The organism is Streptomyces sp. NPDC054794, assembly GCF_053611585.1.
The window spans coordinates 1-56,114 of sequence record NZ_JBSHAQ010000024.1 but is presented as its reverse complement, the minus strand read 5'-3'; the positions used below and the strand labels follow the sequence as shown (position 1 = coordinate 56,114).

At 72.7% G+C, this 56,114-nt stretch carries 51 protein-coding genes and 3 pseudogenes (1 of these 54 running past the window's edge); 27 read left to right on the top strand and 27 right to left on the bottom strand.

All coding sequences use genetic code 11. The annotated features are described in order from the left end of the window. From ACWGKT_RS24890 to ACWGKT_RS24865, 6 genes are all read left to right on the top strand, one after another. On the top strand, positions 1-166 hold the 3' portion of the coding sequence (locus ACWGKT_RS24890; protein ID WP_453275433.1) for a glycosyltransferase. It extends 1,073 nt beyond the left edge of the window; only the last 166 of its 1,239 coding nucleotides appear in the window; its start codon lies off the left edge, out of view; its stop codon occupies positions 164-166. After that, positions 163-1,413, top strand: coding sequence for a hypothetical protein (locus ACWGKT_RS24885; protein ID WP_453275432.1), 1,251 nt, complete (start codon positions 163-165; stop codon positions 1,411-1,413). Before ACWGKT_RS24890 ends, ACWGKT_RS24885 begins: the two co-directional genes overlap by 4 nt. 58 nt (positions 1,414-1,471) lie before the next feature. Further along, the gene (locus tag ACWGKT_RS24880) at positions 1,472-2,791 is read left to right on the top strand and encodes a mannosyltransferase family protein (RefSeq protein WP_453275431.1); all 1,320 of its coding nucleotides are present in this window, start codon (positions 1,472-1,474) and stop codon (positions 2,789-2,791) included. A gap of 172 nt (positions 2,792-2,963) precedes the next feature. Next, entirely contained in the window at positions 2,964-3,371 is a 408-nt protein-coding gene (locus tag ACWGKT_RS24875; RefSeq protein WP_453275430.1) for a (R)-mandelonitrile lyase, read from the top strand. Between the two features lie 115 nt (positions 3,372-3,486). Continuing rightward, positions 3,487-4,176: a metal-dependent hydrolase gene (locus ACWGKT_RS24870; protein ID WP_453275429.1), complete on the top strand. Its 690-nt coding sequence runs from the start codon at positions 3,487-3,489 to the stop codon at positions 4,174-4,176. Continuing rightward, entirely contained in the window at positions 4,176-4,751 is a 576-nt protein-coding gene (locus ACWGKT_RS24865) for a helix-turn-helix domain-containing protein (protein WP_453275428.1), read from the top strand. The genes ACWGKT_RS24870 and ACWGKT_RS24865 overlap by 1 nt, the downstream gene beginning before the upstream one ends. 23 nt (positions 4,752-4,774) lie before the next feature. Here the strand turns inward: ACWGKT_RS24865 and ACWGKT_RS24860 are convergent, their stop codons facing one another. Both ACWGKT_RS24860 and ACWGKT_RS24855 read right to left on the bottom strand, forming a co-directional pair. After that, a complete protein-coding gene (locus ACWGKT_RS24860; RefSeq protein ID WP_453275427.1) occupies positions 4,775-5,509 on the bottom strand; it encodes an LmeA family phospholipid-binding protein in 735 nt (244 codons plus the stop codon). A 50-nt stretch (positions 5,510-5,559) separates the two neighbouring features. Next, the gene (locus ACWGKT_RS24855; RefSeq protein ID WP_453275426.1) at positions 5,560-7,767 is read right to left on the bottom strand and encodes an MMPL family transporter; all 2,208 of its coding nucleotides are present in this window, start codon (positions 7,765-7,767) and stop codon (positions 5,560-5,562) included. A gap of 189 nt (positions 7,768-7,956) precedes the next feature. On the opposite strand from ACWGKT_RS24855, the gene ACWGKT_RS24850 reads away from it, so the two are divergent. Then, entirely contained in the window at positions 7,957-8,580 is a 624-nt protein-coding gene (locus ACWGKT_RS24850; RefSeq protein ID WP_453275425.1) for a TetR/AcrR family transcriptional regulator, read from the top strand. Between the two features lie 150 nt (positions 8,581-8,730). Here ACWGKT_RS24850 and ACWGKT_RS24845 read toward each other — a convergent pair whose 3' ends face one another. After that, positions 8,731-9,939, bottom strand: coding sequence for an MFS transporter (locus ACWGKT_RS24845; protein WP_453275424.1), 1,209 nt, complete (start codon positions 9,937-9,939; stop codon positions 8,731-8,733). A gap of 225 nt (positions 9,940-10,164) precedes the next feature. On the opposite strand from ACWGKT_RS24845, the gene ACWGKT_RS24840 reads away from it, so the two are divergent. After that, entirely contained in the window at positions 10,165-10,320 is a 156-nt protein-coding gene (locus tag ACWGKT_RS24840) for a DUF6131 family protein (protein WP_235459721.1), read from the top strand. A 438-nt stretch (positions 10,321-10,758) separates the two neighbouring features. On the opposite strand, the gene ACWGKT_RS24835 is transcribed toward ACWGKT_RS24840, so the two are convergent. From ACWGKT_RS24835 to ACWGKT_RS24820, 4 genes and pseudogenes are all read right to left on the bottom strand, one after another. After that, the gene (locus ACWGKT_RS24835) at positions 10,759-11,415 is read right to left on the bottom strand and encodes a tetratricopeptide repeat protein (RefSeq protein WP_453275508.1); all 657 of its coding nucleotides are present in this window, start codon (positions 11,413-11,415) and stop codon (positions 10,759-10,761) included. 755 nt (positions 11,416-12,170) lie between these two features. Next, positions 12,171-13,508, bottom strand: a pseudogene (locus ACWGKT_RS24830) (BTAD domain-containing putative transcriptional regulator); the annotation flags it as partial. Positions 13,509-13,759: 251 nt separating this feature from the next. Then, entirely contained in the window at positions 13,760-14,311 is a 552-nt protein-coding gene (locus ACWGKT_RS24825) for an HD domain-containing protein (protein WP_453275507.1), read from the bottom strand. A gap of 139 nt (positions 14,312-14,450) precedes the next feature. Then, positions 14,451-14,930 (bottom strand): annotated as a pseudogene (locus tag ACWGKT_RS24820) (LysR substrate-binding domain-containing protein); the annotation flags it as partial. A 74-nt stretch (positions 14,931-15,004) separates the two neighbouring features. Between ACWGKT_RS24820 and ACWGKT_RS24815 the strand changes: the two are divergent. From ACWGKT_RS24815 to ACWGKT_RS24805, 3 genes are all read left to right on the top strand, one after another. Then, the gene (locus tag ACWGKT_RS24815) at positions 15,005-15,685 is read left to right on the top strand and encodes an ArsR/SmtB family transcription factor (protein ID WP_453275423.1); all 681 of its coding nucleotides are present in this window, start codon (positions 15,005-15,007) and stop codon (positions 15,683-15,685) included. After that, the gene (locus ACWGKT_RS24810) at positions 15,682-18,210 is read left to right on the top strand and encodes an ABC transporter permease (protein ID WP_453275422.1); all 2,529 of its coding nucleotides are present in this window, start codon (positions 15,682-15,684) and stop codon (positions 18,208-18,210) included. Before ACWGKT_RS24815 ends, ACWGKT_RS24810 begins: the two co-directional genes overlap by 4 nt. A 195-nt stretch (positions 18,211-18,405) precedes the next feature. After that, entirely contained in the window at positions 18,406-20,316 is a 1,911-nt protein-coding gene (locus tag ACWGKT_RS24805) for an FUSC family protein (protein WP_453275421.1), read from the top strand. On the opposite strand, the pseudogene ACWGKT_RS24800 reads toward ACWGKT_RS24805, so the two are convergent. Beyond that, positions 20,297-20,955, bottom strand: a pseudogene (locus ACWGKT_RS24800) (DUF6629 family protein). The gene ACWGKT_RS24805 and the pseudogene ACWGKT_RS24800 sit on opposite strands and share 20 nt — an antisense overlap. Positions 20,956-21,126: 171 nt before the next feature. Here ACWGKT_RS24800 and ACWGKT_RS24795 point away from each other — a divergent pair. Then, positions 21,127-21,420: a DUF4177 domain-containing protein gene (locus ACWGKT_RS24795; protein ID WP_453275420.1), complete on the top strand. Its 294-nt coding sequence runs from the start codon at positions 21,127-21,129 to the stop codon at positions 21,418-21,420. A gap of 77 nt (positions 21,421-21,497) precedes the next feature. Here the strand turns inward: ACWGKT_RS24795 and ACWGKT_RS24790 are convergent, their stop codons facing one another. The 3 genes from ACWGKT_RS24790 to ACWGKT_RS24780 form a co-directional block, all read right to left on the bottom strand. Continuing rightward, positions 21,498-21,875: a YybH family protein gene (locus ACWGKT_RS24790; protein ID WP_356142521.1), complete on the bottom strand. Its 378-nt coding sequence runs from the start codon at positions 21,873-21,875 to the stop codon at positions 21,498-21,500. Between the two features lie 44 nt (positions 21,876-21,919). Then, positions 21,920-22,633 carry an SDR family NAD(P)-dependent oxidoreductase gene (locus ACWGKT_RS24785; protein WP_453275419.1) on the bottom strand — a complete coding sequence of 238 codons (714 nt, stop codon included), beginning with the start codon at positions 22,631-22,633 and terminating at the stop codon, positions 21,920-21,922. A gap of 242 nt (positions 22,634-22,875) precedes the next feature. After that, positions 22,876-23,799, bottom strand: coding sequence for a LysR family transcriptional regulator (locus ACWGKT_RS24780; RefSeq protein ID WP_453275418.1), 924 nt, complete (start codon positions 23,797-23,799; stop codon positions 22,876-22,878). Positions 23,800-23,939: 140 nt separating this feature from the next. Here ACWGKT_RS24780 and ACWGKT_RS24775 point away from each other — a divergent pair, with 140 nt between their 5' ends. From ACWGKT_RS24775 to ACWGKT_RS24765, 3 genes are all read left to right on the top strand, one after another. After that, a complete protein-coding gene (locus tag ACWGKT_RS24775) occupies positions 23,940-24,242 on the top strand; it encodes a muconolactone Delta-isomerase family protein (protein WP_356142527.1) in 303 nt (100 codons plus the stop codon). Between the two features lie 242 nt (positions 24,243-24,484). Next, positions 24,485-24,676, top strand: a complete 192-nt coding sequence (locus tag ACWGKT_RS24770) for a hypothetical protein (protein WP_453275506.1) — start codon at positions 24,485-24,487, stop codon at positions 24,674-24,676. A gap of 17 nt (positions 24,677-24,693) precedes the next feature. Further along, positions 24,694-24,996, top strand: coding sequence for a hypothetical protein (locus tag ACWGKT_RS24765; protein ID WP_453275417.1), 303 nt, complete (start codon positions 24,694-24,696; stop codon positions 24,994-24,996). Here the strand turns inward: ACWGKT_RS24765 and ACWGKT_RS24760 are convergent. Further along, on the bottom strand, positions 24,983-25,612 hold the full coding sequence (locus ACWGKT_RS24760) for a TetR/AcrR family transcriptional regulator (protein ID WP_356142528.1): 630 nt from the start codon (positions 25,610-25,612) through the stop codon (positions 24,983-24,985). The genes ACWGKT_RS24765 and ACWGKT_RS24760 overlap by 14 nt on opposite strands. Positions 25,613-25,864: 252 nt before the next feature. Here ACWGKT_RS24760 and ACWGKT_RS24755 point away from each other — a divergent pair, with 252 nt between their 5' ends. After that, on the top strand, positions 25,865-27,220 hold the full coding sequence (locus ACWGKT_RS24755; RefSeq protein WP_453275416.1) for a lectin: 1,356 nt from the start codon (positions 25,865-25,867) through the stop codon (positions 27,218-27,220). A 60-nt stretch (positions 27,221-27,280) separates the two neighbouring features. Beyond that, complete coding sequence (locus ACWGKT_RS24750; protein ID WP_453275415.1) at positions 27,281-29,476, top strand: RICIN domain-containing protein; 2,196 nt, start codon at positions 27,281-27,283, stop codon at positions 29,474-29,476. A gap of 263 nt (positions 29,477-29,739) precedes the next feature. Here the strand turns inward: ACWGKT_RS24750 and ACWGKT_RS24745 are convergent, their stop codons facing one another. Further along, positions 29,740-30,876: an abortive phage infection protein gene (locus ACWGKT_RS24745; RefSeq protein WP_453275414.1), complete on the bottom strand. Its 1,137-nt coding sequence runs from the start codon at positions 30,874-30,876 to the stop codon at positions 29,740-29,742. A gap of 218 nt (positions 30,877-31,094) precedes the next feature. Between ACWGKT_RS24745 and ACWGKT_RS24740 the strand changes: the two genes are divergently transcribed. The 5 genes from ACWGKT_RS24740 to ACWGKT_RS24720 all read left to right on the top strand — a co-directional run bounded on the left by ACWGKT_RS24740 (position 31,095) and on the right by ACWGKT_RS24720 (position 35,737). After that, entirely contained in the window at positions 31,095-31,760 is a 666-nt protein-coding gene (locus ACWGKT_RS24740) for a CBS domain-containing protein (RefSeq protein WP_453275413.1), read from the top strand. Between the two features lie 133 nt (positions 31,761-31,893). Then, positions 31,894-33,057 (top strand): site-2 protease family protein, encoded by a 1,164-nt coding sequence (locus ACWGKT_RS24735; protein ID WP_453275412.1) that lies wholly within the window; start codon positions 31,894-31,896, stop codon positions 33,055-33,057. Positions 33,058-33,262: 205 nt separating this feature from the next. Continuing rightward, positions 33,263-34,117, top strand: coding sequence for an NmrA/HSCARG family protein (locus tag ACWGKT_RS24730; RefSeq protein WP_453275411.1), 855 nt, complete (start codon positions 33,263-33,265; stop codon positions 34,115-34,117). Positions 34,118-34,296: 179 nt separating this feature from the next. Next, entirely contained in the window at positions 34,297-35,160 is an 864-nt protein-coding gene (locus ACWGKT_RS24725; protein WP_453275410.1) for an alpha/beta fold hydrolase, read from the top strand. Positions 35,161-35,299: 139 nt separating this feature from the next. Further along, on the top strand, positions 35,300-35,737 hold the full coding sequence (locus ACWGKT_RS24720) for a universal stress protein (protein WP_453275409.1): 438 nt from the start codon (positions 35,300-35,302) through the stop codon (positions 35,735-35,737). A gap of 115 nt (positions 35,738-35,852) precedes the next feature. Here the strand turns inward: ACWGKT_RS24720 and ACWGKT_RS24715 are convergent, their stop codons facing one another. The 12 genes from ACWGKT_RS24715 to ACWGKT_RS24660 form a co-directional block, all read right to left on the bottom strand. Further along, positions 35,853-36,785, bottom strand: coding sequence for an L-tyrosine/L-tryptophan isonitrile synthase family protein (locus ACWGKT_RS24715; RefSeq protein ID WP_453275408.1), 933 nt, complete (start codon positions 36,783-36,785; stop codon positions 35,853-35,855). A gap of 308 nt (positions 36,786-37,093) precedes the next feature. Then, complete coding sequence (locus tag ACWGKT_RS24710; protein WP_453275407.1) at positions 37,094-38,356, bottom strand: cytochrome P450 family protein; 1,263 nt, start codon at positions 38,354-38,356, stop codon at positions 37,094-37,096. An 11-nt stretch (positions 38,357-38,367) separates the two neighbouring features. Further along, a complete protein-coding gene (gene asnB / locus ACWGKT_RS24705; protein WP_453275406.1) occupies positions 38,368-40,194 on the bottom strand; it encodes an asparagine synthase (glutamine-hydrolyzing) in 1,827 nt (608 codons plus the stop codon). A 16-nt stretch (positions 40,195-40,210) separates the two neighbouring features. Beyond that, the gene (locus tag ACWGKT_RS24700) at positions 40,211-41,791 is read right to left on the bottom strand and encodes an MFS transporter (protein WP_453275405.1); all 1,581 of its coding nucleotides are present in this window, start codon (positions 41,789-41,791) and stop codon (positions 40,211-40,213) included. Then, the gene (locus tag ACWGKT_RS24695) at positions 41,788-42,600 is read right to left on the bottom strand and encodes an ABC transporter ATP-binding protein (RefSeq protein ID WP_453275404.1); all 813 of its coding nucleotides are present in this window, start codon (positions 42,598-42,600) and stop codon (positions 41,788-41,790) included. The genes ACWGKT_RS24700 and ACWGKT_RS24695 overlap by 4 nt, the downstream gene beginning before the upstream one ends. Continuing rightward, positions 42,597-43,673: a FecCD family ABC transporter permease gene (locus ACWGKT_RS24690; RefSeq protein WP_453275403.1), complete on the bottom strand. Its 1,077-nt coding sequence runs from the start codon at positions 43,671-43,673 to the stop codon at positions 42,597-42,599. Before ACWGKT_RS24690 ends, ACWGKT_RS24695 begins: the two co-directional genes overlap by 4 nt. A 2-nt stretch (positions 43,674-43,675) precedes the next feature. Further along, complete coding sequence (locus ACWGKT_RS24685) at positions 43,676-44,746, bottom strand: ABC transporter substrate-binding protein (protein ID WP_453275402.1); 1,071 nt, start codon at positions 44,744-44,746, stop codon at positions 43,676-43,678. A 187-nt stretch (positions 44,747-44,933) separates the two neighbouring features. Continuing rightward, positions 44,934-45,554: a sigma-70 family RNA polymerase sigma factor gene (locus tag ACWGKT_RS24680; RefSeq protein ID WP_453275401.1), complete on the bottom strand. Its 621-nt coding sequence runs from the start codon at positions 45,552-45,554 to the stop codon at positions 44,934-44,936. Between the two features lie 185 nt (positions 45,555-45,739). Continuing rightward, positions 45,740-46,432, bottom strand: coding sequence for a hypothetical protein (locus ACWGKT_RS24675; RefSeq protein WP_453275400.1), 693 nt, complete (start codon positions 46,430-46,432; stop codon positions 45,740-45,742). 177 nt (positions 46,433-46,609) lie between these two features. Further along, positions 46,610-47,131: a copper chaperone PCu(A)C gene (locus tag ACWGKT_RS24670; RefSeq protein WP_453275399.1), complete on the bottom strand. Its 522-nt coding sequence runs from the start codon at positions 47,129-47,131 to the stop codon at positions 46,610-46,612. Next, a complete protein-coding gene (locus tag ACWGKT_RS24665) occupies positions 47,128-49,410 on the bottom strand; it encodes a heavy metal translocating P-type ATPase (RefSeq protein WP_453275398.1) in 2,283 nt (760 codons plus the stop codon). Before ACWGKT_RS24665 ends, ACWGKT_RS24670 begins: the two co-directional genes overlap by 4 nt. Next, positions 49,410-49,664 carry a hypothetical protein gene (locus tag ACWGKT_RS24660; protein WP_356142565.1) on the bottom strand — a complete coding sequence of 85 codons (255 nt, stop codon included), beginning with the start codon at positions 49,662-49,664 and terminating at the stop codon, positions 49,410-49,412. Before ACWGKT_RS24660 ends, ACWGKT_RS24665 begins: the two co-directional genes overlap by 1 nt. Positions 49,665-49,847: 183 nt before the next feature. Here ACWGKT_RS24660 and ACWGKT_RS24655 point away from each other — a divergent pair, with 183 nt between their 5' ends. Further along, positions 49,848-50,867: a permease gene (locus ACWGKT_RS24655; RefSeq protein WP_453275505.1), complete on the top strand. Its 1,020-nt coding sequence runs from the start codon at positions 49,848-49,850 to the stop codon at positions 50,865-50,867. Continuing rightward, positions 50,864-51,646, top strand: coding sequence for a TIGR03943 family putative permease subunit (locus ACWGKT_RS24650; protein WP_453275397.1), 783 nt, complete (start codon positions 50,864-50,866; stop codon positions 51,644-51,646). Before ACWGKT_RS24655 ends, ACWGKT_RS24650 begins: the two co-directional genes overlap by 4 nt. A 6-nt stretch (positions 51,647-51,652) precedes the next feature. On the opposite strand, the gene ACWGKT_RS24645 is transcribed toward ACWGKT_RS24650, so the two are convergent. Then, the gene (locus ACWGKT_RS24645; RefSeq protein WP_356142570.1) at positions 51,653-52,396 is read right to left on the bottom strand and encodes a class I SAM-dependent methyltransferase; all 744 of its coding nucleotides are present in this window, start codon (positions 52,394-52,396) and stop codon (positions 51,653-51,655) included. Between the two features lie 145 nt (positions 52,397-52,541). Between ACWGKT_RS24645 and ACWGKT_RS24640 the strand changes: the two genes are divergently transcribed. Together ACWGKT_RS24640 and ACWGKT_RS24635 are read left to right on the top strand one after the other, a co-directional pair. Continuing rightward, the gene (locus tag ACWGKT_RS24640; RefSeq protein WP_453275396.1) at positions 52,542-53,384 is read left to right on the top strand and encodes a maleylpyruvate isomerase family mycothiol-dependent enzyme; all 843 of its coding nucleotides are present in this window, start codon (positions 52,542-52,544) and stop codon (positions 53,382-53,384) included. Positions 53,385-53,531: 147 nt separating this feature from the next. Then, a complete protein-coding gene (locus ACWGKT_RS24635) occupies positions 53,532-54,200 on the top strand; it encodes a hypothetical protein (RefSeq protein ID WP_453275395.1) in 669 nt (222 codons plus the stop codon). A gap of 44 nt (positions 54,201-54,244) precedes the next feature. Here ACWGKT_RS24635 and ACWGKT_RS24630 read toward each other — a convergent pair whose 3' ends face one another. Beyond that, entirely contained in the window at positions 54,245-54,817 is a 573-nt protein-coding gene (locus tag ACWGKT_RS24630) for a TetR/AcrR family transcriptional regulator (protein WP_453275394.1), read from the bottom strand. Positions 54,818-55,064: 247 nt separating this feature from the next. On the opposite strand from ACWGKT_RS24630, the gene ACWGKT_RS24625 reads away from it, so the two are divergent. Beyond that, complete coding sequence (locus ACWGKT_RS24625; RefSeq protein ID WP_453275393.1) at positions 55,065-55,970, top strand: MBL fold metallo-hydrolase; 906 nt, start codon at positions 55,065-55,067, stop codon at positions 55,968-55,970. Positions 55,971-56,114: the final 144 nt, after the last annotated feature.

Here is a 56,114-nt window from a genome sequence, read left to right as displayed (position 1 = left end):
CGGCTCCCTCGCCCTCCTGCACCACGTGGCGCCCGATGCTTCGCACCGCGCCGAACTCGCCGTCCTGATCGCCGCCAACCTGACCGCGACGCTGCTGCGGTTCGTGCTGCTGCGCGCCTGGGTGTTCCGGCCGCGCCGTGACCGTACGGGAGCCGCCGCCTCATGAAGACCCTGACAACCCCCGCCGCCCGTCCGCCCGCCCTCGCGACCGCCCCGGGACCCGCCCGACAGCGGCTGCGGTGCGCGGTGCAGCGGTACGGCCCGGCGGCGGCGATGTACGGCGGCCTCAAGCTCGTCGGCTTCTCCGTCTTCCTCTTCCTGCTGGACTCCGCCGGGGACTACCGGAAGAAACCCCCGCGCTTCGGCGGCGGCGCCCACCCCTGGGAGGTGCTGGCCAGCTGGGACGGCTGGTGGTACCAGCAGATCGCCGCGCACGGGTACCACCCGGCGCTCGTCCAACTGCCGCACGCCGGCGGGCTCTTCACCGTGCAGGAGAACTCCGCGGCGTTCTTCCCGCTCTACCCGGCGCTGATACGGCTGGTCTCCGAGACCACCGGCCTCGGCCTGTACGGGGCCGGACTGCTGGTCTCGGTCGTCTCCTCGTTCGCCGCCGCGCTCGGCATCTACGTCCTCACCTCCCAACTCACCGGCACAGGAGCCGGGTTGGCCGCGGCCGGACTGTGGGCGGTGTGGCCGGGTTCCGGCGTGGAGTGGTCGGTCTACTCCGACTCCCTCTACGTGGCCCTGACCGTCTGGGCCTGCCACGCCCTCCTGAACCACCGCTGGCTCACCGCGGGCCTCCTCACCTGCGCCGCCGGGCTCTGCCGCCCCACCGCCGTCGCGCTGATCGCCGCGCTCTTCGTCGCCGCCCTGTCTGCCCTCCGTCGGCGCCGGATCGGCATCCGGCGCCCCGTGGCCGCGATGGCCCTCGCACCGCTCGGCCTGCTCGGATACCTGGCCTGGGTGGGCCACCGCATGGGCTCCTACGGCGGCTACTTCACGCTCCAGAGCGGCGCCTGGGCCCACGAGTTCGACTACGGGCGGCACACACTCGACGTGCTCACCTCCGCCCCGGTCGGCCACTTCACCTATCTCTTCGCGTTCCCCTTCGCGGACATCGTCGGCATCGGTGCCGTCCTGCTGACCTTCGCGCTGCTCCCGCTGCTGGTCCGACTGCGGCTCCCACCGCCGCTGCTCGTCTACACAGTGCTGACGATCGCTCTCGTCCTGGGCAGCCAGCAGATATTCGGCAACGTCTCCCGCTATCTGCTCCCCGCCTTCCCGCTCTTCATCCCGCTCGCCACCGCGCTCCGCCGCCTCCGCCTGCCCCTGCAGATCAGCCTGCTCGGCCTCGCGGCGCTCGCCTCCGGCTCGTACGCGGGCTACGTGCTCTTCGAACTCGGCGTCCCGTAACCCCCGGTCCCCGCGAAGTGCCCCCACCACCCAGCACACCACGGCAGGAACGAACCCGATGACCACGATCCAGCCCCTCACCGGGCCGCCGCCCACTGCTGCGGCCCACCCCACGCCCCCTCGGAACCGCCCGGATCCGGCGGCCGGTCAGGCCCCCGGCAGCCCCGCACGGCGCCTGCTCGGCCGCCTGACCTCCGCGGACCGCCGGGTCCTGCGGCTGTATCTGCTCACGCGCCTGGGTCTGTGGCTCGTCGCCTACTGCAGCACATGGCTGAACCCCGCCGGAGCCGACGGCAAGTCACCCGCGCCGTGGCTGTCGCGCTGGCAGCAGTGGGACTGGGAGCACTACCGGCACATAGCCGAGTACGGATACGTCGCCCCGTTCCCCGGCATCCACCCCTCCTCCGACAACCGCGTCGCCTTCTTCCCCGGCTTTCCCCTGACCTTGCGCGCCGTGCACGCGGTCATCGCCGACTGGACCGTGGCCGGCCTGCTCATCTCCTTCGTGAGCGGTGCGGTGGCCGTGGTCTCCCTGGCCCGGATCGCCGGACTGGGCCGCGCGGACGGCGACCCGGCGGGCCGACGGGCCGTCGCCTTCCTGCTGCTCTCGCCCGCGGCGGTCTTCCTGGCCGCCGGATACACCGAGTCGCTGTTCCTCGCGTTCGCGCTGCCCGCCTGGCTCTCGGCGAGGAACCGCGACTGGCCGCTCGCCGGCCTCCTCGCCGCCGCGGCCACGAGCGTCCGGGTCACCGGTCTCTTCCTGGCCGCCGCGATCACGGTCGAATTCGTGTCGGCGTATCGGGAGGAGCGGCGACAGGGCTTGGCGGTCGGCCGGTTCGGCGGGGAGGCGAGCCGGCGACTCGGTCGCGAGGTGGTCGCGCCACGTGCCCTGCTCTGGTGCGCCCTGCCCGCGCTGCCCGCCGCCGCGTACACCCTCTACCTGCACGCGGTGACCGGCGACTGGATGGCCTGGAAGCATGCCCAGGAGCGGGGCTGGTACCGGGATTTCCACACACCCGCCGAGGCGTTCCGGCACACCTGGGAGAACGCCTTCGGCCATCGCCAGAGCACCGGGTACGCCGTGGAGTTCCAGTGGGAACTGGCCGCCATGGCGGTCGGTGTCGTACTCCTGGCCGTGCTCCTGCTCCGCCGGCGCTGGGCCGAGGCCGTGTACATCGCGCTCAACCTGTGGGCCCTGGGCACCTCCTACTGGTACCTGTCCATCCCCCGCGCCACCCTCCTGTGGTGGCCGTTGTGGACCGGCTTGGCGCACTGGAGCCTGCGGCGTGGCTGGGTGAAGGAGGCGTACGTCGGGGTGGTGGCTCCGCTGGCGGTCGTCCTCGCCCTGACCTTCACGTCGGGCCGCTGGACCGGCTGAGGCCGCGGCACGCGGAGCCTCGGGCACCGGGCATCGGGCATCGGGCATCGGGCATCGGCGGGAACTGTCCCTGTTGCGGGCGAGCCCGACGGTGGCAGGGTCGATGGTGGCGACCGTACGCATGCCGCTCGGGGCCGTCGCCCAGCGGCCACCGCCAGAGGAGAGAAGCACCATGGAACTCCTGCAGCGGCCCCCGACCGTCAAGCTGCCGCCCGAATGGTGCACCGGCGACGCCTTCGCCGATGTCGTCCACCGGGGCGAGGACCCCTCCCGTCTGCGGGCGAACATGGTTCGATTCGCGCCCGGGGCCCGTACCGCCTGGCACTCCCACGGCCTGGGGCAGACCCTCTGCATCGTCGAGGGCGTCGCCCTGATCCAGTCCCGTGGCGGCGAGATCCTGGAGGCCCACCCGGGCGACGTCGTCCACACCCCGCCGGGCGAAGAGCACTGGCACGGCGCGGCTCCCGACCGGTTCATGGTCCACCTGGGCCTCTGGGAGACCGACGACGTCGAGTGGCTTGAGCACGTCACGGAGGCCGAGTATGCGGGCCCGCGCGTCAGCTCCCGTACCCGGCCCTGAGCCGCCCGAGACGCCTGAGCCGCCGCCGACCGGAAGTCCGTAGACCCGACCCGATCCTCCCGTCGTTCGTTATAGTGAACGTGAGGTTCACTGAATACTTCATGGGAGACACGGCATGCAGGTCAACGCGTACTACGAGGACACCTACGAGGAACAGGCGGTCACCCAGGTGATCGCCGTGGGAGAGCGGGACGGCGCGCCCTGGGTGGCCCTGGAACACTGTCTGTTCCATCCGCAGGGCGGGGGCCAGCCCGCCGACCGGGGCTGGGTGGACGACCACGAGATCGTTCCGGTACGGGATCAGGAGACCGGGCTGATCGTCGCGCGGGCGGCCGGGGACGACCCGCTGCCCGCCTTCGCACAGGGCCAGCAGGTCAAGGCGCGCATCGACCTGACAACGCGCGCGGCGCACGCCGCGCTGCACACGGCCGGGCACCTGGTCGAGGCGGCCGGGCGGGCCCAGGGCTGGGTACTGGCCGCGAACAACCACTTCCCCGGCCAGGCCCGGATCGAGTTCACCGCGCCGACGCCGGATGCCCGGCTGGACACGCCCGAAGGCCGGGAGGCGGCCACCGAGGCGCTCCGCGGGGCGATCGCCGAGGCCATCGAGCGGGACCTGCCGGTGATCGCGGAGTACGACGCCGAAGGCCTCCGCATCATCCGGCTGGGCGACCTGCACGCCGCACCCTGCGGCGGCACCCATGTTCGCGGCCTCGGCGATCTCTCCGAGGTCGTGCTGCCGACGCTGAAGGTCAAGCGGGGCCGGATCCGGGTCTCCTACGGCGCCGCCCACCGGGAGCGGTGATGGCGGGCAGTCCGGGCGAGCGCCGGCCGGCCAGCAGTACCGCGGTCGCGGTCGGGGCGCAGATCCGCCGCCGCCGGGAGCAACGCGGCATGAGCAGCGCCGAACTGGCCCGCCGGGCCGGGCTGAGCAAGGCGACGCTCTCGCACCTGGAGGCCGGCCGGGGCAATCCGACCATCGAGACCCTGGACGCGCTCGCGGTCGCGCTGCGCATCCCGCTGACCGACCTCCTGGCCCGTGACACCGACCCGGGACCGGTGTTCGTGGCCGGCACCGAGTTGCCCGACGGCGAGGTGGGCCGGGAACTGCTGCGCCGGATCAGCAGCGGCAACAGCCTGGAGATCTGGCGCCTGCGCATGCCCCCGCACACCCAGCTGGACGGCGTACCGCACGCGACCGGCACCATCGAGCACCTGCTCGTCGCCTCCGGCCGGCTCACCGCCGGGCCCACCGATGACCCGACGGACCTCAGCGGGGGCGACCTGCTCGCCTTCGCCGGGGACGCCCCGCACCTCTACCGCACCGGCGCCGACCAGGCCGACGTCACCGTGGTCATCGCCTCACCCATCATCAGCTGAGCCGCCCACAGCGCGCCGCTGCCTTACGCGGCGGCGCACCCCTTCCCGTGTCGTTCGCCGGTGGCCAGAGCCGTCCGGCCCGCGATCGAGAAGTTCAGGGCGAGACCGTTGTCCGCGGCGCGTGCCGACGTCAGTGCCACGCCGCGGGGCAGGCCGGAGACGGCGACGGTCCGCGGCTTCAGCTCGTCCTTCAGGCCGGAGGCGGCCGGCAGGGCGGTCAGGTCGTCGACGGCGACGCTGCGGCCGAGGACCGTCACGGTGGTCGGCGTGACGGTGACCCGGTCGGCGTGCGCGGACACCGTGGCACGGACCGTGACCGGCAGGCCCAGTTGCCCGACGGTTCCGCCGAGGACGAGGTCGCCGCCTCGGCCGCTGGGGGTCAGTCCGTCGCCGAGCGTGCCCAACCCGTGGTTGAGCTGGTCGTACCCGATGGTGGCGGTCGCGGTGCCGCCACCGCTGGCACCGTCGGTCGTGACGTCCTTCAGGGACACGTCGATGTCCATCAGGACGTCCTCGTGCCGCACCCGCCGGGCCTTGACCGTGACGTCGCCGACGTCACCGCCGAGGGTGCGCAGTCCGGCGAGCGGGGTGGTGAGGTCGGCCCGCACCGGCCCCTCCGGCTTCAGCCGGCACGACGCCACGTCGGCGACCCGCTGTTCGGCCTGGTGCTCGACCACCAGATCGGTCGCGCAGACGGCGGCGACGGCCAGGGCCGCGGCGCCCGCGACGAGGACGACGATCTTCCTACGACGGTTCAAGGTGACGTACTCCCAATCGATCGGGTCGGCGTGGTGCTCCGGTCGGACGGTCAGGCGTGCAGGCGCGGCAGGACTCGGTCGAGGCGGCGGGGCATCCACCAGTTCGCCCGCCCCATCAGGAACATGGCGGACGGCACCAGGATCAGACGGACCACCGTGGCATCGAGGATCACGCTGATCGCCAGCCCCAGGGCGAGCATCTTCACGACAACGGTGGGCGAGGCGGTGAAGGAAAGGAACACCGCGGTCATGATGAAGGCCGCGCCGGAGATCACGCGGGCCGTGGTCGACAGGCCCTCGCCGACCGCGAGCCGGTTGTCCGCCGTGCGCTGCCACGCCTCGGCGATCCGGGAGAGCAGGAAGATCTCGTAGTCCATGGAGAGCCCGAAGACGATCGCGAACATCATCATCGGGACGTACGACTCGATGGGCACCGGCTCGGACAGGCCCAGTACGGAGTCGCCCCAGCCCCACTGGAAGACCGCGACGAGGACGCCGTAGGACGCGGCGGTCGTGAAGAGGTTGAGGACGACGGCCTTGAGCGGGATCACCACGCTGCGGAAGACGGCCATGAGCAGGAGGAAGGCGAGGACCAGGACGATGCCGATGACGATCGGCAGCCGCTCGCCGAGAGTGCCGCGGAAGTCGGCCTGGCCCGCCACGCTGCCGGTGAGGTAGGCGCGGGCACCGGTGCCGCGGAGGGCGTCCGGCAGTGCCTGTCCGGACAGGGTGTCGAGCAGCGTGCCGGTGGCGGCGTCCTGCGGACCGGTGGTCGGGGTCACGGTGGTGACGAGGATCCTGCCGTCGCCGCTGGGCGCGACGTCGGTGAAGGACGCCACCCCGGGTGTCTTCTTCAGGGCCCGGGTGACGTCGTCGGCGACGCGGTCGGCCGAGGCGTCGGCGTCGCGGACGTCCACGACCGTGACGACCTGGCCGTTCGCGCCCGGTCCGAAGCCGCGGCCGGGCGCGTGCGCGATCCAGTCGTAGCCGGTACGGGTGCTGCTGCCGGGCCGGTCCGCGCCCGCGTCGACGTGTCCGAGCCGCATCGACAGCAGCGGCGCGGCGCACACGGCGAGGACGGCGAGGCCGACGGCCAGGAAGGGCCACGGCCGTCGGGCGACCAGCTCCGCGTACCGGTGCCAGCCGTCGCGCTCGCCCGCGCTCTCGGCGACCGGGCGGCGCAGCCGCAGCCGGTCGATGCGCCGGCCGACCAGGCCCAGGGCCGCCGGCACCAGGGTGAGGGCGGCGGCAGCGGTGACGACCACGGCAAGGGTCGCCGCGAGGCCGAGCTTGCCGATGAAGCTCAGCCCGCAGGCGTAGAGGCTGAGCATCGCGACGGCGACGGTCACAGCGGCGACGAGAACGGCACGTCCGCTGGTGCGCGCGGTGCGGGCGGCGGCCTCGACCGGGTCCCGTCCGTCGATCAGGTCCTGCCGGAAGCGGGTGGTCAGGAACAGGGCGTAGTCGATGCCCACGCCCAGTCCGATCATGGTGGCCAGGGTGGTGGCGGACGTCGCGAAGGAGACGGTCGCGGCGACGATGCCGACGATGCCCAGGCCGACTCCGACGCTGATCAGCGCGGTGACCAGGGGCAGCAGGGCGGCGAGGACGCTGCCGAAGGCGAGCAGCAGGATCACGAGGGCGGTGGCGACGCCGACGAGTTCGCTGAGCTTGTCGTTGGCGGGTGCGCGGACGACCTGTTCGAGGTCACCGCCGTACGCGACACCGATCCCGGCCGCGCGGGCCGGCTCCGTCGCCGTGTCGAGCCGCTCGGTGTAGGCGTGGCCGAGGTCTTTGAGCTGCTGGTCGAAGGCGACGGTGGTGTAGGCCGTGCGCCCGTCACCGCTGGTCACCGGCGCGGAGACCGAGGTGACGTGCGGGAGGTCGCGCAGGTCGGCCAGCGTCCGGTCGACTGCGGAGCGATGGTCGGCCACGGTGCCGGAGCCGGTGTGGAAGACGACCTTGCCGTTCGGCCGGCCGGCGTCGGGCATCGACGTGGCCAGGAGGTCGGCGCCGGTGTGGGAGGCGGTGCCGGGGAGGCTGACCTGGTCGCTGAAGGTGGGCGCGGCTATGTGGCGTCCGGCCAGGGCGGCGGCCAGGACGAGCAGCCACAGGGCGATCACCGTCACCGGACGCCGGGCGCAGAAGCCTCCCAGGCGGCCGAGCCGGGACCGGGCGGCGGGATCCGGGGCGGTCGGCGGGTGCCGGTCGGCGTGCGGTTCGGTCGCTTCGAGCGACTGCTGCTGGGGTCGGGGCACGGCGGTCTCCCAAGGAAAGTGTCACGAGTGACACGAACTCTAGAGACAAAGTGTCATGCATGACAATTGGCACCATGGACACGTTTGCATTGCGGCGGCGAGCTGGGACGACGGCGGAAGGATGCGCCTCCACGGATCTGGCACGGGTGCCGTTTGACAGCCCGGACAGCGTGCCGGAGGCTTCCTGACATGCCGAGTGAGATCGCCCCGGTGGGACTGCGCGAACGCAAGAAGGAGGAGACGCGGCGCCTGCTGCTCGAAGGAGGCGCGCGCCTGTTCAAGGAGCGTGGCTTCGAGGCCACCACCGTCGCGGACATCGCCGCGTACGCGAACGTCTCCGTGCGGACCTTCTTCCGCTACTTCGACAGCAAGGAAGCGCTGTTGCTGCCGGACGGCGTCGAGCTGTTCGCCTACGTCGAGCACGCCCTGGCCGAACGTCCCGCGGACGAGGAACCCCTGGACGCGGTGTGCAACGCCCTGCTGGCGGCGGCCAAGCCGTTCTCCGCGTCCACGCTGACGGCGCTCGGCCATCCGCTGGAGGACATCCAGAACGTGGTCACGGCCCGCCTCGTACAGGCCTTCTCGGACTTCGAGGAGCGGCTGACCACCCTGGTCCAGCGCCGTCTGCCGCCGGACACGCCCGACGCCGACCTCAAGGCGGCCGTGATCGCGTGCGCCGCCCTCTCGGCGGTACGGGCGGTGCTGCGCACCCGGCGGTCCCGCCGCGCGTCGGGCATCGACGACGCGGGCCCGGCGCCCCTGCTGCGCGCCTTCGACATCCTGCGCGAACTGGGCACCACCGAGCGGCCCTGACCCGGTATCAGGTCGCGTGCGTCCAGCAGTACGAGCGTCGGCGGCAGCGCTTCGTGGAGCATCCACACGCCGAGCAGGCCGCCCGCGGACATCGCGCCGACCGTGGTCGGGCTTCGGCTCGACGGTGAACTCCTTCCCGGGCGGGCCCTGTCAGGCTCGCTCCTGGGGCGGATGCAGCCGCACGTGGACGCCCACCGCCGCCACGAGGACGACGGCGCATGCCGTGAACACCAGACCGGCGTCGCGCACCCCTAGCGCCTCCGTCAGGGCGCCCACGCCGACGACCGGCAGCGAGATCCCCACGTACGCGACGACGAAGAACGCCGAGATGGTGGCGCCCCGGTGCTCCTGGGGTGCCGCGGAGCCCACCGCCGCCAGGCTCGCGCGGAACGCCATGCCCTGTCCCACGCCGCCGGTCACCGCGCCCACCAGCAGCACCGGAAAGGACGTCAGGAGCAGCGAGGCCGCGATGAGGAGGAGGCCCACGACGAGCACCAGGCAGCCGAGCGGCAGGGCTCTGCGCGCGCCGACGCGCCCCATGAGCACCTGACCGCAGGTCGAGGCACCGAACACGCAGAAGACGACGGCACCGATCACCGCCAGGTTGCGCTCGCCCAGCGTCTGGGCGAGGAAGGCGGGGGCCACCGCCGTGAACAGGCCGAGCAGGGAGAAGCCCGCGAAGGCGGCGAGGGAACAGGGAGCGAACACGCCGCGCACCTCGGGCGGCACCTTCATGCCCTGCGGCCGCAGCGGAGGCCGGGGACCAAAGTGGTGCACGGTCTCGGTCAGCAGCCAGGTGACGGTCGTGGCGATCGCCAGCAGCGTCAGGTGCACGATGAAGGGGAGCTCGAGCGGCCAGGGCGCGTACTGGGCGAGCAGGCCGGAGACGAGCGGGCCCAGTCCCAGCCCGCCCATGTTGGCCGCGGTCGCCGCCAGTCCGGCGCGCGCCCGCCGTCCGGGCGGTGCCAGGTCGAGGACGGTCGCGGTGCCCGTGCCGCTCAGCAGCCCGGCCGAGAAGCCCGAGAGCACCCGGCCCACGTACAACAGGGGCAGTCCGCCCGCGGTCAGGAAGCACACCGCGCTGAGCGCGGACAGGGCGAGGGCGCCCAGCAGTACCGGACGCCGGCCCAGCACATCGGAGAAGCCCCCGGCGATCAGCAGAGCGGTGATGACCCCCACCGCGTAGACGGCGAACACCACCGTCACGATCAGCTCGGAGAACCCGAACTCCTGCCGGTACAGGCCGTACAGCGGCGTGGGCAGCGTGGTCCCCATCATGCCGACCGCGAAGACCCCGGCCGCGGCCTTGTACCCCGGTCGGGAGCCCTGCCGATGACGCTCGGTTACACCACTGATCACACCCCACCATAGGCATCGGGCCCTCCGGCGCGAGGCGCCACGGCGGGCGGCGGGACGAGCCCACGGCCCCAGAGGCGCTGGCGGCCCGGCTCGGATCTTCTCCTGGGGCCCTGCTCCTTGAGGGTGGTTCCCCGCGCGGGAAGGCGATGGTGAAACGGACTCGACTAAACCGTCAGGCTGGGTACTCGGTGCGGGAAGGACCACCCCGCACACCGGGAGGACGTCATGATCATCCTCGGTATCATCCTGCTCGTCGTCGGCTTCGTCACCGGCCTGTCGATCCTGTGGACCATCGGCCTCATCCTGGCCGTGATCGGTGCCATTTTCTGGATCATGGGATCGATGGGACACGCGGTGGCCGGCCACCGCCGCTACTGGTGAACGTGCGCCGACAGACCGAGCTTCGTGAGCCTGTAGTGCACGCGTGGGAACCGGCGGCTCGTCGCGGCATGCGACCAGGCCGCCGGTACCCGGCAACCCACGCCCTCGGAGCGGACCGGACCGGATCCGCGTGTTCAGCGGCCGGACTGGTTGATGCCGTCGGTGAGCTGGCCCACCGCATGGAGTACCCCCTGCCCGAACGTCGTGGGGGCGACGAGCACGCCGAAGACCATGACGATGGCCACGGTCATCATCTCGTCGTTGCGGCTGCGGGCCTCGGTCCGGCGGCGCAGCCGGTAGACGATGACGACCGCCAGCAGCACCGCTACGTTGATGGTCAGCACGAACAGCGCCTCCTCCTGCGCGAACGGCTTCGTCATACATGTAGCCAGCATCCGATCCAGAACCGGCACAGCCGCGCTTGAGCGGCACCTCGCCTCACTCCGGTACGCGGGATGCGCCGAGTTCCCGGAGCCGCGAGCCGACGTGCTCGGCGTCGGGGTGACCGAGGTCGGTGAGGATGGTGAGCGCGCTCCGCCAGGCGGCCCGGGCGGACTCGTCGTCCCCCGTCGCCCGGTGCACGTCGCCGATCCGGACGAGGGATCCGGCCTCCTCGGCCAGCACGCCCATGTCCTGGTACAGGGCCAGCGCGTTGCGGTAGCCGTCGAGGGCCCGCGGGTGGTCGCCGAGGTGGTGATGGGCGTAGGCGATGCTGTCCCACGTCGCGGCCTGGGCCACCCGGTCGCCGAGATCCTGGAGTACGGCCAGGGCCTCCAGGCAGTGGCTGAGGGCCTGGCGGTAGTCCCCCAGCGTCGCGTAGGACCAGCCGACCGCGTTGAGGGCGGACGCCTGCGCGGCCTGCCCGCCGGCGGCGCGGAGCAGGTCCAGGGCCAACTGGTCGTGCCGGAGCGCACCGTGGAGGTCGCCCCGCTGCTCGGCTTCCCAGCCCAGGCTGCGGTGGACGCTGGCCCGGCCGACGTCGTCCCCCAGTTCGGTGAAGAGCTCCAGGGCGCGGTCGAGATGGGCACCGGAGGCGTCGTGCAGGCCCAGCCGGCCTTCCGCCCGGGCCAGTCCGCGCAGGGCGTGGGCCTCCATGACGGTGTCACGCAGCCGCCGGGCGGCGTCGAGGGCGGTGCGCTGGGCAGCCGCCCAGTCGTACCAGTGCCCCTGCCGGTCGAAGAACCGCTCCAGGGACGATACGAGCAGGCAGGCGAGGCGGTCCGCGCCCGTGCTCGCGGCCGCGTCGACCACGGAGAGCAGCACCGCGTACTGGGCCGTGAGCCAGGTCTGGGCCCGTTCGTCGTCGGCGAGCGGCTCGGGGCGGGTTCCCGCGGGGGCGGCAGCGGTATGCCGTCCGCGTAGGGGGCGATCAGCAGACCGGCGGCGTGTGCCGTGTACAGGTAGTGCTCGAACAGGCGGTGCACGGCGTCCCGGCGTTCGTCCTCGCCGTGCTGGGTGTGCGCGAGTTCGGCGGCGTAGGCGCGGACCAGGTCGTGGAAGGCGTACCGGCCGGGGAGGTGTTCGTTGATGAGGTGGACGCGGGCGAGCTCGGTCAGCAGCAGCTGTGCCTCCCGGACCGTGAGGCCGGCGAGGGCGGCCGCGGCGGGTGCGGTGATGTCCGGGCCGGGATGCAGTCCGAGCAGTCGGAAGAGCCGGGCGGCGGCGGGGGTGAGGGCTCCGGAGGACCAGGAGAAGACCGCGCCGACGTCGACGGGGGTCTCGGCCCGGGTGAAGGCGTCGAGGCTGCCGTGCGCCTCGCGCAGTTCTGCGGCGATGGCCGACAGCGGGAAGTGCGGGTGGGTGGCCGCGCGGGCGGCGACACACGCGAGGGCCAGCGGCAGCCCGGCGCACAGCGCGGTGATCTCCGTCAGCGCCTCCGGCTCGGCGGCGGCTCGCGCGTGTCCGAGACGGCGGATGAGGAGTTCCCGTGCCTCGTCGGTGTCGAGCGGACGCAGGTTGAGGGAGTGGGCTCCGTGGGTCGCCACCAGTCCGGAGAGCTGGTTGCGGCTGGTGACGATGGTGAGGCAACCGGGCGAGCCCGGCAGCAGCGGTCGTACGTGTTCGGTGTCGCGCGCGTTGTCCAGCAGGACGAGTACACGGCGGCCGGCCAGCACGCTGCGGTAGAGCGCGGCCTGGGCGTCCAGGCCGTGCGGGACGCGTTCCGGTGGCACGCCCAGTGTGTCGAGAAAGCCGCGGACCGCCTCGTCGGGGCTCATGACCGCGCCCGACGGGTCGAAGCCGCGCAGGTTCACGTACAGCTGCCCGTCGGGGTACCGGTCCACGACCCGGCGGGCCCAGTGCACGGCGAGCGTGGTCTTGCCGACCCCGGCCATGCCGCCGATGGCGCTGATCACCACGGTTTCGGCGGACCGCGCGTGGCTCGACACCAGCGCGAGCACCTCGTCCAGTTCGGCCCGTCGGCCGCTGAACGTGGCCAGGTCGTGCGGCAGTTGGGCCGGCGCGGGCAGGGGGGTCGCTCCCGGACCGACGTGGCCCGTGGCCGCCGTACCTCCGCCGGAGCGCGCTTCGGCCGCGCCGGGGGCCACCGCCGCGGGTACCGCCGCGTCGCGCAGCACCGCCCCGTGGGCGTCACGCAGCTCCGGTCCCGGGTCGATGCCCAGCTCGTCGGCGAGCCGCCCCGAGACCGCGTGGTACGTGGTGAGGGCCTCGGCCCGCTGACCGGTGGCGGCCAGTGCGAGCATCAGCCGGGCCAGCAGGGGTTCGTCCAACGGGCTGCCGGCCGCGGCCTCCCGGAGCCGGGGCAGGACCGCGTCGGGCAGGCCGGCGCGCAGCGCGGCATCGGCCGTCTCCTTCACGGCCGCGAGGTACTCGTCGTCCAGCGCGCCGAACGCCGCGTGTGCGCGCGCTTGCGCGGGGATCCCGGTGGCGGCCGGCCCCTGCCACAGCGCGAGCGCCTCGGTGTGGAGTTCCACGCACCGTGCGGGCGCCCCGTCCGAGGCGGCCCGGCGGGCGTCGGCCCGCAGCGCGCGGAACCGCAGCAGGTCGAGAGAGTCACTGTCGGTGACTAGCCGATACCCGCCCGCGTCGCGCACCAGCCACTGGCCCGTGGCCCGGTTCGGCAGGCCGGGCTCCAACAGGCGGCGCAGTGACCCGATATGGCGGTGGACCACGTTGACCGCGGTGTCCGGCGGGTCCCAGCCCCACAGCACGTCGACGATCTCGCTCACGGTGACCGGTTGACCTGCCCGAATCAACAGCAGGGCCAGCAGCGCGCGTTCCTGCGGACGTCCGAGGTCCAGTTCCGTCCCCGCCCGCCGGACCCGGACCGGCCCGAGCACCGCGAACCGCAACGGCTCAGGCGCCACCTCGTTCCCCCTCAGTTCTTCCGCCCCCACCCCGAACCCTATGCCATGCCGAAGGTAACTCTGGGTTACTGGCGGTCAGGTGCCCTGGGGAGCGGAAGAGGGGTGGGTTCGGGTCAGGCGGCGGCGCGGGCCACGCGTTCCACGACGGGCCGCCAGTCCTCCATCGTGCCGGTCCGCAGGCCGACCACCTTGCCGGCGTCGTCGGCCTCGCGCAGCGCCACGGCCGCCGAGAACAGGGGGTCGCGGCGGAACTCCTCGACCTCGGCCGGCGTCATGGCGCCGCCCTGGGCTTCCAGGGTGAGCGCGCTCTGCGGAGAGAGCGCGCGGTCGGGGGCCGTGGCGACGAGGTAGCGCTTGGCGGGTACGTGCAGGGCGACCAGACGGGCGACGCGCTCCCCGAGCAGCGGCCGGAGGGCTTGTGCCGCGTGGTCCGCGTGGCCGGCGTCGTCCCCCGGGTACAGCAGGTGGCCGAGGTCGTGCACGAGCCCCGCGACCTGGAGTTCGTGGTCCTCGGGCTGCGCGCGCTCCAGGAGTCGTGCCGTCTGCAGTCCGTGGTCGTGCAGGTCCACCGGGTCGCCCGTGCGGTCGGGGGTGTCCCAGGCGTCACGGCAGGCGTGCAGAGCCGCCATGAGCGCATCGACGTCGTGCAGTTCCACGGGATTCATCACGGGTTGAGCCTTCCACTGGGCGAGCGGCTGAAGCGGAACACGGCCCGGTGAACGCCGCATGACGGGAGACCGACGTCGCCGCGCCCGCCCGGCCGGTCCCGGCCTCACCGCACCGGTCCCGCTCCCGTGCCCGTCGTCACGGGGAAGCCGGAGACGACGGGGACTGAGCGGGTGTGTCGCCGTCGAGGGCCGCGGCGCGGAGAGCGGCCGCCACGCGGGTGACCGGCTCGGTCGGCGGGTGGGGAAGGCGGGCCAGCAGCAGGCGCCGCTGCTCCTGGGGGCCGCCGCGCACCGGCAGGATGCGTACGCCCGTTGGCGCGGCGGGCGCGAGCGAGGCGGGTACGGTGGTCAGCCCGCACCCCGCGGCGACGAGTTGCAGCTTGGCCAGCCAGTCGCGGGCGGTGTGGCCGATCTCGGGCCGCTCGTCCAGGCCGGGCCACACGCCCATCAGGCCGTCCTCGCCTGAGGTGGATCCGGCGATCCAGCGCTGCCCGCGCAGGTCGGCCACGTCGATGAAGTCGCCGCGGGCGAGCGGGTGGTGGGCGGGTACGGCGAGACAGAGGGCGCGTTCGGTGAGCGTCCGAAGGGCCAGCGGGGGCGATTCGGCGTCCGGGGGTGGGGACAACCCCCCTCTGAGAACGCCGGGCTCCCTCAATGCACAGACACCTGTGCACAGACGACTGTGTACGCATGTCAAAGGGACCTCCCGCACACCAACCCGCAGCACGGACAGGGGACTTCCCGGCTCCCGTCGAGCTCGGCGACCTGGCCGCGCTGAAGGCGCTGTCCCACCCGCGTCGGCAGCGCGTGCTCCAGCACCTCGCCCTGCACGGACCGGCCACCTCGGCGACGCTCGCCCGCGCGCTCGGGCTGAACACCGGGGCGACCAGCTACCACCTGCGGGAACTGGCCCGGTACGGCTTCGTCGAGGAGACGGACGGGGTGCCGCCCGGCCGACGGGAGCGCTGGTGGCGGGTGGTGCCGGGCGACCGGCGCTTCCCGCCGCGCAGCCGGCAGAGTCCCGAGATGCGGCACGTCATGGACGAGTTGAACCACCACGCGTACGCCGCCGATCTCGAACTCTTCGAGCGGCTGCAGCGGGCGGCGGTCCACGGCCCGTGGGCGGACGCCTTCCCCTGCTCGCGCGGCAGCATCCGGCTCACCCTCCCCGAACTCCGGGATTTCTTCGAGGAGTTCATCGCTCTGCTCAACCGCTACAAGCGGGCCGAGTCCGAGACCCCGCCGGACGCGCGCACGTTGCTGACCCGGTTCCTCGCCTTCCCCGCCCCGGAGGTCACGACCGTCGGCCACGCGGCGGCCGGGCACGAGAACGACCCCGCCCACAACGGAAATGAGGCCGATCCCTCGTGATGCTGCGCTACGCCCTGAAGACCGTCCGTGCCCGCAAGGCGGGCTTCCTCGGAGCCTTTCTGGCTCTGATGTGCGCGGCCGCCCTGATCACCGCCTGCGGCACGCTCCTGGAGACGGGACTGCGCGGCACCATCCGCACCGAGCGCTATGCCGCGGCTCCGGTCGTGGTCTCCGCCGACCAGAACGTCCACCGGACCACGGTCAAGCACAAGAAGGGCAAGACCAAGATCAAGCACAAGGCCAAACCCATCGCCGAGCGCGCCTGGCTGCCGGCCGGCCTCGGGCGCGCCCTCGCTCGTACGCCCGGCGTCGCGCGGGTCGTCCCCGAACTCACCTTCCTGGCCGAGCCCTTGATTCCCGCGGGCACCGGTGACAGAGCCGCCCACGGGCACTCCTGGGAGTCCGCCGCGCTGACGCCGTACCGGCTCACCGCCGGCACCGCCCCCAAGGCCGCCACCGATGTCGTCATCGACGACTACCTCGCCGAGCGCGCCCACCTGAAACCCGGCGACCGCCTGACCGTCCAGTCGACGCGGTCACCGCGCGGCTACCGCGTCTGCGGTGTCACCGCCCCCGCCACGACGGTTCGCCACCAGACGTCGCTCTTCTTCGCCGCCCCCGAGGCCCGCCGCCTGGCCGCCCACCCCGGGCAGGTCACCGCCTTCGGTGTGATCCCCGACGCGGGCACCGACACCGGCCGACTGAAGCGAGACGTGTCCACGGCGCTGCACGGCACCAAGGCCCAGGTCAGTGCCGGAGACGCGCGCGGGCCGGTGGAGTTCCTGGACGCCGCCACCGCGCGCACCAAGCTGATCAGCATGGGCGGCGCGATGGGCGGCACCTCGCTGCTCGTGGCGGTCCTCGTGGTCGTCGGGACCTTCGCGCTCTCCGTGCAGCAGCGCCACCGCGAACTCGCCCTGCTCCGCGCCGTCGCCGCGACCTCGGGGCAGATACGCAAGCTGCTCGGGCGCGAGGCCCTGATCGTCGGTGCCGCCGCGGGCCTCGCCGGGGCTCCGGTCGGGCTCGCGCTGGGCGGCCGGCTGCACGACAGGTTCGTCGCCCTGGGCGCCGTGCCCGCCACGCTCCAGCAGACGGTGAGTGTCTTTCCGCCGCTCGCCGCCGTCGCCGCGACCCTGGTCGGCGCCTGGGCCGCCGCGCGGGTCGCCTCCCGCAGGGTCGCCCGGATCCGCCCGGCCGAGGCGCTCGCCGAGGCCCGCGCCGAGCGCGCCCGCCCCGCCTGGGGCCGCCTCCTCGCCGGTCTGCTGCTGCTCGCCGGCGGCGCCGCCCTCGTCGCCCTGCTCAGCACCCTGCGCACCGAGCCCGCCTCGACGCCCGTGACGTTCCTCGCCGTCGTCGTCCTGTCCACGTCCGTCGCCCTGCTCGGACCGCTGCTGGTCAAGGCGGCCGCGCTGCTCCTCTCCGGCCCGCTGGGCCTGGCCGGGCACGGCGGCAGGCTCGCCACCGCCAACCTGCGCGGCAACGCGGTCCGTATGGCCTCCGTCGTCACTCCCCTCACCCTGCTCATCGGCATGACCTGTACGGTGCTGTTCGCGCAGCCCACCCTCGAAAACGCGGCCCGCACCCAGGCCCGCGAGGGCGTCCGCGCCGACTGGGTCGTCGCCGCCCGGGGACCGGGCGTCCCGGCCGAGGCGGCACACCGGTTGCGTTCGGGCCATGACGTCGTCACCGAAGTGGTGCGTACGACCGTCCGGGTCGGCCTGGACAAGTACGCGGCCCAGGGCGTCACCCCGGCCGGCCTCGCCCGCACCTGGGACCCGGACGTCACCGCCGGCTCCCTCGGCCGACTGAGCGAGCACACCGTCGCCGTCAGCGAACTGGCCGCCGACCAGCACGACCTGCGCCCCGGAAGCACCCTGAGGCTCACGCTCGGAGACGGCACGCCCGTCACGCTCACGGTCGCCGCCGTCTATGCCAAGGGCCTCGGTTTCGGCGACCTCACCTTCGCGCACGACCTGGTCGCACGCCACGTGGACAACCCGCTCGCCTCGTCCGTCCTGGTCGGCACGGACCGTACGCGGGCAGCTCTCGCGTCCGCGCTGCGCGAGTTCCCGGGGCTCACGGTCCTGTCGCCGGCCGCCGCCGATTCGCTCCAGGCGCAGAGCCGGCAGAACAACGCCGAGGTCAACCTGCTCGCCATGGGGCTCGTGCTGGCCTTCACGGCCATCGCCGTCGTCAACACGCTCGCCATGTCGGTCTCCGAGCGCGTCCGGGAGTTCGCGCTGCTGCGGCTCGCGGGGGCCACCCGCCGCCAGGTGCTGCGGATGCTGCGCATCGAGGCCCTGTCGGTCCTGCTGCTCGCCGCCGCCCTCGGCAGCGGCATCGCCGGGGCCGTGCTGACCACGTTCAGCATCGGCATGACGGGCCGGCCCGCACCGGCGGTCGCACCGCTGGTGTACGCCACGGTGGTCGCCGTCGCCGGGCTCCTCACGCTCGTCGCGACCGCCCTGCCCGGCCGCGTGGCCCTCAGGGTCCGCGCGGTGACCGTGGCGACCGCCAAGGAGTGAGGGACTCCCGCGGCGGGGAGGGCGGCCGCCTCTGACATGCACGCCCTCGGCCACGGTCCGACAATGGCTACAGGCGTGGCGCGAAGACAGCGACGCAAGGCGGCGGGCCGGCCCCGAGGGCGCGGGCTCCGCCGCCCACGCGGCACGCCGGTGTGTCGCGGCCGGAGGGCGTGCATGATCCGCGAAGTGACTCGGATGGCTGTGCTGCGTCGGGCGGTCCAGACCACCGTAGCCGCGAGCACGGGGTTCTACCTGTGTCTCTACGGTCTCGACCAGCCGGTGGCGGCGCTGTACTCGCTGTTCGCCGCGATCGCGCTGGGACCGCTGTCGCCCTTCGCCGGAACCGGCCGGCAGCGGGCGGCGGTGGTGCTCCGCGCGCTGCCCTTCGGTCTGGTGCTGGTCGCCATCGGCACGGCGCTGGCCGCGAGCACCTGGGCGGCCGTCGCCGGCATGCTGGTCCTCGGCTTCCTGCTGGGCTTCGCCCCCGTCGGCGGCCCGCGCAGCGCGGGAGTCGCGCCGGGCCTTCAACTCTTCTACATCCTTGCCTGCTTCCCGCCGTACGCCCCGCAGACACTGCCCGCCCGGCTCGCCGGGGCGGCTCTGGGCGCCCTGTTGCTGGCCGCCGCCGACGCGTTCCTCTTCCCCGAGGCGCCCGCCCCCAGTTATCGCGCGCGGTTGGCGGACGCCCTCGAAACGGCCGCGGAGGCCGTGACCAGCCATGTGCCCAGGGAACGTCTACGCGAACAGGGAGCGCGGCTGCGGCTGTCGAAGGTGCCGCAGAGCGACCGCCCCACGGGCCCGGGACGCGAGGACCGGGCGCTGGGCCAGGCCGGCTCGGCCACCCGCCGCCTCCTGGAGGGACTCACCTACCTGCCCCCGCCGGCGGACCGGGCGGCGCCGGACAGCTCCGCCTGCGCGGCCCTGCTCGCCCGTATCGCCGAGCTGTGCGCGTCCGCCGCCACGGCCCTGCGGTCCGGCGGGAAGGCCCCGTCGGCCGCGCCCCTGGAGGCGGCGGCGGAGCACATCCAGGCGGAGCGCATCCGCCTGACCGCGCCGCCCCGGCGACCGGACATCGCCGTACTGCGACAGCAGTCCGCCGCCCTGGATCTCGCCACCGCGGCCTGGGTCACCGTCATCGCACTCGGCATCGCCGAACGCCGGGCGCCCAGACCGCCGGCCGCGGGGGACGTCTTCTGGTACGCGACCCTCTCCGCGCCCGAGCTGTGGGCGCGCCGCATCGAGGCCAACCTCACCCGGCGGTCCGTGTGGTTCCAGAACGCCGTACGCGTGGCACTCGGTCTGGCGGTGGCCCGCCTCGTGGCCGGCACGCTCGACCTCGCCCACGGGTTCTGGGTCCTGCTGGCCGTGCTGACCCTGGGACGGACCACCGTGGGGGCGACCTGGGGTGCGGTCCGGCAGGCGGTGATCGGGAATCTGGCGGGCGCCGTGGCGGCCGGGGCCCTGCTGCTGACCCTGGGGCAGCGTTCGGAGGTCTACGCGGCGCTGCTCGTCCCGGCCATGCTGCTGGCGTTCCTGCTGGGGCCGCTGCTGGGCATCGCCTACGCGCAGGGCCTGTTCACCTGCCTGGTGGCCCTCGTGTTCGCCCAGGTCTCGCCGGTGAACTGGCAGTTGTCCGCGGTACGTCTCCTCGACGTCGTCACCGGCAGCGTCATCGGTCTGCTGTGCGGGCTGCTGGCCTGGCCGGCCGGCGGCCATCGGGAGATCCGCCGCACGATGGCGGACCTGCTGCGGGAGTGCGGTGCCCTGCTCCCGCCCACCGCCGACCTGCTGACGGACCCCGCCCCGCCGCGCTCGTCCCTGCCGACGCTGCCGTTGCTGCACCGGCTGCGGCTGGCCGAGGCCGCGTACGCGCAGTACCGCAACGAGCCCCGCGCGGACCAGGAACACGCGCCGGCCGACTGGCACGCGGTGCTCATCGTCGCCCACCAGGTGCTCATGGGCACCCATCGGTTGCAGCGCTTCGACCTGCGCATGTGCGAATGCGGGCTCGCGGAGCCCGTCCTGGTCGACCTCGACGACTGGCTGACCGGCATCGACCGGCAGCTCGAACGGATCGCCGCGTCGGTCACGGCGCGTCCCGGCTGACCCCCTGCGGCCGCCGCCGCGGCGCCGGGGCGGCCGGGCGTGCGCGCACCCAGCCGAGGAGGATCACCGAGCACACCGCCGCGAAGGCACACCAGGTCGAGACGAACTCCAGGCGCCACAGGGCCCAGCAGACCAGAGCCCCGACGGCGACCACGATCCCCAGCGCCACCAGCCGTCGGTCACCGGCGAGCAGCAACGAGCCGACCGTGGCCAGCAGATAGCCCGCGACTGGCAGTGCGGGATGGGAGAGGTCGAGCACGTAGCCGACGGTGTGACCGCGGATCTCGGCCGTCACCGGGCCGACGGCCACGGCGTACGCCAGGATCACCGCCGTCACGACTCCGATCGCCAGGGGGACGGTCAGCCGCCGCCGGGCCTCGGGCGGGGCGGCACACAGCACGCCCACCGACACCCACAACGGCAACAGGGGCAGCGCGATGACGGCCCACACGACGGTGGCCGGTCCGCCGCCCCCGTCCGCGTCCCAGACCGCCGACTCGACCAGCTGGTGGGCGCCGAGCAGCAACGGCAGGCGGCGAGCGGGAGATCCCGTGCGCTGCGCACCCGCGCCACACAGGCCACCCCGACGGCCACGACACCGGCACCCGCCACGAGATCGGCTGTCGCACTCCAGCACATCACGCCACCATCGGGTCCGTCGTCGTGTGCATCCGCCCGTGCCGCGGGCCACGGTACGTCCTCGGTCCGCCGACGGACAGAGTGCCACGTCGGCCGCCCCGCCGCGGCACGAAGGGGCGGTGCCGCGTACGGCCCCGCCCCTTCACACAACAGGACCCCCGGCGTTCGGCGGTGGCCGAGGATGATTGGCTGGCCCCGGCCATCACGCCACAGCCCGACGGGGCCGACCCGCAGGAGGAGTCCGCAGCCATGAGCAACCCCTACACGTACGAGTACAAGGTCGTCACCTTCCGTGAGTCGCTGATCGGCGACGCGCTGGACAGCGACAAGCTGGAGAAGGTCCTGAACAAGCACGCCGAGGACGGCTGGGCGCTCAAGGCCATCACCTCCGCCGACGTCAAGGGCCGGATAGGCCCCGGCGCCGTCGAGGGACTGCTGCTGACCTTCGAGCGCCCGCGCCACTGACGTCCGACGGCTTCCGGCCCGCACGCCCCCGCCCGCGCCGCCCACCACTGGTCGTGGGCGGCCGGCGCGGGGGTGCGTCAGTCGAGCCGGGAGACCTGGTAGTGGCTGATGAGCCAGCCCTCCTCCGTACGCCGCACCAGCACGCCCAGGTTGACGCTGAGGGTGGGCCGGTCGGTGAACGAGAAGTCGACGGCGAGGTAGCCGAGCACCAGGTCGTCGGCGGGGGTTCTGGTCTCCAGGATGCGGTACTCGGCGGTCAGCCCGAGCGGCTGGGAGTCGTAGTAGGCGGCGACGCCCGGTCGTCCGACGCTGTAGGGGTGCAGCCCCTGGAAGATCGCGTCCTCGGTGAACTGGGCCGCGACCTCCTGTGGTTCGTGACGGCCGACGGCGTCCTGCCACCGGTCGAGGACGCCCCGGAGGATCGCCTCCGTGTCCGTGCCGCTGTTCGTGGTCATCGCGGTTCTCCTGCTTCGCGTCGCGGGGAAGGGTGTGCCACGGGTCAGTGGCCGGCGCTCATGCCGCCGTCGACGTGGAGGATCTCGCCGGTGACGAACGGGGCGTTCTCCAGGTAGACGACCGCGTCCACGATGTCGCTCGTCTCGCCCAGCCGGCCGACCGGCTGCAGGGTCGCCAGCACCTCGTGGCTCTCCTCGGGGTGCATGGGGGTCCGGATGGTGCCCGGCGCGACGGCGTTGACGCGGATGCCCCGCGTGGCGTACTCGATGGCCAGGGACTTGGTGGCGGACTGCAGGCCGCCCTTGGACAACGAGGCCAGCACGGACGGGACTCGGGCGTCGGCGTTGTCGACCAGGCTCGTGGTGATGCTCACGATGTGGCCGCCGCCCTGGGCGAGCATCCGCTCCACGGCCAGCTGGGTGATGCGGAAGAAGCCGGTGAGGTTCACCCCGGTCACGGTCGCGTAGTCGTCCTGGGTGTAGTCGGTGAACGGCTTGGCGACGAAGATGCCCGCGTTGTTGACCAGGGTGTCGATCCGGCCGAACCGGTCCAGGGCCGCGGCGACGACCCGCTCGGCGGTGGCCGGGTCGGCGATGTCCCCCTGGACGGTGAGGACGTCCGCGTCGTGCGAGGGGGCGATGGTGCGCGAGGTGGCGACGACGGCGTGACCGAGCTTGCGGTAGGCCTCGACGATGCCGGCACCGAGGCCCTGCGAGGCTCCGGTGACGAGGGCGACCTTCTGGCTCTGCGTGTTCATGAATTCCTTCTCCGGGGTGGGTGGGGAGGGGAGGGGAGGGGAGGGGAGGGGAGGGACCGACCGAGCGAGGACTAGCCGACCGGTCGACTATTTGAAGGTAGGAGTCCGCCCAGGCCGAGTCAAAGGCCGACATGGCTTGAGCCGGGACCGGCTTCCTCGCAGCTGATAGGCACGGACTCGCAGCGCAGGTCAGCGACTCGCGGCACGACCGGCAGCACGACTCGGCGCCCGACGCGACCCGATCAGCCCCGGTGCGGATCGCTCTCGGGCACCCAGGCGTCCGCGCCGTGGATGCCGAAGTCCCGGTCGTCGCCGGCCAGAGCGTCGACGACGGACAGGACGGCGGTACGGACCTCACCGCGGCGCCACACCAGGGACCAGGTCCAGTAGATCTCCGGCGCGACGACCGGGCGCTGGACCAGATCCGGTGGCAGGGGGGTGGTCTGACCCTTGGGCGAGTTGATGACCGGGCGGGGGCTGCGGCGGACGTGGTCGAAGAACCCGGGTCCGGTGATGCCTCCGTCGGAGATGCGCACCGCGCGAGCTCCGGTCTCCCGGGCGAGTTCCTCGGCGTAGACGTTCCAGGACGACCAGGAGGTGGTGTCGTCGTCGAGGAGGACGTCGGTGTCCCCGGCGCGCACGTCCTCGGTGCTGGCGCCGGTGGTGACGGCGTAGAGCCGGTCGGCGCCGATGAGGCGGGCCTGCAGGCCGAGCCGCTCCAGGTCGTCGGTGCGCACCCAGCACACCGCGAGGTCCAGGCTGCCGTCGGCGACCCGGCCGGCCTGGGCGTGCGAGGGCGCGACCCAGGCGTCGACATTGATCTGGGCCACCGCGGCGGTACGGGCGGCCAGGTCCGGCGGGAGCCAGTTGACGTAGCCGAGCCGCACCGGTTCCGATCCGGACAGCCGGCGGGCGCGGTGCCGGAGGTCGTCGGCGCGCTCCAGCAGGGCGCGGGTGTGCGGGAGCAGCGCGGACCCCGCCGGCGTGAGGGACACCGAGCGCCGGTCCCGGTCGAAGAGGCGCACCCCGAGGTCGCGTTCGAGAGCCTTGATCTGCTGGGACAGGGAGGGGCCCGCGATCAGCAGGCGCTGGGCGGCCCGGCCGAAGTTCAGCTCCTCGGCGACCGCGACGAAGTACCGCAGCTGGCGCAGTTCCACGCTCGTCATGCTACGTCGGTGGGAGGCTGCGCCTACCAGCATGGAGGACGCCGGTCGTGGCGTCCGTCCGGCCGCCGGGCGGACGATGAGGAGGTAGCAGCCGTGGCGCTCCGGAACTCGTCGAGCGCCCCGTCGAGCGGAGCGGGATCATGCGAGAGTTCCTGGTCGAGATCGTCACCACCATTCCCGAGGACACCCCTCAGGACGAGGTCGACCGGCGGCGTGCCGCGGAGGCCGTCCGGGCCCGGGAGCTGGCCGCCACCGGACACCTCGCGCGGCTGTGGCGCCCGGTGGGCGAGCTGCGCAGTATCGGCATCTGGCGGGCCGCCGACGAGGAGGAGCTCCGGGAGAAGGTGCTCGGCTCGCTGCCGCTGCGCCCGTGGATGAGCCCCACCGTCACACCGCTCGAATCCCACCCCAACGACCCGGGACGCGCCGACAGTTCGGGCTGACGACGTAGGTCCCCTGTCCGTGCACCGCCGCCGGACGGCGGCCACGGCGGTGAGCCGTGCCCACTCCCGCTTCCCTGTCTCTTCCCCTTCCTCTTCCGCTTCCTCTTCCGGGAACCCGCCGGATCTTCCAAGGACTTGCCCATGACCATGCGACTCGCGCGCCCCTCCTCGGCCGGGGAAGACAGTGCGTTCCCTCGCCCTTGGGCCATGTCCTGCGGGTCGCCGCCGCCCTCGCCGCGGGCATGGGTGTCGGCCGGTTCGTGTACACGCCGATCCTGCCCCTGATGCACACCGGGGCCGGGCTCTCCGCGACCGACGGCGCGAACCTGGCCCGGCCAACTACGCCGGATACCTCCTCGGCGCGCCGGCCGGCATCCTGGCCCCCGCGCTGGTCCGCTCACCCGCGCTGCCGCGCGCCGGCCTGGTCCTGCTGACCCGCACCCTGGCCGGCATGCCCGCCACGCACAGCACGACCGTGTGGATCGCGCTGCGGCTGCTCGCCGGGCTGGCCGGCGTCCTCGCCGGATACTCCGCCGGGCAGATCCTCGGCCCCCTGGCCGTCACGCCGCTGCTCCACCACGGCTACCACCAGGCACTGCTCCTGGCCGCCGCCGTGGTGCTCGCGGCGGCCGCGGCAGCCGCCGTGCTGCGCGTCGGTTTCGCGCGGACGATCCCGGGCACGCGGGCCGCTTCGCGGGCGCACACGAGCCACACCGGCGTGTCCCAGGAGGCGTCGGCGCCTACCGCTTCCTGACCCCGGCCGTCGGCTCCCCCGCCGCCGGGGCTCCCAGCAGCGCCAGGCAGTTCTCCCACAGCGGGCCCAGCCGACGTGTGTCGTTGTACAGCTTGGCGAACAGCACCTGTCCCTCCAGCTGGGCCACCACCGACCGCGCGGCCTCGCGGGTCCCGCTCACGGCGACCTCCCCGCGCGCGACGGCCTCGACGACGACCGCTTCGACCAGGTCGACCTGGGCGTCGAAGATCTCCTGGAGCCGCGCCCGGATCGCCTCGGTCTGGTTGCTCAGCTCCAGCGTGAGGTTTCCGAACAGGCAGCCCGAGACCGTGCCGCAGCTCTGTTGCCCGGCACGCTGGCCCGCCTCCGTCTCCTCGAAGAGCAGGCGCAGCCGGTCCAGCGGATCCTGTTCGCCGGTGAGAACACGTGTCCAGGCCTGCTCCTGCTCGGCCCAGTGCTCGTCGAGGACGGCCAGGGCGAGTGCTTCCTTGGACGGGAAGAAGTAGTAGAAGCTGCCCTTGGGCACGCCGGCCGTCGTACAGATCTCCGCCACGCCCAGCGCCGAGTAGCCACGCAGCTCGATGAGCGACTGCGCGGCGCTGAGGATCTTCTCCCTGGCATCACTGGTGCGGCCCATACAGCGAGTGTACGACCGGTCGACTACCCATTACTAGACCGGTCGGCTAGCAATCTTGGTTTCGCTGTGGCAAATGCGCCATGAGGTCATCCTAGACCCCAACTCTCTTCCCTCAATGCTTACTTCACCTCTTGACGGAAGTGGTCCATACCTTTAGGTTCACGGGTCAACCACACACCGTGCACCGCACTCCCCGTTCAAGAGGTGAACGCTGCGCGGCACCCGCCCCCCACGGAAGGCCACCCCTCCCCCATGGCCAGACCCCTCCCCGCGGCCGTCTCCCTCGCCGTGCTGTCGCTCTCGGCCGGCCTGCTCACCGCCTCCCCCGCCCAGGCCGCCACCGGCACGATCACCGGTCTCGCGGGCAAGTGCCTGGACGTCGCCGGCGCGAACTCCGCCGACGGCACGCCCGTCCAGCTCTACGACTGCAACGGCACCGGCGCCCAGCAGTGGACGGTCGGCACCGACGGCACCATCCGCGCACTCGGCAAGTGCCTCGACGTCACGGGCAATTCGACCGCCGACGGCGCCAAGGCGCAGCTGTGGACCTGTACCGGCGGCGCGAACCAGAAGTGGACCGTCACCGCCGCGCACGACATCGTCAACCCGCAGGCCGACAAGTGCCTGGACGTCACCGACAACAGCTCCGCCAACGGCGCCCGGGCACAGATCTGGAGCTGCACCGGGGCCGCCAACCAGAAGTGGACCGCGCCCGCGGCGGGCGGCGGCACCCCGGCCTCGCCGATGGCTGTCGCGCCGTACCTCTACAACGGCTGGGGCAGCCCGCCCAGCCCCACCACGATCACCAACGCCACGGGCGTCAAGTGGTTCACGCTCGCCTTCGTGCTCAGCGACGGCTACTGCAACCCGCAGTGGGACGGCAGCCGCCCGCTGACCGGCGGCGTCGACCAGCAGACGGTGAACACCGTGCGGGGCAACGGCGGTGACATCATCCCGTCGTTCGGCGGGTACAGCGGCAACAAGCTGGAGAGCTCCTGCTCCAGCGCGGGCGAACTCGCCGCCGCCTACCAGAAGGTGATCAACGCCTACGGGCTGAAGGCGATCGACATCGACATCGAGGCCGACGCGTACGCGAGCGCGACCGTGCAGCAGCGCACGGTGGACGCGCTGAAGACCGTGAAGGCGAACAACCCCGGTCTGAAGGTGTACGTCACCATCGGCACCGGGCAGGGCGGACCGGACACCGGCCTCATCAACCGGGCCGCGAACTCCGGACTGACGGTCGACAGTTGGACCATCATGCCGTTCGACTTCGGCGGCGCCGGACAGAACATGGGCAACCTGACCGCGCGGGCGGCCGAGGGCCTGAAGAACGCGGTGAAGAACGCGTACGGCTACAGCGACGACCAGGCCTACCGGGACATGGGCATCTCGTCGATGAACGGGATCACCGACCAGAACGAGACGGTCACGGTCAACGACTTCCGCACGATCCTCGCCTACGCACAGCAGCACCACCTGGCCCGGCTCACCTTCTGGTCCGCCAACCGCGACCGGCCGTGCACCGGCGGCCCGGCCGACAGTTGCTCCGGGGTCGGCCAGTCCGCCTGGGACTACACCCGGGTCTTCGCCGCCTACACCGGCTGACCAGGCCGTTCCCCACCCCCCGTCGTCGGCCGATCCGTTCGGCAAGGAGGACCCGTACCCGTGCTCCGATTCCCCCGCACAGCCCCCGCCGGCCGCCCCAGATCCGTCGCGGCCGCGCTGGTCACCGTCACCGCCGCGGCACTGCTGTCCGCCGCACCCGCGCACGCCGCTACCTCCGCCCTGCCGGGCGACTGGTCCACCGTGATCAACGCGGCGAGCGGCAAGTGCCTGGACGCCAAGGCGGCCGGCACCGCCAACGGCACCGTCGTCCAGCAGTACACCTGCAACGGCACGACGGCTCAGCAGTGGAGCTTCACCGCCACCGGCGACGGCTACGTGCGCATCAACAACCGCAACAACAGCAGTCAGGTGGTGGACGTCACCGATGTCTCGACCGCCGACAACGCGCCGCTCCAGCTGTGGAGTTACGGCGGTGGCGGCAACCAACAGTGGCTTCCGGTCGACGACGGCGGCGGCGCCTTCCACTTCGTCAACCGGAGCAGCGGCAAGTGCCTGGACGACCCCGGTGCCTCGACCGCGGACAGCGTCCGGTTCGTGCAGTACACCTGCAACGGCACCGCCGCCCAGCGCTTCCAGGTGGTCCCGGTGACACAGTCGACGAGCAACCCCGACCTCGGCCCGAACGTCGTCGTCTTCGACCCGTCGATGTCGTCCTCGACGATCCAGGGCAGACTGGATTCGATCTTCCAGCAGCAGGAGACCAACCAGTTCGGCTCCCAGCGCTACGCCGTCCTGTTCAAGCCCGGCGCCTACAACGCGAACGTCAACGTCGGCTTCTACACCCAGGTCGTGGGCCTCGGCCTGACCCCCGACGCGGTCTCCGTCAACGGAGCCGTGCACGCGGAGGCCGACTGGTTCCAGGGCAACGCCACCCAGAACTTCTGGCGCGGAGCCGAGAACCTGTCGGTCAACCCCACGAACGGGAGCGACCGTTGGGCCGTCTCGCAGGCCGCTCCCTACCGGCGGATGCACCTGCGCGGCAACCTCGCCCTGGACGACGGCGGCTGGTCCAGCGGCGGCTATCTCGCCGACAGCAAGATCGACGGCCAGGTCGACTCCGGCACCCAGCAGCAGTGGCTGACCCGCAACTCCCAGCTGGGCAGCTGGACCGGCGCCAACTGGAACATGGTGTTCGTCGGCAGCCAGGGCGTCCCGGGCACCACGTTCCCGAACCCGCCGCACACCACGGTGGCGCGGAGCCCGGTGAGCCGGGAGAAGCCGTTCCTGTACGTCGACGGATCCGGCGCCTACCAGGTGTTCGTACCGTCCCTGCGGTCCAACTCCACCGCGACCAGCTGGGCGGGCGGCCCGGCCGGCTCCTCGCTGCCGCTGAGCCAGTTCTACGTGGTGAAGCCCGGCGCCACCGCCGCACAGATCAACGCCGCCCTGGCCGCGGGCCAGAACCTCCTGGTCACCCCCGGTGTCTACCACCTGGACCAGACCCTGAAGGTGACCCGTCCCGACACGGTCGTCCTGGGCCTCGGACTGGCCACGTTCGTCCCGGACAACGGCATCACGGCCATGACGGTGGCGGACGTGGACGGCGTGAAGATCGCCGGTCTGCTCTTCGACGCCGGTACCACCAGCTCGAAGACCCTGGTCGAGGTCGGGCCGGCCGGCTCCACCGCCTCCCACGCGGCCGACCCGACCTCCCTGCACGACGTCTACTTCCGCGTCGGCGGCGCGGGCGTCGGCAAGGCGGCCACCGGCCTGGTCGTCAACAGCTCCCAGGTCATCGGCGACCACATGTGGATCTGGCGCGCCGACCACGGCAGCGGCGTCGGCTGGACCAGCAACACCGCGGACACCGGACTCGTGGTCAACGGCGACGACGTCACCATGTACGGCCTGTTCGTCGAGCACTTCCAGAAGTACCAGACCGTCTGGAACGGCAACGGCGGCCGCACCTACTTCTTCCAGAACGAGATGCCGTACGACCCGCCCAACCAGGGCGCCTGGATGAACGGCTCCACCCAGGGCTACGCCGCCTACAAGGTCGCCGACTCGGTCACCAGCCACCAGGCCTACGGGCTGGGCAGCTACTGCTACTTCAACGTCAACCCCGGCGTGACCGCCGCCCGCGCCATCGAGGCACCCAACAACCCGAACGTCCGCTTCACCAGCATGGTGACCGTCTCCCTAGGTGGCACCGGCACCATCAGCCACGTCATCAACAACACCGGCGGGCCTTCCAACTCCGGCAGCAATGTGGCCGACTTGACCAACTACCCGTGATCAACGGGCACTTCGGTGCCCGTCCGGCGATACGGGACGACGACCGCCCCCACCCAGGAGTCGGCGTGCGCAACCCGCTGTCCCCCACCTCAGGGCCCGGCGCCTCGGCGTCCGGCCGCAACCGCTCACGTCGGCCGCGCCGGCCACCGCCCTCGGCGCGGTGGCCCTCGTGGTGGCACTGCCGGCCCAGGCCGACGCGAGCGTCCTGCGCCCAGCCGGACGACGGCCCGGGCCGGGTGAACATCGTCGCCCGCCTGCCGGCTTCAGCGGGGCGTCCGCACTCGGTGGGCGCGGGCGTAGCGGGAGGCCAGCGTGTGGAACGCCTGCTTGGGCTCCCAGTGCCAGTCGGACGCGGGGGCGTCGGGGCGGTCCTTGATGGTCTTGGTGAGGGAGTAGCTCGCCATGTCGAGGTCGTGGCGCGGGTCGTCGGGGCGGTGGGGGGCGTCCGGGGTGACGAACTCGAAGGCCATCGCCGCATGGAGCTCCAGCGAGGAGAAGACGTCCACGAGCTCCCCCACGTAGGCGGCCTGCGTGCGTTCGCTGCGGACCAGGTGGCCCTTGATCTCCTCGGGGTGCTTGTGGTGGTCGACGACGTCCCAGCCCATGCCGCCCGCCTCGGGGGCACCGCCGTAGGTGCACGTGCCGAACTCGGTGATCGCCAGCGGCTTCCCCCGGCGCAGAAAGCCGCGCAGCTCCCGCACGTAGTCCGCGCGGTGACGGAAGTACGAGTAGTAGTTGATGCCCATGACGTCGAAGAGCGTCCAGTCGACCTTGTCGTCCTGGGCCGCGGCATAGCTGAGGGCGCCGTGGAAGACCGAGCGGCCGACACGTGCCGCCTTCGCCGTGAAGCGGTCCAGGAGTCGCTGCATCCTCTCGTAGTCGACCTGGCCGCTGAGCAGATTCCGTACGCGTTCGAGGGCCGTGTCCCCCGGGACGATCCCGGGCACGAACAGCACGAACTCGCAGCCCACACTGAAGTCGACGCTCGCGCCCTGCCGGCGCAGCCGCTCGGCGAACCGGCCGGTCTCGGCCAGGTGCTCCAGGATGTCCCGTTCCGGAACATCACCGAGGGTCGGCTGGAGCCAGACGTGCAGTCCTCGTTCGGCGGCCTCGGCGGCGGTGGCGGCGAGCCGCTCGACGCCGTCGCCGGTCACGCTGACGGCACCGGCGTGCAGCTCGTCGCGTATCACCCGGATGTCCCCGCGCATCCGGGCGAGGCTGAAGGCCGTACCCGGTGTCTCGCCCTCGCCCAGCGTGTAGACGACGCCCTGGTGGCACGGCCCGCGCCGCCGCCCCTGCGTCGCCCGCGCCACACCCGCCGGCGCCGGCGCCCCGGCGAACCCGACGGCCGCCATCCCGGTCAGGAACTGTGCCCGGTTGATCCCCTTCGTTTTCTCCATACGGCCACTGTGGCGAGGGCGCACCCGTCCCGGCGTCCGCCGACGGTCTACGGGACCGCGACGAAAGGATGAGGAACGGGCGACGAAAGCGAGGGCGAACGAAGCCGACCGGACGCCGCCTCTGGCAGCCCGGGCCGAGTCGGCGGACCCTGGTAGTGGAGCGGACCGGGCGAGACCCCGGTGGTCCCGACGGTGTCCGGCTCGGCGAGGAGGTCATCATGCACGGCAGCCTGCACAGCGTGGACGACGTCATGACGCGCACCGTCGTCACCGTCCGCCGTGACACGCCGTTCAAGGACATCGCCGCACTGATCGAAGAGCGGAACATCAGTGCCCTTCCGGTGGTGGACGGTGAGGGGCGGGTGGTCGGTGTCGTCTCCGAGGCCGACCTGCTGCTCAAGGAGGAGTTCCGCGACAGCGACCCGGACCGGTTCACCCAGCTGAGCCGGATGTCCGACCTGGCCAAGGCCGGCGCCCTGACCGCTCAGGACCTGATGACCGCCCCGGCCGTGACCGTGCACGACGGTGCCACGCTGTCGCAGGCGGCCCGCATCATGGCGCGGCGCAAGGTCAAGCGGCTGCCCGTCATCGACAGCACGGGCTCACTCGTGGGCGTGGTCAGCCGAGCGGACCTGCTCAAGGTGTTCCTGCGGGACGACGAGAGCCTCACCGAGGACGTGCGGCACGAGGTCGTGGACCGGCTGTTCCCGCTGTGCGCCGACCACATCCAGGTCGAGGTCTCCGACGGCGTCGTGACCCTCACGGGCTGGATCGACGGCGGGGCCCTGGTACCGGTGGCCGACCGGCTGTCCCGCGCCATCGAGGGCGTGGTCGACGTCCGCTGCCACCTCACCGACGGGACGGTACGGAGCGCCTCGATCTGAGGCCCTCCTCAGGGCCCGCGGGGCTGCCGCGGGGGCCGGGCGACGGCGCACCATGGAGGTGCCGCCGCGGCCGTCCTGCGCCGTGCGGAAAGTTGTTCGTGGACCGGGAGCCGGAAGGTGAGGCGAGTGGTTCATGAAGGCGACGCTGTCTCTCGGACGGATCGCCGGTGTCCGGATCGGCCTGCACTGGAGCGTGCTGGTCATCGTCGTCGTGGTGGTGCTCGCCCTGGCGCGCGGCCGGTTCCCGCAGGCGTACCCCGGCCACTCCGTCGTGCTCTACTGGGTGCTCGCCCTGCTGACCTCGGTCGTCTTCCTCGCCTCGCTGCTGGCGCACGAGCTGGCGCACGCCGTGGTGGCACGCCGCAACGGTGTCGAGGTCGACGGCATCACCCTGTGGATGCTCGGCGGCGCCGCCCGGCTCCACAGCGAGGCGCCGTCACCGGCCGCGGAGCTGCGCATCGCGGGCGTGGGCCCGCTCACCAGCGCGCTGCTCGGCGGTCTGCTGGCTGGTCTCGCGGTGTGGCTGGACGCGCTGCACGCGTCGGGGCTCGCCGTCGAGGCGGTCGCCTGGCTGGCCGCGATCAATCTCGTACTGGCCGTCTTCAACGCGCTGCCCGCCGCCCCGCTGGACGGTGGACGACTGCTGCGGGCGTACCTGTGGCACCGCACCGGCGACCGCCTGCGGGCCACCCGGGGCGCGTCGGCGGCGGGACGGGGGCTGGGCTGGCTGATGGTGGCCGCCGGTTTCGCCGTCGTCCTGTTCCGCGGCGACTTCTCCGGGCTCTGGCCGGCCCTGCTCGGCTGGTTCCTGATCGCGGCGGCGACCGCCGAGGCCCGGCAGGCGCAACTGAGCAGTGCGCTGAGGGGGGTACCGGTGAGCCGGGTCATGACCGCCGATCCGGTGTCCGTGCCCGACGGGGCGACCCTCTCCGACCTCCTCGCCGAGGGCCCGTTCGGTCACTACCGCCACTCCGCCTTCCCCGTCCTCGCGCCGGACGGCACGGTGGCCGGGCTGATCACGATGGACCTGATCAACCGGACCCCGGTCGAGGCGCGTTCGACCACGCGTGTCCGTGACGTGATGCTCCCCCTGCCCGGCCTCGTCACCGCCGCCCCCGACGAACCGATGGTGGACCTGCTGCCCCGTCTGCAGACCGGCACCGTGCGCAGGGCCCTGGTCCTCGACGGCGGCCACCTCGTCGGCATCCTCACCCTCGCCGACCTCAACCGCGCCCTGAACTGGCCGGCCCCCTCCGCCGGCGCTCACCACCGGGGGCCGTGGCCCGGCGAGGGATAGCCGCCGGGGAACCGAGCCGTACCGCCCGGTGCGGACGCGGTGCCGGGCGGCTGGTCTGTCAGTGCCCGGATGCTGCGCTGTCCGTGTCCTCGACGCCGCTGCCGGGGGATCACGGCACGCCGTGGGACGCAAGATGTGGTTACCGTTGCGCGCGGTCGCTGATGATCTCCGTCAGCGCAGTCTGCCGAGCCGGGAGGCCACCCTGATGTCCGACGAACCCATCCTGGTGCTTGCGGCCACCGGCGGTCAGGGCGGTGCCGTCACCGAAGCCCTGCTGGGCCGAGGGGCCACGGTGCGGGCATTGGTGCGGGATCCGGACAAGGAGAACGCGCGGGCTTTGGCGGCTCGGGGCGTCGAGGTCGTGAAGGGGTCGCTGAGCGACGGCGACTCGCTCGCCGCGGCCATGCGCGGGGTGGCGGGAGTGTTCGCGTTCACCACTCCCTTCGAGGCGGGCATCGAGGCCGAGGTGGCCCAGGGGCGGGCCATTCTGGAGGCGGCGCGGGCGAATCGGGTCCCGCATCTCGTGTTCAGTTCGGTGGCCGGGGCCGATCAGCGCAGCGGGGTCCCCCATTTCGAGAGCAAGGCGCGCATCGAGGCCGCTCTCGCCGCCGACGACGTGCCCTACACGATCCTCGGGCCGACGTATTTCTACGACAACGCGCTCGGCGGAGCCGAACGCATCGTGCTGAACGGAGCGCTCGACCTGCCCCTGCCGTCCGATCTGCCGTTGCAGCAGCTGGACCGGTCGGACCTCGGCGCCTTCGCGGCGGTGGTGCTGCTGCACCCGGCCCGCTATGCCGGGCGGCGGATCGAGCTGGCGAGTGACGCGCCCACACCCGCTCAGATGGCGACCGCTCTCACCTCGGCCGTGGGACGCGAGGTCCGTCATGAGCGCGTCCCGCTCGCGGCGGTGAGCAACCCGGACATGCACGCGATGTGGCGGTTCCTGAACGGCCCCGGATACCGCGTCGACATCCCCGCACTGCACGACGCCCATCCGAACGTCCCCTGGACCGGCTTCGCCGACTGGGCGCGGCGAACGTTCGAGACCGTTCGCTGAACGGTCCGACGGCTGCCGGTGTCGATCCCGGCTGAGCTCGGTTGTGTCGGCCGGATCCCAGGGCCCGGCATGCGTTACACAGGAGTTGACCAGGACGTCGGCTCCGGTGCGCGGGCGCTCACCGGGACGGCGGGCGTGCGAACGGCTGCCCCGATCGGGCAGGGAAACGGGCGGGACCAGTGGGCGAGCTGACGACCAATGACGGCGTGCGTCTGGTGTACCGCGACAGCGGGGGCGACGGCGTCCCGCTGATCCTGCTGCACGGCTGGGGCCAGACGCAGGAGATGTTCAGGCACCAGCTGGGCGGCTTGGCCCCCGCCCATCGCGTGATCACTCTCGATCTGCGCGGCCACGGCGTCTCCGACAAACCTCACCACGGCTACCGCGTCTCCCGCCTGGCCGCCGACGTCCTCGGCCTCGTCGACCAGCTGGGGCTCGACCGCTTCGACGCTCTCGGATGGTCGATGGGCGTGTCGGTGTGGTGGAGCTTCATGGATCAGTACGGCACCGGCCGCATCCGGCGCTTCGTCGCCGTGGACCAGCCCGCGGCCGTCGCCGCCGTGCCCTGGATGTCGTCCGAGGAGCAGCGCGAGTCCGGCGCGATCTTCGACGTGGCCGGGCTCCTCGCGCTCGGCGCCGCGCTCGCGGGCCCCGACGGCGACCGCGTCCACCACGACTTCGTGCGCGGCATGTTCTCCGGTGACCCGGACCCGGAGATCCTCGCCTTCGTCGCCGGGCAGATCAGCTCGACGCCCGCTCACGCAGGTGTCCCCCTGCTCTTCGACCACTGCGCTCAGGACTGGCGTGACCTGCTGCCGCGTGTGGACGTGCCGACGCTGGTGATCGGCTGTGAGGGAAGTCATGTCGAGCCCGGTTCCCAGCGGTTCATCGCGCACGAGATCCCGGACGCCCGGCTGCACGTCTTCCCGGCGAGCGAGGCGAACTCGCACTTCCCCTTCCTGGAGAACCCCTCGGCGTTCAACGCGGTGGTCGACAAGTTCCTGTCCGAGGAGATCACCCCGGACCGCTTCGCCACCGACTGACTCCTCTCGGCCGATCTTCTCGAAATCGGCCCGTGATCGAGGAACACCGGGCTGCTGTGCGCGGTTGCCTCCAACGAGTACCACCGCTGTCCCGGCCATCCGACCGGTACGCGCGCACTTGCCCGAAAGGTGAATGTCAGTGTTCCAGCACATCCTGGTCGCCATCGATCCGAGCCCCGCACGTCGCTCCGCGATACGTCTGGCAGGCGACTTGGCCCTGCTGACCCACGCCAAGGTCAGTGTCCTGCACATCGCCGCGTCGGCCGCCTCGATCGCCGCCGTCCTCCCGCTGGAGGACGACGCCGAGGCCAAGGCCGTCCTCGACGAAGCCGTGGCCGAACTGCGGGAGCGGGGGGTTGCGGCGGACGGCACGCTCGCCCACGGCCTGACCACGCAGATCCCCACCACCATCTCCACCGTCGCCGAGGAGGCCGGGGCCGACCTCATCGTCATCAGCCCCCACCACCGGGGCAGCGTCGAGGCCTTCTTCAACCCGCGCGTCAGCGACGCCGTCGCCCACGCCAGCCGCGTGGCGGTGCTGCTCGCTCCCGAGGGCCCGGACGAGCAGGAGAACTGACCTCCGGCCGTCTACGCCACAGACACAGACCGCCGAGGACCCCGCCCCGCTTGGTCGGCATGCCGGGCGGGGTCCTCGATGCCGCGGCCCCCTGACCCGCCCGCCGTCGACCGGCTCAGGTCTGCTCGAAGTGGCTGGCCCGGCCCTCGTGTCGTACCAGGCGTCCCAGGCGGGCCGCCTGGGCGCGGGGCATGAGGGCCCAGGTGCCGTCCGTGCGGCGCAGGGCCGCCGAGTGCCAAGGGGTGGTCCAGGCGTCGGGGGCGTCCAGGAGGCGGATGCCGAACTTGGGGGCGCCGATCGGCTGGGGGTGGATGGACAGGCGTATGGCCTCGGGGTGGTGCTCGGCGATCAGCGCGCCCCAGGCGCGGCTGCGCTGGATGACCCCGTACGCACGCCGACGGCACTCGCGCTGCAGGGCGGAGCGGGTGCCGATGTGGTCGGCGGTGTCCTCGACGAGGAAGCGGGTGATGCCCCGGTAGAGGGCGAGGGAGTGGGCGTCGGCGCGGGTCTCGGCGCGCAGGGCGTCCAGGGCGGGGGCGTAGCGGTCGTGGACGTGGGCGCGTTTCGTGTCGTGCGGGAGGTCGCCGAGGACGTCGCGCAGGTCGAAGACGGAGAGTCTGGTCAGGCCCAACCGGGATATGAGGACGCGTAGTTCGTCGGCGTAGGCGTCGATGTGCTCGTCGGGGACGCGGACGAGGTCGCCGAAGACGTGGCCGTCGGAGCAGATGATCACGTGGGCGCCGGGCGGGTGGATCCGCTCGATGTGCGTGCAGAGGGCGTGGAGGAAGGTCAGGGAGAGGCGCTCTCCCTGGTCGGGGAGGTGGCCCAGGACCTTGGCCGGGTTGGGGGACTTGCAGGGGAAGCCGGGCAGGGTGAACACGACGGGGGCGTCACGGCGTACGAAGTCGGTGATCAGCCGGAGTTGGTGGGGGAAGGCCTCCGCGGCGACGGGGGCGTGGTCGACCGTGCGGTGGTGGGGCAGGAGCAGATTCAGGATGGCGGCGCCGACGCTCGTGGGGCGGGTGTCGGGCGCGGTGGTCAGCGGCATGGCAGGTCTCCGGGGGGCTTGGATCGGGGCGCGATGGCATGACGGCATGGCGCCGTGGCGGGGGCCGGGCGCGCTGTCGGGAAGGTGGGGTCGCTCCGACGGGCCGGGGCCGGCCGGACTTGGGTCTTTCGTTTGGATCAGGCCGGATCAGGGAGCGGGGTCTGGTGCCGTGCATCGCAAGGCGGAGGAGGGCGTCATGGCGGAGCCATGGCAACCGACGACAACGCGGCGAGGCACGGCACCAGGGCCCGCGAGCCCGGCATGACCCAGACGAGAGGCCCTAGGCCCCGGTCAGGCGTGGGCCGGGGTCAGAGGCGTCGGTCGTAGCCGACGGGCAGGTGGTGGGCGCCTCGGCCGAGGACGGCCGGGATCCACTCGATGTCCTCGTCCGGGACGGCCAGACGCAGGCCGGGCAGCCGGGCGAGGAGCGTGCCCAGGGCGATCCGGAGTTCGACGCGGGCCAGCGCCGCGCCGGGGCAGAAGTGGATGCCGTGGCCGAAGGCGAGGTGGGGGTTGGGGCTGCGGTCGAGGTCGAGGGTGTCGGGGTCGGGGAAGCGGCGCGGGTCGCGGTTGGCGGCGCACAGGGAGACGATCACGGAGTCGCCGGCCGGAACCCTCGTGCCGTGCAGGTCGCTGTCCTGGTCGAAGAAGCGCCAGGTGGTCAGCTCGAAGGCGCTGTCGTGGCGCAGGAGTTCCTCGACCGCCCGGGGCAGCAGGTCCGGGTGCTCGCGCAGCCGGGCGAGCTGGTCGGGGTGGCGGAAGAGGGCGATGAGGGCGGTGGTGATCTGGTTGGTGACCGGTTCCTGTCCCGCCACCAGGAGCTGGAAGATCATCGAGTCCAGCTCCTCCGGGGACAGTTCGCCGCGGTCGCGGGCCACGACGAGGCGGCTGAGCAGGCCGTCGTCCCCGTGCTCGCGCTTGTGGGCGACGACGTCCGCGATGTAGACCTGCAGACCCTTCAGGCGTGCCTCGTAGCGCGGACGTCCGGGGTCGGTGGGGCCGACGGGCTGGACGACCTTGCCCCAGTCCCGGTCGAAGCGGTCCGCCAACTCCGGTGGCAGGCCGATGACTTCGGCGAGGACCCGGAAGGGGAAGTGGGCGGCGAAACCGGTGACGAGGTCGGCGGGACCGCTCTCGGGCAGGGCGTCGACGAGCCTGTCGGCCAGTTCCTGGAAACGGGGCCGGAGTTCCTCGACCCGGCGCGGGGTGAACGCGTCGGTGACCAGGCGCCGCATGCCCGTGTGCCGCGGCGGGTCCTGGTGCAGCAGGTGGACCTGGAGCTGGGAGTGCTGCGGCTCGGGCATGATCGAGGCGCGGGCGCGCCAGCGGTCGTTGCCGCGGTCGTGGTTCTTGCCCAGGCGGTCGTCGCCGAGCGCGGCATGGGCGGCTTCGTACCCGGTGACGAGCCAGGCCCGCACACCGCTGGGGAACAGGACCCGGTGGACGGGGCCGGCCTCGCGCATCCGCTCGTACAGGGGGTAGGGATCGGCCTTGTAGGGGCAGCCCATCAGCGGCACGGGGTCGGGGAGCGTCTCCCGGTCCATGGCCGTGCGGGGTTCCTGGGTGGTCATGCGGAGGCTCCTCAGAGGGCGAGTTCGGGCTGGTGGTGGTCCAGCCACAGGGCGAGGTCGACGACCCGTTCGAGGCGCAGGCGGTGCCCCCACTCCAGTCGGTCGGGCGGGGTGTCGAGGCAGGGTTTGACGCGGGTCTCGTCGGCCAGGGCGCGGACCTGCTCGGTGGCCAGGGCGTCGCGGGCCAGGTCCTGCAGACCGCGGTTGTAGTCGGGGTGGTGGGTGGCCGGGTAGTGGTTCTTGGGCCGGTGCAGCACGGAGTCCGGGGCCAGGCCGGCGCCCGACGCGCGCAGCAGGCTCTTCTCTCGGCCGTCGAAGCTCTTCAGCGCCCAGGGGGTGCTGAAGGCGTACTCGACGAGACGGTGGTCGCAGTACGGGACCCGCACCTCCAGGCCCTGGGCCATGCTCAACCTGTCCTTGCGGTGCAGGAGTTGGCGCAGCCAGCGGGTCAGGGACAGGTGCTGCATCTCGCGCTGCCGGTGCTCGGCCGGGCTCTCGCCGTCCAGGTGGGGCACGGCGGCGAGGGCCCCGCGGTAGGTGTCGTCGCGGAACTCGCCGATGCGGAGGTCGAGTTCCGGGTTCAGGGGCATGGCCGCCTCGTCGCCGGTGACCAGCAGCCAGGGGAACGTCTCGGCGGCGAGCGCCTTGGGGTTGTGGAACCAGGGGTAGCCGCCGAAGACCTCGTCGGCGGCCTCGCCGGACAGGGCGACGGTGGAGTGCCGTCGTATCTCCCCGAACAGCAGGTACAGCGAGGTGTCCATGTCGCCGACGCCGATGGGCGAATCCCGCGCGGCGACGACGGCCATGCGGTGCTCGGGGTCGAGCAGGGCGCGCGGGTCGAGGACGACGGTGCTGTGGTCGGTGCCGATGAAGGCGCCGGCCTCGGCGGCGTACGGGGTGTCGTGGCCGGTGCGCAGGACGTCGCCGGTGAACCGCTCGGCCTGGTCGCTGTAGTCGACGGCGTACGAGCGGATGCGAGCGCCGGGGCCTTCGCGCAGCCGGAGTTCGTCGGCGAGCAGGGCGGTCAGGACCGTGGAGTCGATACCGCCGGACAGCAGGCTGCACAGCGGGACGTCGGCCTCCAACTGGCCGCGCGCCGCCGAGCCGACCAGCTCCCCGATCCGCTCCACGGTGGTGTCCCGGTCGTCGGTGTGCGGACGGGCCTCCAGCTGCCAGTAGCGGCGTTCGCGGACGCCGTCCCGGTCCAGGACGAGGATGCCGCCGGGTTCGACCTCGCGCACCCCGGACCACACGGTCGGGCCGGTGTTGAACAGCAGACTGTACGCCTCCCGCAGTCCGTCGGCGTCCACCCGGGGCCGTATCTCCGGGTGGGCGAACAGGGCCTTGGGCTCGGAGGCGAAGGCCAGGCCGCCGTCGACGGCCGCCCAGAACAGGGGCTTGACGCCGAGGCGGTCGCGGACGAGCAGCAGCCGCTGGGCCCGTTCGTCCCAGACGGCGAGGGCGAACATGCCCTCCAGGTGATCGGCGAGGTTCTCGCCCCACTCGGCGTACGCCCGCAGCACCACCTCGGTGTCGCTGCGGGTACGGAAGTCGTGGCCGCGCCCACGCAGTTCGGACCGCAGCCGGTGGTGGTTGTAGATCTCGCCGCTGTAGCTGAGCACGAGGGCCGGCCGGTCGGGCCGATCGGTCATCGGCTGTACCCCGCCGGCCAGGTCGATGACGGCCAGGCGGCGGTGGCCGATCGCGGCGTGCTCGCCGAGCCAGACGCCCCGGGCGTCGGGGCCGCGCGGGGTGAGGGTCGCGGTCATGGCCTCGATGACCGGGGCCTGGGTGCGGGCGTCGTGGTGGAAGGACGCCCAGCCGGTGATTCCGCACATGGGGATGTCTCCTGGGTCAGGTGTGGGCGGCGTCGGGGGTGTTCTCCGGCACGCGGGCCGGTGGCCGCCCGGGCAGCGCGAGCAGGGGGACGGCGAGACAGGCGGCGGTGGCGGCCAGGGCGAGCCCGGCCCGGGCGCCGCCGCCGGGTCCGGTGAAGGCCCCGACCGCGGTGGCCAGGGCCGGGCCGAGGGTGAAGCCGAGGCTGCGGGCGAGCTGCACCGTGGAGCCGACGGTGGCCGCGCGGTCCGCCGGCGCGGCGCCCATGACCAGCGCCTGGGTCGGTCCGCCGTTCAGGCCCATGCCGATCCCGGCCAGCGCGAGCCGCCAGGCCACGTCCGCCGGAGACCAGTCGTCGCCGAGCGCCACCAGCAGGAGCAGGCCGGCCGCGGTGAGGACGGCGCCGGCCACGGCCACCGGGCGGGCGCCGGCGACGGTCACCGGGCGGGCGTCGCTGGGGGTCCCCCCGCGCGAGCGAGGCCGAGCGACGGGGAGGTCCGCGAGGCGTCCGGCCAGCGGTCCGGCCAGGCCCATGCCGAGCGGGAAGGCGAGGACGGTCAGCCCGGTCGTGGTGGCGCTGACCCCGTCGTCGCGCTGGAGGTGCAGCGCGACGACGTAGTGCATGGCGGCGAACGCGGCGGCCAGGGCCAGTACCGCCCCATGGGCCCGGAACAGTCCCGCGCCGCGCAGCGCCCCGGCCGCCGTGCGCCCGCTCGGACCGCGCAGCCACCACCACAACGGCGGCCCCGCGGCCACCGCGAGGGCGAGCCACACCGGGCCGCGCGACGCCAGGGTCAGCGCGAGCAGCAGGACGGCGACGCCGCCGGCCACCAGCAGGGCGTCCGCCGTGGCGCGCCGGTCGGGCGTGCGCAGCCCTCCGTCCGGCGGCATCGCCCGCCGGGCCACGAACAGCGCGAACAGGCAGAAGGGCACCTTGACCAGGAAGACGGCGTGCCAGCCCAGGTGGTCCAGGAGCAGGCCGCCGATCGCCGGTCCGGTCACCGCGCCCAGCGGGCCCAGGGTGGCGGGCACGCTCATCGCCCGGCCGCGCAGCTCCGGCCGTACGGATCGCATGGCCAGGAGCGGCATCAGGACGAACAGCACCGCTCCGCACACGCCCTGCGCGAGGCGGGCGGCGATGAGCCAGGCGGCCCAGGGCGCGGCGGCGGCCAGGACGCTGCACAGGCCGAAGCCGGCGGTGGCGGCCAGGACGGCGGACCGCATCCCCATCCCGTCGAGCCACCTGCCGACCGGCAACAGGAGGGCGACGACGGGCAGTTGGTAGCCGAGGACGGCCCACTGGGCGGTGGCGGCGGAGGTGTGGAGACCGTCGGCGATGTCCGCGAGGGCCATGTTGACGATGTTCATGTCGAGCATCGCCACGAACGACAGCACGCCCGCGACGGCCACCAGCAGCCAGCGGTCCTCGTCGACGGGGCCGTGGCCGGGCCGCTGCGAACCGGGCCTGCTCTCGGGCCGCTCCGAACCTGGCCTGTTCTGTGGCACCTTGGCGTCTCTCCCCCGGTCGGCGGGCAGCCGGCCGGCCGCCTCGTCCCACAAGTCGGGCGCGGGGTCGGGTGAGTTCCCGCGTCGCGTCATCCGGCGGCCGTCCGTATGGCCGCCGGTTCCTCGATGCCGGCCGGGGCCCGGTGGTCGAAGGCGATCAGCGGGTCGCCGGTGAGGGGGTGGTCGACCACGGTCGCCCGGACGCCGAACACCTCCGCCATCAACTCCGGTGTCAGCACCTCGCGCGGCCGTCCGGAGGCGACCACGGACCCGGCGTGCAGCACGTGCAGCCGGTCGCAGACGGAGGCGGCCGCGTTGAGGTCGTGCAGCGACACCAACGTCGTACGGCGTTGGCCGCGCAACAGGGCGAGCAGCTCCACCTGGTGGCGGATGTCGAGGTGGTTGGTCGGCTCGTCCAGCACGAGGACGTCGGGGTCCTGGGCGAACGCCCGGGCCAGCAGCACGCGTTGGCGTTCGCCGCCGGACAGGGCCGTGAACCGGCGGTCCGCCTGCCCGGCCATGCCGACGTCCGCCAAGGCGCGGGCGACCTTGTCCCGGTCGGTGGCGTCCTCGCCCGCGAAGGCCCGCTTGTAGGGCATACGCCCCATGGCCACGACCTCGCGCACGCTCAGCTCGAAGTCGCTTCCGCGTTCCTGCGGCAGCGCGGCCACGTGCCGCGCCGACCGCGCCGGGCTCAGCTCGCGCAGGTCGGTGCCCGACAGCAACACCCGTCCGGCGGCGGGTTTCAGATGCCGGTAGACGGTGCGCAGGAGCGTGGACTTGCCACTGCCGTTGGGCCCGACGAGCCCGGTGATCTCGCCCTCGGCGGCCACCAGACGGGCGTCGGCCACGACCGTGCGGCCCGCGTAGGCGACCCGCAGGTCCTCGATGTCGATCCTCAACTGCCGCTCCCCAGGCGTCGGTCCAGCAGATACAGCAGGGCGGGAGCCCCGAGCAGCGAGGTGACCACGCCGACCGGCAGCTCCTGCGCGTCCATCGCCGTACGACAGACGATGTCGACCACCACCAGCAGCAGGGCGCCGAACAGCGCGGAGAGGGGCAGCAGTCGCCGGTGGTCGCCGCCGACGACCAGGCGGCAGACGTGCGGCACCATCAGGGCGACGAAGGCGATCGCGCCGGAGACCGCGACCAGGACTCCGGTGAGCACGCTGGTCACGGTGAACAGCTCACGGCGCAGACGGGTGACGTCGATGCCGAGTCCGGCCGCCGTCTCGTCGCCCATGAGCAGGGCGTTCAGGCCACGGGCGCGGGCCTGGAGCCACAGCCCCGAGAGGGGTACGGCGACGGCGGGCACCGCCAGCAGCTGCCAGTTCGCCCCGCCGAGACTGCCCATGAGCCAGAACAGCACGCTGTGCGTCTGCTGTTCGTCCCCGGCCTGCAGGACGAGGTAGCTGGTGAAGCCGGACAGGAACTGGCCGATGGCCACGCCCGCCAACACCAGCCGCAGCGGGGCGAATCCGCCACCGCGCCGGGCCACGGCCCACACCAGGACGAAGGTGGCCAGGGCCCCCGCGAATGCGGCGCCGGACAGGCCGATGCCGAGGGCTCCGCCCGTGCCGAGTCCCAGCACGATGGCGGCGACCGTGCCGAGGGACGCGCCGTTGGAGATGCCGAGCAGATACGGGTCGGCGAGCGGGTTGCGGACCAGGGCCTGTACGGCCGTACCGACGAGCCCCAGTCCGGCGCCGACCAGTGCCGCCAACAGAGCGCGTGGGAGGCGTAGTTGCCACACGATCAGATCGTCGGTGCCCGCGCGCGGTGCCTCGCCCGACAGCCGCCGCCACACCACGCCCCACACCTCGGCCGGCGGGATGGAGGTCGAACCCCAGGCCACGGCGGCCGTGAGCGCGGCGAGCAGGGCCACGCCCAGGGCCAGCGCCAGCGGCCCCGCGGGCAGTCCGCGCGTTGCGGGGGCGGCGCCGTCCGCCTTGCGGCGCGCCAGGGTGAGGGCCACGGCTAGCCGACCTCGCCCGGGTAGAGGGTCTTGGCGATCGCCTCGACGGTGTCGGCGTTCGCGACTGAGGCGATGGTGGTCCGCTCCGAGCCGATGCGCAGGAAGTGGCCTTTCCGTACCGCCTTCAGGCCCTTGGTGGCGGGGTTGGACCTCAGCCACCGCTCGGCCTCGTCGAAGGCCTTGTCGTTCGCCTCCTCGCCGCCACGGTCGCGCACGCCGAGCTGGATCCAGTCGGGGTTCTTGGCGATCACGTCCTCCCAGCCGACCTGCCGGTAGTCGCCGTCGCAGTCGGCGAACACGTTGCGGGCGCCGGCCAGGGTGATCACGGCGTTGGCGATCTGCCGGTTGCAGGTGACGGTGGGCTGCTTGGTGCCGGCGTCGTAGTCGAAGAAGAAGTACGTCGGCCGCTTGCCCTCGGGCGTGCCGCCGATCGCCTTGTGGACGGCGTCCACCTTCTTCTTCATCCCGGCGACGAGTTCCGTGGCCTTCGCGCGCGTGCCGGTGACGGCACCGAGGGAGGTGATGTCGGCCTCGACGGCGGACAGATCGGTCACGGGGGCGTCGCCGTGCGCCGCGCACGCGGTGGACTTGAGGTAGATGTGCTTGATCCCGGCCGCCTCGAACTCCTCGGCCGTCGGCGCGTCCCCCATGCCGGAGCCGCCCATGCCGCCCATCGAGGCGAAGGTGTCGATGTACAGGTCGGCACCGGAGCCGAGCAGCTTCTCCTTCGGGATCACGCTCCGGCCGAGCACCTTCACCTGCTGGGCCTGCGCGTCCAGGGCGGCGGGCAGCGTGCCCTTGCCGGGCGGGAAGCCGGTGCCGACGACCCGGTCGCCGGCGCCGAGCCGGAGCAGCAGTTCCAGGCCGGAGGCGTTGCTGGTGACGATCTTCCGTGGTGCGCCGGAGAAGGTGGTCCCGGCGCCCGCGCAGTCGGTGACGGAGACCGGGTAGCCGCCGGTGACGGCCCTGCCGGCGTTCTCGTCCGACGTCTTGTCCGTCCCGCCTCCGCAGCCCGTCGCCAGCAGGCCGCCGAGCACGACGGCCGCCGTACTGCCCCACACACGAGAACGCATCGAACAACTCCCGGATCCACTCGGTACGCGGGTGACCCTCCGTCACCCGGTCCAGTAGTCGGGCCGAACGCGGCCCGAGTTCCCGAAGGTCGGCGAACTGGCTCGGACGGACCGCTCCCGCCCCCGAGTCGAGGTGGGTGGTGCCCGTCGGCTTCCGGCGGACACCACCCCTCGCAACGGTCTTGTCTCAGCCCACCAGCACGGCCGGTTCGGGCCGGTCCGCCTCGTCCAGCAGGTGTGTCAGGGTCGCCCGGGCGCGGGCGACGCGGGAACGGACCGTACCGACCGGGCAGTCGCTGACCTCGGCCGCCTCCGCGTAGGGCAGGCCGAGCAGTTGGGTGAGGACGAACGCCTCGCGGCGCTCCTGGGGCAGCGCGGCCAGCAGGTCGAGCAGCGCGATGCCGTCGTCGAAGCCGGGCAGGCCCTGCGGCTGGGCCAGCTCGACGGCCGTCCGCCAGTCCGGTACGTCGGCCAGGCGGGGCCGGGCGGCGGCGTACCGGTAGCTGTCGATCACCGCGCGGCGGGCGATGGACAGCAGCCAGGCGCGGGCCGACGAGCGGCCCTCGAAACGGTGCAGGCTGCCGAGCGCGCGCAGGAAGGTGTCCTGGGCGAGGTCGTCGACGGCCTGCGGATCCGCACACAGGTGGGCCACATAGCGCTGGACGTCGCGGTGCAGGGCGCGGACGAAGTGGTCGACCGCGTCCGCGTCACCGCCCCGGGCAGCGAGCGCCCACGCGGTCGTCGACTCGTCGAGCGCCGTCGTCGTGGCGCCCTGGTGGCGCGAGGTGGGCAGGGCAGGAGTCATCACCTGGTGTCCTTCTCGGTCATCCGTGATCCGGACCGGCGGCGGGCGAGCGCGCGCGGACGGTCCGGTGAGTGGGGAGACGGCCCTACGACGCGACGGCGCGCGGCGGCATCACCGCTACGGCGCCTGAACGGGCGTACGGCCACAGCCCGAGGCGCGATCGCGCGGCCTCGGGAAACCGGCTGTCGTCAGACGACAGCGCTCCCCACCGGCGGACCCCGAGAGGTGATCGAGTCGGTCAGCGGCGGACGCCGCGGCGCCCGCTCCGAGCCGCGGCGGCGCACGCCCGGACACGGACGGTCCGGGGTGACGGGCAGGGCGAGCAGCAGCCGCAGCGGTGCCGCCAGCCACCCGGCCACGGCACGCAGGATCCGGAAGGCGGCCCGTTCGCCGTGGGCCAGCCACAGGCCGCACAGCAGCGCGGCCAGCAGGTGGGCGGCGAGCATGCCGAACGACGACGAGCCGCCGTCCATGGAGTGGCCCATGTGTCCCAGGTGATCCATGTGGGACATGTGATCCATGCGGCTCATGTCCATGGAGTCCATGCGCATCGAGCCGCCCATGTCCATGGAACCCACGTTCACGGAGCCCACGCCGCCCATGTCCATGGAGACCGGGCCCCCGGACACCGACTGCGCGTAGGCGAACGCCTCGTGGAGCACCGTCTGGGCGGCGACCACGACCGTGACCACCAACGGCAGCCCGCGCTCACGCCCCGCCAGACACCAGCCCGCGGCACCGGTCAGGGCCACGCCGGCGGCCAGCGCCCACGCGGGCACGTCGCTCCCCGACATCAGGACGTGGCCCAGGGCGGCGAGCAGCACGCACACGGCCGCGAACACCGCGGCCCGTATCGTGCGAGAACACCACCCTGCTGTCATGGCGCCCCATCCTCGCATCCGGGCCTTGCTCGTCATGCGAGGGTACGCGGATCCACCGGGGCTCGGACTCACGCCGCGCGGTGTGATCTGGCTCATGACAACACGTGGGAACCCGGGGGCAGTTGAGCCCGACAACTGAGGTGGGCCGCTCCTGCGGCCACCCTCGGGTACCGGCGCTCACCAGCCGCTGCCGCTCGGCCGCATCACCACCGCCTCCGTCTCGACAGGCCCACTGTGCTCGAAGTACAGCGTGAACGGAACCAGGTCGCCCGCCCGCCAGCCCGCCCCGGCCCGCAGGGTCACGTCCAGGCCGTGCGGGGACATGTTCAGCTCACCGCCCGCCGGAACTGTGGCCGCCTTCAAGTCGGCCTTGTAGGCGGCTCCGTCGCCGGCGGAGCTGTGCCGGCCGAGGGTCATCTCCTGGGGCGCCGCGGACGACGTCACGCCGATCAACCGGTCGTCCGCGCCACCGACGTTGGTGATGTCGAAGAACGCCGCGGTCTGTGTGGTGTCGCCGTACGGCAGGAAGACCCGCCCGGCCGTGACGGAGATCCGGGCCGGGCTGCCCGCCTTCCCGGCCCCGACCCAGGTCGTCAGGACGGCGAGGGCCACGCTGCACGCGGCGATGGGCGTGAGCGCGGTGAACAGGGCCTCGGTCAGCCGGCGGCCGGTGGGCCGCCAGGGGTTCGGCTCGGTCATCGGGTACGCCTCCGGGCGGGTGAGGGCTGCCAGGCGCGCAGCCGCAGGCTGTTGCCGACCACGAGCAGCGAGCTGGCCGACATGGCGGCCGCGGCGAACATCGGGCTGAGCAGGCCGACCAGGGCGAGCGGCACGGTCACCGCGTTGTAGCCGAAGGCCCACACGAGGTTGGCGCGGATGGTGCCGAGCGTCCGCCGGGCCAGCAGGACGGCGTCCGCGAGTACCTCGATGTCACCGCGTACCAGCGTCACGTCGGCGGCTCCGATGGCGACGTCGGTGCCGCTGCCCAGGGCGATGCCCAGGTCGGCGCCGGCCAGCGCGGCGGCGTCGTTCACGCCGTCGCCGACGACCGCGACCCGAAGGCCCTGCTCCCGCAGGTCCGCCACGAGGCCGGCCTTGTCCTCGGGTGTGCAGCGGGCGTGCACCTCCTCGATGCCGAGGTCCGCCGCGACGGCGCGTGCGGGTGCCTCCCGGTCGCCGGTGGCGAGCACCGGACGCACGCCGAGACGCCTGAGCCGGTCCACGGCCCGGTAGCTGCCGGACCGTACGACGTCACCGATCTCGATCAGGGCCTCGACCGCCCCGTCCACGCGTACCAGGACGGGTGTGTGGGCGGCCGCGTCGGTGACGGACATCGCGTCCGCAAGGGCGCCGGGCACCTCGTCGTCGGGGGCGAGGACTTCGACCAGCCGACCCTCGACGCGGCCGCGCACTCCCTGCCCGGGCACGGCGGTGAACCCGCTCACCTCGGGCAGCGGCCGCTCGGGCAGTGCCTGCCGGGCGTACGCGGTGACGGCCCGGCCCAGCGGGTGTTCCGAGCCCTGCTCGACCGCGCCCGCCAGCCGCAGCACGGCCTCCGCTCCCAGGCCGCCGGGCACGGCCGTGACCCGGGCGACGCTCATGTGGCCGGAGGTGAGGGTGCCGGTCTTGTCGAGCACGACGGCGTCGATGTGCCGCAACCCCTCCAAGGCCTGCGGTCCGCCGACGAGGACGCCGAGTCGGGCGCCCCGGCCGGTGGCGGCCATGAGCGCGGTCGGCGTCGCCAGGCCCAGCGCGCAGGGGCAGGCGACGACGAGGACGGCCACGGACGCGGTGACGGCGGCCTGTGGATCGGCACCGGCGCCGAGCCAGAAGCCGAGCGCGGTCACGGCCAGCGCCAGGACGCAGGGTACGAAGACCTCGGCCACCGAGTCGGCCAGCCGCTGCGCCCGCGCCTTGCCCGCCTGCGCCTCGCTCACCAGCCGGATGATGCGGGCGAGTTGGGTGTCGGCGCCGACGGCGGTCGCCCGTACGAGCAGCAGCCCGCCGGCGTTGACGGCTCCGCCGACCAGGGTGGAGCCGGGGCCGACCTCGACGGGTTCGCTCTCCCCGGTGACCAGGGACAGGTCCACCGCGGAGTTGCCCTCCACCACCTCGCCGTCGGTGGCGACCCGCTCTCCCGGCCGTACGACGAAGACCTGCCCGACCCCCAACTCCTCGATCGGCACCCGCCGTTCGGACGTGCCCTCGCGCACCGACACGTCCTTGGCGGCGAGCCGGGCGAGCAAGCGCAGCGCCGCCCCGGTTCCGCGCCGGGCACGCGCCTCCAGGAAGCGCCCCGCCAGGACGAACAGCGGTACGCCGACGGCCGCTTCGAGGTAGACGTGGGCCACGCCGTCCGGGGCGGAGGGCACCAGGCTGAACGGCATCCGCATCCCGGGCTGCCCGGCGCCCCCGAGGAAGAGCGCGTACGCGGACCAGGAGAAGGAGGCCGCCACGCCCAGCGACACCAACGTGTCCATGGTCGCCGCCGAGTGCCGCAGCCCGCGCAGCGCCCGCGCGTGGAACGGCCGACTGCTCCACACGGCGACGGGGGCGGCAAGCGCGAAGCACAGCCATTGCCAGTTCCGGAACTGCAGGCCGGGCACCATGGACAGGGCGAGCACCGGCACGGCGAGCAGGGCGGTGACCACGAGCCGCTCACGCTCGACCCGCGCGCTCTCAACATCACTGTCGTCCGGTTTACGCGATTTATTCCCATTGCCCGCATGCCGCTGTTCCCTGGGCGGTTCGGGAAGCGCGGCCGTGTACCCGGCCTGCTCGACGGCCGCGACCAGTTCTTCGGCGGCGATCTCCGCCGGATGACTCACCCGGGCCCGCCCGGTGGCCAGGTTGACGGTCGCCGTGACGCCCTCCAGCCTGCCGAGCTTCTTCTCGACCCGTCTGACGCAGGCCGCGCAGGTCATACCACCGACGGTCAGATCGGTCGTGACCCGGGTGCCCACGGCTTCCGCGCCCATCAGTGACTCCCCCCGTGCGGATCCCCGGTGTCGCCCATGTCCCCCATGCGGTCCATGCCCCCTCCCCCGCCGCCCCCGCGGTCGGTCCCGCCGCCGTGCATGCCGGGCGCGACGGGTCCCGCCGCGGCGCCGATGGCGTACGACAGCGTGAACATCAGGGCCAGGAGCAGGAGGAACCCGCAGAGGGCGGGCGGGGGTACCCACCCGCGTGCCACCGCGTCCGCGCCAAAGGAGGAATGCCGGGACTCGTCCATCAACCGTGTCTCCAGATCACGTGTGTACGGCGTCACTCGGATCGAGCCGCACCACTTCAGGAGTCGGACCGAGGGCCCGCCGAGTTCCGAGGGGTGCCCCCGACGCCACGGGGTCCGGCCAACCTCCGCTATGTTCGGTCCGATCATCAGACATACGGAGCCGGGGTGCAGAAGACAGACGAACTGGCCGAAGGCCAGGCAACCGCGGCCGTTCCCCCGGGACAGGCCGCCGAAGCGCCGGGGGGCGAGCCGCCCCGGTACTGGCCGCTGCTGCTCGTGGCCGCCGCGATCCTGCCCGGTGCGGCGCTGGTCCTCGTCGGCCAGTCGGTCAGCGGACCGGCTCTTCAGGCCTGGCGGACCGTCTGCCTGTCGGTCACGGTGCAGGCGCTGCCCTTCCTGCTGCTGGGGACGGCCCTGTCCGGCGCCATCAACGCGTTCGTGCCGGCCGAGGTGTTCAACCGCATCCTGCCCCGGCGTCCCGTGCTCGCCGTGCCCGTCGCCGGAGCCGCCGGCGTCGTACTGCCCGGTTGCGAATGCGCGTCGGTCCCGGTCGCGAACAGTCTGATCGGCCGGGGCGTCACCCCGGCCGCCGCCTTCGCGTTCCTGCTGTCGGCGCCGGCCATCAACCCCGTCGTGCTGACCGCCACCGCCATCGCCTTCCCCGGCCGGCCCACCATGGTGCTGGCCCGGCTGCTCGCCTCCCTGGCCACCGCCACGGCGATGGGCTGGCTGTGGCTCTGGCGCGGCCGCACCGAATGGCTCAGGCCCGCCGCACGACACACCGGCCACCGCCCGGGCCACAGCCGCTGGAGGGAGTTCCGGACCGGATTCCAGCACGACTTCCTGCACGCGGGCGGCTTCCTCGTCGTCGGGGCCATGGCGGCGGCCACCTTCAACGTGGCCGTCCCGCGCTCCGTACTCGACGCGTTCTCCGGTTCGCCCTGGCTGTCCGTGCTGTTCCTGGCCGCGCTCGCCATCGTGCTCGCCGTGTGCTCCGAGGCCGACGCGTTCGTCGCGTCCTCGCTCACCGGCTTCTCGCCGCTGGCGCGGCTGACCTTCATGGTGGTGGGTCCGATGGTCGACCTGAAGCTGATCGCCCTGCAGGCGGGCACCTTCGGCCGTGCCTTCGCGATCCGCTTCTCCACCGCGACGACCGCCGTCGCCATCCTGTGCAGCGTGGTGATCGGAGGCGTGCTGCTGTGAAACGACCTCTCCAGACCATCCTGCTCGCTCTCAGCGGCCTCGGTCTCCTGCACGCTTCGCTCTTCACCGACCTGTGCCTCAGGTACGTCAAGGCGGGCATGCGTCCGGCGCTGATCGCGTCGGGGGCGGTACTGCTCGCCCTGGCGGTGGCCGAGGCATGGCCACGCCGCCGCCCGGGCCGGGGTACCGAACCGGCGGCGCACGAGGAGACCGACGACGGTCACCACCACACGGATGACGATCACGCCGGACACGGCCACGACCACTCCGGCGTACCCCGGGTCGCCTGGCTGCTGCTCCTGCCCGCGCTGAGCCTGCTGTTCTACGCCCCACCGGCCCTGGGCGCCTACACCGCCTCCCGGCAGGCCCCCGAGGCCGTCCCCGAGCGGGAGCACTTCGACCCGCTGCCCTCGACCTCGCCCGTCCCGATGACCCTCACCGACTTCACCAGCCGGGTGCAGCAGGACCGCAAACAGGCCATCAAGGGGCGCGGCATCCAGATGACCGGCTTCGTCACGCCCGGCGGCCGGGGCGACGGCTGGTACCTGACCCGGATCATCCTCACCTGCTGCGCGGCGGACGCCCAGTCGATCAAGATACGGATCTACGGGACCCCGGCCCTGCCCGCCAACACCTGGGTGAGCGTCACGGGAACCTGGCACCCCGGCGGGGCACTGGGCACGAAATCCGCCCAGGTCGCCCTCGACGCCCACACCGTCAAGAAGATCACCCGCCCGTCCAACGGCTACACGGACGCCCTTCCGTTCCCCGCCCCCTGAGGCCGGTCACTCGCGCGGCGGGAGCCGGTAGACGGAGACGTGGGAGCGTGACTCGGCGGTGAACTCGGTGCCGGTCCAGTCCGCGTGTCTCGACTCCAGGTCGAAACCGGCCAGTTGGGCCATGAGGTCGAGCTCGGCGGGCCAGATGTAGCGGTGCGGGGTGCGGAACAGCTGGGCCTGCTCGGTCGCGTCGATGCGGAAGTGGTGCGAGACGACGTGCTGGCGCAGGACGTCGTAGGTGTCCAGGCCGATGTAGTCGGGGTCGGTGCGCCAGACGGTGGCCGTCTGGCCCGGGGGGAGCTTGCGCAGCTCCGGCACCCACAGCTCGATGACGAATCGGCCGCCGGGTGCGAGGTGGCGGGCGGCGTTGCGGAAGCACTCGACCTGCTCGGCCTGGGTGAGCAGGTTGGCGATGGTGTTGTACACGAGATAGACGAGGGCGTACTTCCCGGGAGCGGCGGTGGTCGCCATGTCGCCGATGATCACGGGGATGGTCGCTTCGTCCGCCTTGGTGCGCAGCCGCTCCACCATCGCGGGCGACAGCTCGATACCGGTGACCGGGACTCCGCGCTCGACGAGCGGCACGGCCACCCGTCCCGTCCCGACGGCGAATTCCAGCGCCGCGCCCCCGCCCGCGAGCCCGGCGAGCCGGTCCACCGCCGGCGTCAGTACCTCCGGCGCGAACATGCCGGTGCCGGGGGTGTCGTACCGCCGCGCGGTCTCGGCGTCCCAGATGTCGTCCTGCAGCATGACGTTCACACTCGCCGCAGGTCCGCGCGATGTCGAGCGAATTACCGCGGGTACGCGGGAGGGCTTGTCGCGCGCCCCCGAGTCTGATTGGGTACCGCGCACCCCGTGTGCGACGGGTGCGGAACACGGACAGGGAGCGGGCGGGGTGCATCCGACGGTACGACAGGACATCGAGGGGCCGTTGCCCGAAGGCCTCGGGCAGGCGATCCGGGACACCGCCGGTGACATCGCCGCACTGTTGCGGAACGTGTCCGACAGCGGCGCCGCCGTACCGAACTCGCAGTGGACGATCGGTGAGGCGGCCGCGCATCTGGCGCTGGCCAACGAACTGATGGCCGATCTCGTGCTGGGGCGTGAACGCCCTTACGGGGACGGCACACCGCAGAGTCTGGCGACGGCCAACGAGGAGTCCCTCGCCGCGTTCGAGGAGCGCCGGGCGCAGCCCCTCGCGGCGATGATCATCGAGCAGGCCGAGGTGTTCCTGGAGGCCGTGGAACGGACCGGGGCGCAGGCCGACGGCGGCGCCGACAGCCGGCCCCTGCTGACCCCTCTCGGTCCCCTGGACCAGGCCACTCTCGCGTCCTATCTGCTGACGCACATGCTGGGCCACGGTTACGACCTCGCCCGCGCGGTGGGCCGCCCGCACATGATCGACCGCGACCGTGTGGGGCTGTGTATGCCCTTCATGCTCCAGGTCATGCCCCGCGTCGCCGATACCGCGGCCATCAGCGGCCTCACGGCCCGGTACGCGATACGTCTGCGCGGCGGCGCGACCATCGGCGTCGCCCTCAGCGACGGCACCGTGCGGGTGACCCCGGGGCGGCCGGACAGTCCGGACTGCACCATCCTCATCGAGCCCGTCACTTTCCTGCTCATCGCGCTGGGTCGGCGCAATCCATATGGGGCGATGGCCCGGGGGCAGGTTCTGGCCTGGGGACGCAAACCCTGGCTCGCGCCGCGCTTCCCGAACCTGTTCACCGCGCCCTGACACACAACACCCGTGTCCCGCCGGGAGCGTGGTCGCGATATCGAACGCAACGGGGCGCAAACAAACAGGGCCACCCACCCGTATCATCACTGCACTGAACGACCCGGCAACAATTCGCCAGGCCACCGAACCAAGGAGCGCCGGCACATGACTGAGCACACGGCTCCCGCCACCGAGTTGGCATCGCAGTACATCAACCAGGTCACCAGCGACCTTGAGCGCAACGTCAAGGAACAGGAACGCATCGGCGCGGAAATCGCCGCGTTGCAGGAGCAGTTGGGTGTGCTCCAGCGTGACCACTCCGTCCTCGTGAATGTGCAGGAGGCGCTCGGAATCGCGGCGATGCCGCACAGCGCGGAAAAGAGTTCGACGCCGCCGACGGCGGAAAAGGCGGCGCCCCGGACCGCGGAAAAGAGCACGGAAAAGGGTTCCGTCCCCGCGCAGAAACGGCGCAAGCCCGCGAAGGCGCCCGCGAAGACGACCTCGAAGACGCCCGCCAAGAAGCGGACCAGAACTCCTGTCGCCGCACCCAAGGCACCCACGTCCGACCAGCCCACGCTGGTGGAACTCGTCCGCGCCTACCTCGTCGACCAGCGCGAACCGCGTTCCTCGGCGGAGGTCGCCACCGCCCTCGGCCAGATCCACCCCGATCGTGGCGTCAAGACGACAGTCGTGCGCACCACCCTCGAAAATTTGGTCGCCAGGAACCAGGCTCACCGCACCAAGCAGGGCACGTCGGTCTTCTACACCGCCCCCGACACGGCCAAGGAGGCACCGGCGCCGGAGGCCGACGGTCAGCCGAGCGAGACCGAGTAGGACCGAGCCGGCCTGAGCAGGACCGAGGCCTGAATAGGCCTCGGTCAGCGGTCGTCGCGGTCGGTTGTGCCGAGGAGTTCCGCCACCAGCCGGCGGGCATACGTGCCGTCGAGCCCGGCGGGGCGGAAGAGGATGCGGTACATCAGGGGCGCGACGACGCGGTCGACGACCGTTTCGACACCCGGAGTGTCCTCCCCGCGTTCGGTCGCGCGGCCGAGGATGACGTCGATCTGCTCGGCCGCATAGGCGGAGCACTGGCCGGCGTTGCGGCCGTCCGGGTCGCCGAGCAGGGCGTCGCGGATGTAGGCCCGGCCGCTCGCGGACGCCATCTCGTCCAGGAACTGCTCGGCCCAGGCGGTCAGATCGGCCGACAGGTCACCCTGGTCCCGGGGCACGGTGTCGGGCCGCAGCCGCTCGACCGCCACGTCCGACAGCAGTTCCTTCAGGTCGCCCCAGCGACGGTAGATCGTGGACGGGGTGACGCCCGCCCGCTGGGCCACCAGCGGGACCGTCAGGGCGTCGCGGCCCACCTCCGACATGAGTGCGCGCACGGCGTCGTGCACCGATGCCTGGACCCGCGCGCTGCGACCGCCGGGGCGCACCATCTGCCTGCTCATGCGACCACCTTAAAGCGAATTCCTTGCGTCTAGGCCCTTCAGCTGCGGCCCCGGCGGGCCCAGCAGCTGCATGCCGATGGAGGCCAGGGTGCCTGGCGACACCCGGGACCAAAAGCTAAATGTTTGCGTTAGTCGCCCGTAGGACCTACGGTGACTTAACGCAAACTCCTTGCCTTAAGGGCTCGCCGTACGGCACGCCGGCACCGCCCGTGACCACCTCCGCCAGCGACCGAGGAAACGACGGACCATGCACGCACCGCAGACCTTCACCGGCCCCTCCTGGACCGTGGGCGACGTCACCGTCCACCGCATCGACGAGGCACCCCTGCCACCACAGACGGGACCCTGGCTGCTCCCCGGCGCCACCACGGACGTGGTCACGGAACAGGGCTGGCTGCGCCCCGACTTCGCCGGCCGGGACGGCGTCCTGCGCCTGGACAGCCACAGCTTCGCCTTCGAGGCGGGTGGGCTGAGGGTCCTGGTCGACACCGGCATCGGCAACGGCAAGACGCGGGCCAACCCGGCCTGGCACGACCTGCGGACCGACTACCTGACGCGGCTGACCGACGCCGGTTTCTCCCCGGAATCCGTCGACCTGGTGGTCCTCACCCACCTCCACACCGACCACGTCGGCTGGAACACGCGCGAGGCGAACGGCACTTGGGTGCCGACCTTCCCGAACGCGCGTTACCTCGTCTCCCGTACCGAGCGGGAGTTCTGGGCGGGCTACGCCATGGACGAACCTCGTCGGCAGATGTTCCGTGACTCCGTGACGCCGGTCGAGGAGGCGGGACTGCTCGACCTGGTCGACATCCCGGCCGAGGGCACCGAGATCGCCCCCGGCCTGCGCCTGATCCCGACGCCGGGGCACACTCCGGGACACCTCGCCGTCGAACTCGGCAGCCGGGACGGCCGGGCACTGATCACCGGCGACTGCATCCACCACCCGGTCCAGCTCGCCCACCCCGCCATCGGCGCGTGCGTCGACATCGACCCCGAGCGGTCCGAGGCCACCCGCCGCGAACTCCTCGCCTCCCTGGCCGACACGAACACCCTGCTGCTGGGCACCCACTTCCCGCCGCCCACCGCCGGCCGCGTGATCACCCACGAGGACGCCTACCGGCTCACGCCCGTGCCCGCGGCCTCGCACTGACCGGGTGACCGGCTTCCGGTGCTCTCGGCCGGTACAGGCACGCGGGCGGGGGCCCAGGCGAGGTTGCCGGGGGCCAGGGCGCGGGCCGCGGGCCGCGCTTGCGCCGGCGGGGGGCGCATGAGCCCACCGTGAGGGGGATAGGGC

Excerpts from the sequence above, each read along its gene's own strand:
- ACWGKT_RS24630 (WP_453275394.1), bottom strand. The coding sequence starts at position 54,817 with ATGAGCAGGCAGATGGTGCGCCCCGGCGGTCGCAGCGCGCGGGTCCAG.
- ACWGKT_RS24825 (WP_453275507.1), bottom strand. The coding sequence starts at position 14,311 with ATGAATCCCGTGGAACTGCACGACGTCGATGCGCTCATGGCGGCTCTG.
- ACWGKT_RS24740 (WP_453275413.1), top strand. The coding sequence starts at position 31,095 with ATGCACGGCAGCCTGCACAGCGTGGACGACGTCATGACGCGCACCGTC.
- ACWGKT_RS24715 (WP_453275408.1), bottom strand. The coding sequence starts at position 36,785 with ATGCCGCTGACCACCGCGCCCGACACCCGCCCCACGAGCGTCGGCGCC.
- ACWGKT_RS24875 (WP_453275430.1), top strand. The coding sequence starts at position 2,964 with ATGGAACTCCTGCAGCGGCCCCCGACCGTCAAGCTGCCGCCCGAATGG.
- ACWGKT_RS24745 (WP_453275414.1), bottom strand. The coding sequence starts at position 30,876 with ATGGAGAAAACGAAGGGGATCAACCGGGCACAGTTCCTGACCGGGATG.
- ACWGKT_RS24700 (WP_453275405.1), bottom strand. The coding sequence starts at position 41,791 with ATGACGCGACGCGGGAACTCACCCGACCCCGCGCCCGACTTGTGGGAC.
- ACWGKT_RS24885 (WP_453275432.1), top strand. The coding sequence starts at position 163 with ATGAAGACCCTGACAACCCCCGCCGCCCGTCCGCCCGCCCTCGCGACC.
- ACWGKT_RS24755 (WP_453275416.1), top strand. The coding sequence starts at position 25,865 with ATGGCCAGACCCCTCCCCGCGGCCGTCTCCCTCGCCGTGCTGTCGCTC.
- ACWGKT_RS24880 (WP_453275431.1), top strand. The coding sequence starts at position 1,472 with ATGACCACGATCCAGCCCCTCACCGGGCCGCCGCCCACTGCTGCGGCC.
- ACWGKT_RS24785 (WP_453275419.1), bottom strand. The coding sequence starts at position 22,633 with ATGAACACGCAGAGCCAGAAGGTCGCCCTCGTCACCGGAGCCTCGCAG.
- ACWGKT_RS24790 (WP_356142521.1), bottom strand. The coding sequence starts at position 21,875 with ATGACCACGAACAGCGGCACGGACACGGAGGCGATCCTCCGGGGCGTC.
- ACWGKT_RS24670 (WP_453275399.1), bottom strand. The coding sequence starts at position 47,131 with ATGACCGAGCCGAACCCCTGGCGGCCCACCGGCCGCCGGCTGACCGAG.
- ACWGKT_RS24710 (WP_453275407.1), bottom strand. The coding sequence starts at position 38,356 with ATGACCACCCAGGAACCCCGCACGGCCATGGACCGGGAGACGCTCCCC.
- asnB (WP_453275406.1), bottom strand. The coding sequence starts at position 40,194 with ATGTGCGGAATCACCGGCTGGGCGTCCTTCCACCACGACGCCCGCACC.
- ACWGKT_RS24870 (WP_453275429.1), top strand. The coding sequence starts at position 3,487 with ATGCAGGTCAACGCGTACTACGAGGACACCTACGAGGAACAGGCGGTC.
- ACWGKT_RS24780 (WP_453275418.1), bottom strand. The coding sequence starts at position 23,799 with ATGACGAGCGTGGAACTGCGCCAGCTGCGGTACTTCGTCGCGGTCGCC.
- ACWGKT_RS24635 (WP_453275395.1), top strand. The coding sequence starts at position 53,532 with ATGACTGAGCACACGGCTCCCGCCACCGAGTTGGCATCGCAGTACATC.
- ACWGKT_RS24840 (WP_235459721.1), top strand. The coding sequence starts at position 10,165 with ATGATCATCCTCGGTATCATCCTGCTCGTCGTCGGCTTCGTCACCGGC.
- ACWGKT_RS24730 (WP_453275411.1), top strand. The coding sequence starts at position 33,263 with ATGTCCGACGAACCCATCCTGGTGCTTGCGGCCACCGGCGGTCAGGGC.
- ACWGKT_RS24765 (WP_453275417.1), top strand. The coding sequence starts at position 24,694 with ATGCCCGCCACGCACAGCACGACCGTGTGGATCGCGCTGCGGCTGCTC.
- ACWGKT_RS24645 (WP_356142570.1), bottom strand. The coding sequence starts at position 52,396 with ATGCTGCAGGACGACATCTGGGACGCCGAGACCGCGCGGCGGTACGAC.
- ACWGKT_RS24835 (WP_453275508.1), bottom strand. The coding sequence starts at position 11,415 with ATGGAGGCCCACGCCCTGCGCGGACTGGCCCGGGCGGAAGGCCGGCTG.
- ACWGKT_RS24675 (WP_453275400.1), bottom strand. The coding sequence starts at position 46,432 with ATGACAGCAGGGTGGTGTTCTCGCACGATACGGGCCGCGGTGTTCGCG.
- ACWGKT_RS24685 (WP_453275402.1), bottom strand. The coding sequence starts at position 44,746 with ATGCGTTCTCGTGTGTGGGGCAGTACGGCGGCCGTCGTGCTCGGCGGC.
- ACWGKT_RS24775 (WP_356142527.1), top strand. The coding sequence starts at position 23,940 with ATGCGAGAGTTCCTGGTCGAGATCGTCACCACCATTCCCGAGGACACC.
- ACWGKT_RS24815 (WP_453275423.1), top strand. The coding sequence starts at position 15,005 with ATGTCAAAGGGACCTCCCGCACACCAACCCGCAGCACGGACAGGGGAC.
- ACWGKT_RS24625 (WP_453275393.1), top strand. The coding sequence starts at position 55,065 with ATGCACGCACCGCAGACCTTCACCGGCCCCTCCTGGACCGTGGGCGAC.
- ACWGKT_RS24665 (WP_453275398.1), bottom strand. The coding sequence starts at position 49,410 with ATGGGCGCGGAAGCCGTGGGCACCCGGGTCACGACCGATCTGACCGTC.
- ACWGKT_RS24770 (WP_453275506.1), top strand. The coding sequence starts at position 24,485 with ATGGGTGTCGGCCGGTTCGTGTACACGCCGATCCTGCCCCTGATGCAC.
- ACWGKT_RS24850 (WP_453275425.1), top strand. The coding sequence starts at position 7,957 with ATGCCGAGTGAGATCGCCCCGGTGGGACTGCGCGAACGCAAGAAGGAG.
- ACWGKT_RS24735 (WP_453275412.1), top strand. The coding sequence starts at position 31,894 with ATGAAGGCGACGCTGTCTCTCGGACGGATCGCCGGTGTCCGGATCGGC.
- ACWGKT_RS24805 (WP_453275421.1), top strand. The coding sequence starts at position 18,406 with ATGGCTGTGCTGCGTCGGGCGGTCCAGACCACCGTAGCCGCGAGCACG.
- ACWGKT_RS24865 (WP_453275428.1), top strand. The coding sequence starts at position 4,176 with ATGGCGGGCAGTCCGGGCGAGCGCCGGCCGGCCAGCAGTACCGCGGTC.
- ACWGKT_RS24660 (WP_356142565.1), bottom strand. The coding sequence starts at position 49,664 with ATGGACGAGTCCCGGCATTCCTCCTTTGGCGCGGACGCGGTGGCACGC.
- ACWGKT_RS24760 (WP_356142528.1), bottom strand. The coding sequence starts at position 25,612 with ATGGGCCGCACCAGTGATGCCAGGGAGAAGATCCTCAGCGCCGCGCAG.